The organism is Pedobacter sp., from assembly GCF_046462515.1.
Classification (GTDB): domain Bacteria; phylum Bacteroidota; class Bacteroidia; order Sphingobacteriales; family Sphingobacteriaceae; genus Pedobacter.
In genome coordinates this window covers 229,933-287,603 of record NZ_JBKGVD010000004.1, presented here as the reverse complement: position 1 = coordinate 287,603, position 57,671 = coordinate 229,933, and the positions used below count along the sequence as shown (strand labels likewise).

56 protein-coding genes (1 of these 56 running past the window's edge) are annotated in these 57,671 nt (G+C 35.8%); 21 read left to right on the top strand and 35 right to left on the bottom strand.

Annotated features, from left to right (window positions below; translation table 11 throughout):
- From ACLHG9_RS04795 to ACLHG9_RS04785, 3 genes are all read right to left on the bottom strand, one after another.
- Positions 1 to 462, bottom strand: partial view of a UvrD-helicase domain-containing protein gene (locus ACLHG9_RS04795; protein WP_410220382.1) — the beginning only. It extends 2,754 nt beyond the left edge of the window; the window shows 462 of its 3,216 coding nt (coding positions 1-462); it begins with the start codon at positions 460 to 462; its stop codon lies off the left edge, out of view.
- 119 nt (positions 463 to 581) lie between these two features.
- Entirely contained in the window at positions 582 to 1,379 is a 798-nt protein-coding gene (locus tag ACLHG9_RS04790) for a ThiF family adenylyltransferase (protein WP_410220381.1), read from the bottom strand.
- Positions 1,380 to 1,419: 40 nt separating this feature from the next.
- Positions 1,420 to 2,079 carry a TatD family hydrolase gene (locus ACLHG9_RS04785; RefSeq protein WP_410220380.1) on the bottom strand — a complete coding sequence of 220 codons (660 nt, stop codon included), beginning with the start codon at positions 2,077 to 2,079 and terminating at the stop codon, positions 1,420 to 1,422.
- 150 nt (positions 2,080 to 2,229) lie between these two features.
- Between ACLHG9_RS04785 and ACLHG9_RS04780 the strand changes: the two genes are divergently transcribed.
- Positions 2,230 to 2,715: a thioredoxin family protein gene (locus ACLHG9_RS04780; RefSeq protein ID WP_410220379.1), complete on the top strand. Its 486-nt coding sequence runs from the start codon at positions 2,230 to 2,232 to the stop codon at positions 2,713 to 2,715.
- Positions 2,716 to 2,752: 37 nt separating this feature from the next.
- Here ACLHG9_RS04780 and ACLHG9_RS04775 read toward each other — a convergent pair whose 3' ends face one another.
- A complete protein-coding gene (locus ACLHG9_RS04775; RefSeq protein ID WP_410220378.1) occupies positions 2,753 to 4,465 on the bottom strand; it encodes a glycoside hydrolase family 3 protein in 1,713 nt (570 codons plus the stop codon).
- Between the two features lie 322 nt (positions 4,466 to 4,787).
- Between ACLHG9_RS04775 and ACLHG9_RS04770 the strand changes: the two genes are divergently transcribed.
- The 14 genes from ACLHG9_RS04770 (at position 4,788) to ACLHG9_RS04705 (ending at position 16,809) form a co-directional block, all read left to right on the top strand.
- Positions 4,788 to 5,411, top strand: coding sequence for a porin family protein (locus ACLHG9_RS04770; RefSeq protein ID WP_410220377.1), 624 nt, complete (start codon positions 4,788 to 4,790; stop codon positions 5,409 to 5,411).
- Positions 5,412 to 5,549: 138 nt separating this feature from the next.
- Entirely contained in the window at positions 5,550 to 5,663 is a 114-nt protein-coding gene (locus ACLHG9_RS04765; RefSeq protein WP_317228597.1) for a DUF6728 family protein, read from the top strand.
- An 11-nt stretch (positions 5,664 to 5,674) separates the two neighbouring features.
- A complete protein-coding gene (locus tag ACLHG9_RS04760) occupies positions 5,675 to 6,055 on the top strand; it encodes a RidA family protein (RefSeq protein ID WP_410220376.1) in 381 nt (126 codons plus the stop codon).
- Between the two features lie 26 nt (positions 6,056 to 6,081).
- Positions 6,082 to 6,963 carry an EamA family transporter gene (locus tag ACLHG9_RS04755; protein ID WP_410220375.1) on the top strand — a complete coding sequence of 294 codons (882 nt, stop codon included), beginning with the start codon at positions 6,082 to 6,084 and terminating at the stop codon, positions 6,961 to 6,963.
- Between the two features lie 6 nt (positions 6,964 to 6,969).
- Positions 6,970 to 9,075, top strand: a complete 2,106-nt coding sequence (gene recG, locus ACLHG9_RS04750) for an ATP-dependent DNA helicase RecG (RefSeq protein WP_410220374.1) — start codon at positions 6,970 to 6,972, stop codon at positions 9,073 to 9,075.
- Positions 9,076 to 9,135: 60 nt separating this feature from the next.
- Positions 9,136 to 9,675, top strand: a complete 540-nt coding sequence (locus tag ACLHG9_RS04745; RefSeq protein ID WP_410220373.1) for an ORF6N domain-containing protein — start codon at positions 9,136 to 9,138, stop codon at positions 9,673 to 9,675.
- 122 nt (positions 9,676 to 9,797) lie between these two features.
- On the top strand, positions 9,798 to 10,241 hold the full coding sequence (rplM, locus tag ACLHG9_RS04740) for a 50S ribosomal protein L13 (RefSeq protein WP_243359937.1): 444 nt from the start codon (positions 9,798 to 9,800) through the stop codon (positions 10,239 to 10,241).
- Positions 10,242 to 10,257: 16 nt separating this feature from the next.
- Positions 10,258 to 10,644, top strand: coding sequence for a 30S ribosomal protein S9 (gene rpsI, locus ACLHG9_RS04735; RefSeq protein ID WP_243359958.1), 387 nt, complete (start codon positions 10,258 to 10,260; stop codon positions 10,642 to 10,644).
- Between the two features lie 18 nt (positions 10,645 to 10,662).
- Complete coding sequence (gene rpsB, locus ACLHG9_RS04730) at positions 10,663 to 11,487, top strand: 30S ribosomal protein S2 (protein ID WP_243359960.1); 825 nt, start codon at positions 10,663 to 10,665, stop codon at positions 11,485 to 11,487.
- Positions 11,488 to 11,589: 102 nt separating this feature from the next.
- Positions 11,590 to 12,429 (top strand): translation elongation factor Ts, encoded by an 840-nt coding sequence (gene tsf, locus ACLHG9_RS04725; RefSeq protein ID WP_410220372.1) that lies wholly within the window; start codon positions 11,590 to 11,592, stop codon positions 12,427 to 12,429.
- A gap of 102 nt (positions 12,430 to 12,531) precedes the next feature.
- Positions 12,532 to 13,623, top strand: coding sequence for an N-acetylglucosamine-6-phosphate deacetylase (gene nagA / locus ACLHG9_RS04720; RefSeq protein WP_410220371.1), 1,092 nt, complete (start codon positions 12,532 to 12,534; stop codon positions 13,621 to 13,623).
- A gap of 43 nt (positions 13,624 to 13,666) precedes the next feature.
- Positions 13,667 to 14,374: a UMP kinase gene (gene pyrH, locus ACLHG9_RS04715; RefSeq protein WP_410220370.1), complete on the top strand. Its 708-nt coding sequence runs from the start codon at positions 13,667 to 13,669 to the stop codon at positions 14,372 to 14,374.
- Between the two features lie 34 nt (positions 14,375 to 14,408).
- The gene (gene frr / locus ACLHG9_RS04710; protein WP_410220369.1) at positions 14,409 to 14,975 is read left to right on the top strand and encodes a ribosome recycling factor; all 567 of its coding nucleotides are present in this window, start codon (positions 14,409 to 14,411) and stop codon (positions 14,973 to 14,975) included.
- Between the two features lie 88 nt (positions 14,976 to 15,063).
- Positions 15,064 to 16,809 (top strand): ABC transporter ATP-binding protein, encoded by a 1,746-nt coding sequence (locus ACLHG9_RS04705; protein ID WP_410220368.1) that lies wholly within the window; start codon positions 15,064 to 15,066, stop codon positions 16,807 to 16,809.
- Positions 16,810 to 16,854: 45 nt separating this feature from the next.
- Here the strand turns inward: ACLHG9_RS04705 and rfbA are convergent, their stop codons facing one another.
- From rfbA to ACLHG9_RS04615, 18 genes are all read right to left on the bottom strand, one after another.
- A complete protein-coding gene (gene rfbA / locus ACLHG9_RS04700; protein WP_410220367.1) occupies positions 16,855 to 17,715 on the bottom strand; it encodes a glucose-1-phosphate thymidylyltransferase RfbA in 861 nt (286 codons plus the stop codon).
- A 6-nt stretch (positions 17,716 to 17,721) separates the two neighbouring features.
- Entirely contained in the window at positions 17,722 to 18,597 is an 876-nt protein-coding gene (gene rfbD / locus ACLHG9_RS04695) for a dTDP-4-dehydrorhamnose reductase (protein ID WP_410220366.1), read from the bottom strand.
- A gap of 16 nt (positions 18,598 to 18,613) precedes the next feature.
- Entirely contained in the window at positions 18,614 to 19,666 is a 1,053-nt protein-coding gene (gene rfbB / locus ACLHG9_RS04690) for a dTDP-glucose 4,6-dehydratase (RefSeq protein WP_410220365.1), read from the bottom strand.
- 76 nt (positions 19,667 to 19,742) lie between these two features.
- Positions 19,743 to 20,309 (bottom strand): DUF3109 family protein, encoded by a 567-nt coding sequence (locus tag ACLHG9_RS04685; RefSeq protein WP_410220402.1) that lies wholly within the window; start codon positions 20,307 to 20,309, stop codon positions 19,743 to 19,745.
- Positions 20,309 to 21,079 carry a DUF3108 domain-containing protein gene (locus ACLHG9_RS04680; protein WP_410220364.1) on the bottom strand — a complete coding sequence of 257 codons (771 nt, stop codon included), beginning with the start codon at positions 21,077 to 21,079 and terminating at the stop codon, positions 20,309 to 20,311. Before ACLHG9_RS04680 ends, ACLHG9_RS04685 begins: the two co-directional genes overlap by 1 nt.
- Positions 21,080 to 21,115: 36 nt before the next feature.
- Positions 21,116 to 21,631, bottom strand: coding sequence for a DUF2480 family protein (locus ACLHG9_RS04675; protein ID WP_410220363.1), 516 nt, complete (start codon positions 21,629 to 21,631; stop codon positions 21,116 to 21,118).
- A gap of 69 nt (positions 21,632 to 21,700) precedes the next feature.
- Positions 21,701 to 23,776 carry a SurA N-terminal domain-containing protein gene (locus ACLHG9_RS04670; RefSeq protein ID WP_410220362.1) on the bottom strand — a complete coding sequence of 692 codons (2,076 nt, stop codon included), beginning with the start codon at positions 23,774 to 23,776 and terminating at the stop codon, positions 21,701 to 21,703.
- A 144-nt stretch (positions 23,777 to 23,920) separates the two neighbouring features.
- Positions 23,921 to 24,493: a hypothetical protein gene (locus ACLHG9_RS04665; protein ID WP_410220361.1), complete on the bottom strand. Its 573-nt coding sequence runs from the start codon at positions 24,491 to 24,493 to the stop codon at positions 23,921 to 23,923.
- Between the two features lie 13 nt (positions 24,494 to 24,506).
- Positions 24,507 to 25,796 carry a hypothetical protein gene (locus ACLHG9_RS04660; protein WP_410220360.1) on the bottom strand — a complete coding sequence of 430 codons (1,290 nt, stop codon included), beginning with the start codon at positions 25,794 to 25,796 and terminating at the stop codon, positions 24,507 to 24,509.
- A 1-nt stretch (position 25,797) separates the two neighbouring features.
- The gene (locus ACLHG9_RS04655; RefSeq protein WP_410220359.1) at positions 25,798 to 26,535 is read right to left on the bottom strand and encodes a type III pantothenate kinase; all 738 of its coding nucleotides are present in this window, start codon (positions 26,533 to 26,535) and stop codon (positions 25,798 to 25,800) included.
- Between the two features lie 116 nt (positions 26,536 to 26,651).
- A complete protein-coding gene (locus tag ACLHG9_RS04650; RefSeq protein WP_410220358.1) occupies positions 26,652 to 27,629 on the bottom strand; it encodes a beta-carotene 15,15'-monooxygenase in 978 nt (325 codons plus the stop codon).
- A 30-nt stretch (positions 27,630 to 27,659) separates the two neighbouring features.
- Positions 27,660 to 28,646 (bottom strand): glycosyltransferase family protein, encoded by a 987-nt coding sequence (locus tag ACLHG9_RS04645; RefSeq protein ID WP_410220357.1) that lies wholly within the window; start codon positions 28,644 to 28,646, stop codon positions 27,660 to 27,662.
- 29 nt (positions 28,647 to 28,675) lie between these two features.
- Entirely contained in the window at positions 28,676 to 29,530 is an 855-nt protein-coding gene (locus ACLHG9_RS04640) for a UDP-2,3-diacylglucosamine diphosphatase (RefSeq protein WP_410220356.1), read from the bottom strand.
- A 291-nt stretch (positions 29,531 to 29,821) separates the two neighbouring features.
- The gene (locus tag ACLHG9_RS04635; protein ID WP_410220355.1) at positions 29,822 to 32,305 is read right to left on the bottom strand and encodes a hypothetical protein; all 2,484 of its coding nucleotides are present in this window, start codon (positions 32,303 to 32,305) and stop codon (positions 29,822 to 29,824) included.
- Between the two features lie 148 nt (positions 32,306 to 32,453).
- A complete protein-coding gene (locus ACLHG9_RS04630; protein ID WP_410220354.1) occupies positions 32,454 to 32,705 on the bottom strand; it encodes a DUF4834 domain-containing protein in 252 nt (83 codons plus the stop codon).
- Between the two features lie 231 nt (positions 32,706 to 32,936).
- Positions 32,937 to 33,575 (bottom strand): energy transducer TonB, encoded by a 639-nt coding sequence (locus tag ACLHG9_RS04625; protein WP_410220353.1) that lies wholly within the window; start codon positions 33,573 to 33,575, stop codon positions 32,937 to 32,939.
- Positions 33,576 to 33,587: 12 nt separating this feature from the next.
- Positions 33,588 to 35,246 (bottom strand): TonB family protein, encoded by a 1,659-nt coding sequence (locus ACLHG9_RS04620; protein WP_410220352.1) that lies wholly within the window; start codon positions 35,244 to 35,246, stop codon positions 33,588 to 33,590.
- The gene (locus tag ACLHG9_RS04615) at positions 35,243 to 35,620 is read right to left on the bottom strand and encodes a BlaI/MecI/CopY family transcriptional regulator (protein WP_410220351.1); all 378 of its coding nucleotides are present in this window, start codon (positions 35,618 to 35,620) and stop codon (positions 35,243 to 35,245) included. Before ACLHG9_RS04615 ends, ACLHG9_RS04620 begins: the two co-directional genes overlap by 4 nt.
- 118 nt (positions 35,621 to 35,738) lie before the next feature.
- Here ACLHG9_RS04615 and ACLHG9_RS04610 point away from each other — a divergent pair, with 118 nt between their 5' ends.
- Positions 35,739 to 37,142, top strand: a complete 1,404-nt coding sequence (locus ACLHG9_RS04610; RefSeq protein ID WP_410220350.1) for an MBL fold metallo-hydrolase RNA specificity domain-containing protein — start codon at positions 35,739 to 35,741, stop codon at positions 37,140 to 37,142.
- Here the strand turns inward: ACLHG9_RS04610 and ACLHG9_RS04605 are convergent.
- From ACLHG9_RS04605 to ACLHG9_RS04595, 3 genes are all read right to left on the bottom strand, one after another.
- On the bottom strand, positions 37,139 to 37,780 hold the full coding sequence (locus ACLHG9_RS04605; protein ID WP_410220349.1) for a response regulator: 642 nt from the start codon (positions 37,778 to 37,780) through the stop codon (positions 37,139 to 37,141). The two genes, ACLHG9_RS04610 and ACLHG9_RS04605, sit on opposite strands and share 4 nt — an antisense overlap.
- Positions 37,781 to 37,784: 4 nt before the next feature.
- Positions 37,785 to 38,570, bottom strand: a complete 786-nt coding sequence (locus tag ACLHG9_RS04600) for a sensor histidine kinase (RefSeq protein WP_410220348.1) — start codon at positions 38,568 to 38,570, stop codon at positions 37,785 to 37,787.
- 613 nt (positions 38,571 to 39,183) lie between these two features.
- Positions 39,184 to 39,672, bottom strand: a complete 489-nt coding sequence (locus ACLHG9_RS04595) for a hypothetical protein (protein ID WP_410220347.1) — start codon at positions 39,670 to 39,672, stop codon at positions 39,184 to 39,186.
- A 252-nt stretch (positions 39,673 to 39,924) separates the two neighbouring features.
- On the opposite strand from ACLHG9_RS04595, the gene ACLHG9_RS04590 reads away from it, so the two are divergent.
- A complete protein-coding gene (locus tag ACLHG9_RS04590) occupies positions 39,925 to 40,365 on the top strand; it encodes a response regulator transcription factor (protein WP_410220346.1) in 441 nt (146 codons plus the stop codon).
- 67 nt (positions 40,366 to 40,432) lie between these two features.
- On the opposite strand, the gene ACLHG9_RS04585 is transcribed toward ACLHG9_RS04590, so the two are convergent.
- Positions 40,433 to 42,007 carry a M28 family metallopeptidase gene (locus ACLHG9_RS04585; protein ID WP_410220345.1) on the bottom strand — a complete coding sequence of 525 codons (1,575 nt, stop codon included), beginning with the start codon at positions 42,005 to 42,007 and terminating at the stop codon, positions 40,433 to 40,435.
- Positions 42,008 to 42,159: 152 nt separating this feature from the next.
- Between ACLHG9_RS04585 and ACLHG9_RS04580 the strand changes: the two genes are divergently transcribed.
- On the top strand, positions 42,160 to 43,521 hold the full coding sequence (locus tag ACLHG9_RS04580) for a M20/M25/M40 family metallo-hydrolase (protein WP_410220344.1): 1,362 nt from the start codon (positions 42,160 to 42,162) through the stop codon (positions 43,519 to 43,521).
- A 25-nt stretch (positions 43,522 to 43,546) separates the two neighbouring features.
- On the opposite strand, the gene ACLHG9_RS04575 is transcribed toward ACLHG9_RS04580, so the two are convergent.
- From ACLHG9_RS04575 to ACLHG9_RS04565, 3 genes are read right to left on the bottom strand one after another with little or no spacing between them, the layout of a single operon-like run.
- Positions 43,547 to 44,341: an ABC transporter permease gene (locus ACLHG9_RS04575; RefSeq protein ID WP_410220343.1), complete on the bottom strand. Its 795-nt coding sequence runs from the start codon at positions 44,339 to 44,341 to the stop codon at positions 43,547 to 43,549.
- A gap of 6 nt (positions 44,342 to 44,347) precedes the next feature.
- Positions 44,348 to 45,256 carry an ATP-binding cassette domain-containing protein gene (locus ACLHG9_RS04570; RefSeq protein ID WP_410220342.1) on the bottom strand — a complete coding sequence of 303 codons (909 nt, stop codon included), beginning with the start codon at positions 45,254 to 45,256 and terminating at the stop codon, positions 44,348 to 44,350.
- Positions 45,256 to 45,432, bottom strand: coding sequence for a hypothetical protein (locus tag ACLHG9_RS04565; RefSeq protein ID WP_410220341.1), 177 nt, complete (start codon positions 45,430 to 45,432; stop codon positions 45,256 to 45,258). The genes ACLHG9_RS04570 and ACLHG9_RS04565 overlap by 1 nt, the downstream gene beginning before the upstream one ends.
- 242 nt (positions 45,433 to 45,674) lie before the next feature.
- Between ACLHG9_RS04565 and ACLHG9_RS04560 the strand changes: the two genes are divergently transcribed.
- Entirely contained in the window at positions 45,675 to 46,709 is a 1,035-nt protein-coding gene (locus ACLHG9_RS04560; protein WP_410220340.1) for a sensor histidine kinase, read from the top strand.
- The gene (locus tag ACLHG9_RS04555; RefSeq protein ID WP_410220339.1) at positions 46,706 to 47,470 is read left to right on the top strand and encodes a LytR/AlgR family response regulator transcription factor; all 765 of its coding nucleotides are present in this window, start codon (positions 46,706 to 46,708) and stop codon (positions 47,468 to 47,470) included. The genes ACLHG9_RS04560 and ACLHG9_RS04555 overlap by 4 nt, the downstream gene beginning before the upstream one ends.
- A gap of 18 nt (positions 47,471 to 47,488) precedes the next feature.
- On the opposite strand, the gene ACLHG9_RS04550 is transcribed toward ACLHG9_RS04555, so the two are convergent.
- The 4 genes from ACLHG9_RS04550 to ACLHG9_RS04535 are packed head-to-tail and all read right to left on the bottom strand — an operon-like array spanning position 47,489 to position 53,763.
- On the bottom strand, positions 47,489 to 48,238 hold the full coding sequence (locus tag ACLHG9_RS04550; protein WP_410220338.1) for a lysophospholipid acyltransferase family protein: 750 nt from the start codon (positions 48,236 to 48,238) through the stop codon (positions 47,489 to 47,491).
- Between the two features lie 11 nt (positions 48,239 to 48,249).
- Positions 48,250 to 48,804, bottom strand: coding sequence for an NUDIX domain-containing protein (locus tag ACLHG9_RS04545; protein WP_410220337.1), 555 nt, complete (start codon positions 48,802 to 48,804; stop codon positions 48,250 to 48,252).
- A gap of 54 nt (positions 48,805 to 48,858) precedes the next feature.
- On the bottom strand, positions 48,859 to 51,261 hold the full coding sequence (locus ACLHG9_RS04540) for an outer membrane beta-barrel protein (RefSeq protein WP_410220336.1): 2,403 nt from the start codon (positions 51,259 to 51,261) through the stop codon (positions 48,859 to 48,861).
- 18 nt (positions 51,262 to 51,279) lie between these two features.
- On the bottom strand, positions 51,280 to 53,763 hold the full coding sequence (locus tag ACLHG9_RS04535) for a TonB-dependent receptor domain-containing protein (protein WP_410220335.1): 2,484 nt from the start codon (positions 53,761 to 53,763) through the stop codon (positions 51,280 to 51,282).
- 87 nt (positions 53,764 to 53,850) lie between these two features.
- On the opposite strand from ACLHG9_RS04535, the gene ACLHG9_RS04530 reads away from it, so the two are divergent.
- Positions 53,851 to 54,453 (top strand): thioredoxin family protein, encoded by a 603-nt coding sequence (locus ACLHG9_RS04530; RefSeq protein WP_410220334.1) that lies wholly within the window; start codon positions 53,851 to 53,853, stop codon positions 54,451 to 54,453.
- Positions 54,454 to 54,507: 54 nt separating this feature from the next.
- Here ACLHG9_RS04530 and hisS read toward each other — a convergent pair whose 3' ends face one another.
- Positions 54,508 to 55,884 (bottom strand): histidine--tRNA ligase, encoded by a 1,377-nt coding sequence (gene hisS, locus ACLHG9_RS04525; protein WP_410220333.1) that lies wholly within the window; start codon positions 55,882 to 55,884, stop codon positions 54,508 to 54,510.
- 141 nt (positions 55,885 to 56,025) lie between these two features.
- Positions 56,026 to 57,669 carry a 2-oxo acid dehydrogenase subunit E2 gene (locus ACLHG9_RS04520; protein ID WP_410220332.1) on the bottom strand — a complete coding sequence of 548 codons (1,644 nt, stop codon included), beginning with the start codon at positions 57,667 to 57,669 and terminating at the stop codon, positions 56,026 to 56,028.
- Between the last annotated feature and the right edge of the window lie 2 nt (positions 57,670 to 57,671).

Here is a 57,671-nt window from a genome sequence, read left to right as displayed (position 1 = left end):
ATCTAAATTTTTGTCGAGTTTGGCTACAAGTTCATCCTTAACTTTATCATAATTCATTTCTAAATTATAATCTGCATTTAATCCAAGTTCAAAAGCAAAGCCCCTGATTACTTTTTGTACGAACCCGTCTATGGTACTCACTGCAAAACGACTGTAATCGTGCAGGATTTTGCGATAGATTAAATCTGCTTTTAACTTTAGGGTTTCTGGGTCGAGGTGTGGATGTGCTTTTAAGATGATGTTCTGGTATGCCTTTGCTTTTTCATTACCTTGAGCCAAATCTTTTAATACCGAAAGGATACGAGTTTTCATCTCTTCTGTAGCCTTATTGGTAAAAGTTACGGCCAATATTTCCCTGTATTTGTTCTCATTACTGAACAATAAGGTAAGATAATGTGCCGCAAGGCTAAAGGTTTTACCCGAGCCGGCAGAAGCTTGTAAGATTTTTAAGGGTTTGGGCATAAAATCAGTTTCGGATCTTAAACTTACAATTATTTGCTAAGCTTAGCTAAATCCATGTGATTTTTCCCTAAAGCTACTCTCCTGAAAACGTATTTATACAGCTAAATACAGAAATCTATTTATGATTCTTTTTTCTGTTTGGCTTTAGCGATTGATTTTTTGCTGATGCGTTCGGGTCTTTTTTCAATATCTACTTTATAACCTAATAGGTCTCGAATAACTACTGAAGCACAAACCCCGCCAAAGGCAGCTGGTAAGTAAGAAATGGTTCCGTAAGCCGAGCGTTTGAAATTACTTCCATCGGTCATGATAAGCGATTCTTTCATTACTTCTTCAATAGAAAAAACAGCTTTTATAGAACTTGCATTGGCTAATTTTTTTAAACGTTTACGCACATATTGTGCAAATACACACTGATAGGTATCTGTTAAATAGGTTACACGCAGTTTGGTGGGATCTAATTTTCCACCTGCTCCCATAGAACTTACAATAGGAAGGTTAGATTGCAAGGCGGTTGATAGCAAGGTAACTTTAGGTGTGATGCTATCGATGCAATCCATGATATAATCGAACTTCGTACTTAAAATTTCACGGCATTTTTGGGGTGTCAGGAAATCCTGGATAACATGAAGCTTTAACTGAGGATTAATAGCTAATAATCTTTCACGCATGATTTCTGCTTTAGCAATACCATGATTGGTTGAGAGTGCAGGTAATTGCCTGTTACGATTACTGGGATCAACCACATCGCCATCTACAATGGTCATTTCGCCTACACCACTTCTGCAAACAAATTCTGCGGCAAATGAACCCACACCTCCTAAACCTACTACCAGAACATGTTTGGTTTGTAATTTTTCAATTCCTTCATCACCTACCAAAAGGGCAGAACGTGACAGCCATGCTAAATCAGACATTTAATTGTTGTTAATTCTAAAAATAAGCTTTGTGGCTGAACTATAATAAGTTCAACTTTTTCCAGTTGGCAAAAATAATATCTTTAAGCTGTTCTATACTTATTTTCTTTAATTCTGCTGCTTTTTGGTAAATTTCCTCTATGCTTAAGTTACTGTCATCGGTTTCTAAAAAAAACATATCATTGGTTTGCTGAAACGTTAATGCAGTTGAAGGATGTTTAATTAACCCTGAACCAAAAGAAAGCAGAAAGCCATTATGTATAAGTTGTAAAGCCAATTCAGGTTTCTTATCAAAACCATGTATAATCATGGGAACGGATGGTTCTAATTGTTTTTTTAAAGTAATCAATTCGTCAAATGCTTTTACACAATGTAAAATCAAAGGCTTATTCAATTGAACTGCGAGTTGTACTTGTTGTCTTAGAATTTCTAATTGCTCATTTAGAGAAGCTCCACGTAATTTATCCAGTCCGCATTCTCCAATCAGTTTAACATTTTGTTGTTTGGCCAGCACTTCCAGATATTTCATATGAGTTTGTAGATCTGGTAAATTACCATACCAAGGATGTATGCCAAGAGAAATAGGTTTGATTTTAGGCATAGCCAGAAAAATATTCTCTGTAACGGAAAGACTTTGTATAGCCGTTATATCTTTACTCTGCTTTACAGTATGGGTATGTATATCTAAAAAAAGTGGCATAACACAACACAAAACTAACCAAAACATGCTAAGCTCCATCTGACCAATGGAATAAATTATTTACAGATAAAAGTAAAATTCAGTAGGCAGATATTAATAGCCCATACCGATTTCTTATTTTTACACGTTAAAATCCTAAAATTCAAAATAATGAAAAGAATATTATTGCTTTTAATTTGCGTTATGGGTATGCTGGCTGCAAATGCGCAAACAGATAATAAACCGGTTAAAATTTACAATGTAGAAGCCAATGCAAAAGCTGATCTGGATAAGGCGATAGCTAAGGCCAAGAAAGAAAATAAAAACGTGTTTGTTCAGGTAGGTGGTAATTGGTGTGTGTGGTGCATCAGATTTCATGATTTGGTTGATGCTACACCTGAATTAAAGAACTATCTGAACGAAAAATACGAAACCGTATTGGTAAATTACAGTCCGGAAAACAAGAACGAAGAAACGTTAAAACGATTGAAAAATCCTGGTCGTTTTGGTTTCCCGGTTTTTGTAATCCTAAATGGAGCGGGTGAAGTTATTCATATCCAAAATTCGGCCTATCTTGAAAAAGGTAATGGACATGACCCTAAGCTGATCTTAGATTTCTTAAAAAACTGGACAGTAGCTGCGGTTAATGCAAAATAAAAAAGGTGTCTGAAATTTTCAGACACCTTTTTTGTAATTATAAACCATCTCCTGATTTAAAATAATTATTGGCTGTAACCGGTAATTTTCCGGTAGGTATAAGCTGAACTTTAAACACCGAAGCGGCTGATTTCTGCATATAATCTTCTTTCTGATAAGCAACCAAAAGCGCTTTTGCATTCTCAATACCTGGAATGTTAGCTAAATTATAAGGATTTGCAAATAAGGCAAAACCTACATCTTTTTTGGCCATATCTGCAATAAAAGCTTTAACATCCTGATTTAAAGGGATGTTGTTTCCTGGACGGGTACGTGTGTCAAAAATACCTATAATTACTTGGTCGTCTGGCAGAATATTATTTACAACTGTAGTGATAGCTGCCGTATTTGCGTTTTTATCAATATTATAAACAATAGCGTTTTTATAGAATGTGCTAAGCTCTTTCTGGAAAGTTGTTTCATTTGGGGTGCCTAAATTAATGATCACCAGTCTTTTATTTGGGGTGAGGCGCTCCAAATAGCCATTATTTCTCACTAAAGTCATGCTTGCATCGGCAAGTTGTTTAAGTAAAGTATAGCTTTCAGGCCTGTTAACACCTTCATAAACATTGTTTTCGTCAACAAAAACGTTTTTGTTTAATCCTGCCCAGTATTTGGCTGTTAAGATTTTTTTTACACTCTCATCAATTCTCTCCATACTGATGCGGTCTTCTCTAACGGCTTTTCTAACCATTTTGATTGCCCGCTTACTGTTTTCGGATAGCTCTAAAATATCGTTGCCCGCAATTACACCCATTACATCGGCTTCACCATCTTTGAAATACTTTACTACACCTTTCATTTCCATTGCATCAGAAATGATAATGCCTTTAAATCCTAACTTTTCTTTTAAAAGACCAGTAACAATAGGCTTTGAAAGTGTGGAAGGAAGGTTTGGTGTTGGATCTAATGCTGGAATATTCATGTGTGCAATCATTACACCTGATACGCCTTGCTTGATCAGTTCTTTAAAGGGATAAAGTTCTAACGTATCTAAACGCTCGGCAGTAAATTTAAGCTGAGGCAGATCGTAATGTGAATCTACATCTGTATCGCCATGCCCAGGGAAATGTTTAATGCTAACCATTAATCCTCCGTCTTGCATACCTTTTAAATAAGCAGCGCCTTTTTCGGCTACATTATATTTGTTTTCACCAAAAGAACGGTAGTTGATTACTGGGTTTTTAGCATTGTTGTTTACATCCACGTCGGGTGCAAGGTTCATGTGCATGCCAATTCTCTTGTAATCCTTGGCTACTTCAAGTCCCATTTTGTAAATTAACTGCTTGTCTTGTATGGCGCCTAAAGCCATTTGGTAGGGATACGAAATAGTACTGTCTAAGCGCATTCCTAAACCCCATTCTCCATCAGAGGCAATCAATAAAGGTACTCTTGCTTTCTTCTGGTATTGGTTGGTTAATATTGCCTGACGACCAGGCCCACCCTGAAAGAAAATCAATCCGCCAACTCTTTCTTTTTTGATAACTTTCCCGATGGAATCCTGAAAAGCTTTAGGCAAATTGGTATGGGCTCTTACAAAAAACATTTGCGCAATCTTCTGGCGCTTACTTAAACGATTAAATACAGAATCTACCCATTTAGGTTCGTCTTTTAAAAGTTCTAAATACGATTTTTGCTGATTTTGTGCTTTTGCTGCGCTCAGACCAAACATGGCCGAAAAAACAAAGCCACAAGTCAATAATTTCTTCATCAGGTTCTTAAATGATATGTGAGTTATAAATTCAAAAATGCTAAATTTTTATATCAACAGGTCAATAAATATTAATAAAATCAAAAAAGGAGTTAAAATTTTACAAAATTTCATAAGCTTATATTTTTAATTGAAAGCAAGGGCTGTATTTTTTTATAGACACTAAAATGAGTAATGCTCATAGGTTATAACTGGATTGTATAATTTTTAAATAGCTGGTTTTTAATGAGGTTTACGGGATTTCTCAGCTACAACTTATGATAAACTCTGTTGAATTGGCATTATTATTACAGGTTACGGTAGAACCAAAAATTTATACACAATGAAAAAGTTATTAATTGCAGCAGTCGCTTTCGTATTTATGGCCGCAGGTGTAAAAGCACAATCTACCGATAAAATCATCAGGGTAGGGGTTAAAGGCGGACTTAACTATTCCAATATCATAAAAGATGATGGAAATAATGATTTTAAATCAGATTATTTAGTGGGTTATAATGCAGGTGTGACCTTAGACATTAAATTATTGCCAAACCTGGCCTTTACGCCTGAGTTGTTGTATTCAACCAAAGGGTACAAATTAACATCGAGCTTTGGTAAGTTTACCCAAACCACGCATTTTATAGATTTGCCTATTCTGGCTAGCATTCAATTGGCTCCGGGTTTGAATTTAGTAGCTGGTCCTCAGGTGTCTTTCCTATTATCAACCAATAATAAATTTGAAAACGGCTTTGCTGTAACCGAGCAAAAAATTGTTGAAGACGAATCAGATCGTTTTAAAAAGAGCTTATTGGGAGGGGTAATAGGTGCCCGTTTTGATGTGAATAGCCAATTTGGAATTTTTGGACGTTATGCGCTGGATTTCCAGAAAAACAATGAAAACGGAACCACAACTACACCTGAATTTAAGAATCAAGTATTTCAGGTTGGGTTAGGTGTAAAGTTTTAACTGTTTAAAACTCAAGATTTATTGTCTCGTTCGGGAAACCGGACGAGATTTTTTGTTATATGGATGTTTCGTAAAGTATTGCGTAGGAAAAGAGTATGAATTTTAAACTTTTGTTAGCTTTGTGTATTCATATTTGACATGGAAAATAAACAACAGAAAGAGTCGAACTTTAATCTAAAGGTTATGCGTTGGATTAATATTATTGCTATAACCATGTTTGTATTAGGTATTCTTTATAAAATATTCTTTTAATTGTTAACGTAATGAAAAAAATCATTAATACCACCAATGCTCCAGCTCCGATAGGACCTTATAACCAGGCAGTAATTGCTAATGGATTTTTATTTGCTTCGGGCCAGATTGCAATTAATCCTGAAAACGGCGAATTAAATATAAGTTCTGTAAAAGAAGAAACACATCAGGTAATGCGTAATGTAAAAGCGGTACTGGTAGAAGCTGGTTACCAGTTAACAGATGTGGTAAAAACAACAATCTTCTTGTCAGATATGTCTTTGTTTGCAGAAGTTAATGAGGTTTATGGTTCTTATTTCAAAAGTGATTTTCCGGCAAGAGAAACCGTGGCTGTAAAAGGATTGCCAAAAGGTGTTAATGTTGAGATTTCAGTAACTGCGTATAAAGGATAAAGTTGACCAATAATAAATCAAAATACTTGTTGTCGGCATTTGGTTCAACAGCAATATGGGGTTTCTTTGCCATTCCGCTAAGAAATCTAAGGGCTTACCCTGCCAATCAGATTTTATATTTCCGCATTTTTGCTTCTTTGCTGGTTATATGGGCAGTTATTTTTTTGTTCCGTAAGGCAGAGCTTAAAAAAGATCTTGCATATTTCGAATCTGTAGACCGTAAAACAAAGCGAGTTATTCTTGCTCAGATTATTGGTTCAACCTTATTGCTTACAGCAAACTGGTATACTTTTATTTTTGCAATCAATAATATCAGTATCAAATCGGGTGCATTTGCTTATATGGTATGTCCTTTAATTACTGCTTTTGGAGGATATCTTATTTTAAAAGAGCATCTTTCAAAATTGCAGATGACAGCTCTGGCTATTGCAACAACCAGTATTTTAATGCTGGCCACCGGTTCTTTTTTAGAAGTAACATGGTCGGTTATAGTTGCTGCACTTTATGCATTTTATCTGATTTTACAGCGTAAGATGCAAAACTTGGATAAACTTAATGTTTTGGCATTTCAGATTTCAATTGCTGTCTTGCTGATGATACCTTTGTTTTTTTATCAACATACCCAAGTACCTGCTGAGACAAGCTTTTGGTTAAATATATTCCTCATTGCAATTGTTTTTACTATTATTCCTTTGTTTTTAAGCCTATTTGCATTGGTAGGAATTCCTTCTTCAACGCTGGGTATCATTATTTATATTAATCCAATCATTGCTTTTGCAGTGGCTATCTTATATTTTAATGAGCATATAGATGCTCACCAGATTACGGCATATTTATTATTGCTTTTTGCCGTTTTTCTCTTTAATTGGAAGTTGATAAAAGATATTCTTACTTTTAAAATAAAATAGAAAGTATTGTTCGCTAATAATTTAGATACACTTTTAGTTTATTTAAAAGGCGTTGGTCCTAAGCGTGCAGAGCTTTTACAAAAAGAGCTGGGTGTATCAACTTATGCGCAACTTTTAGAACATTTTCCTTTCAGATATATAGATAGAACTCGCTTCTATAAAATTAACCAGCTAAATTCCGATTTGCCTTTAGTCCAGGTAACAGGTAAGGTTATCAGTAAAGAAACAGTTGGTGATAAACAGAAGAAAAGAATTGTAGCCAAGTTTGCAGACGATACTGGAATAATGGAATTAGTCTGGTTCCAGAGCCTGAAATGGGTAGATGAACATATTGTAAATGGAGGTACTTACATTGCTTTTGGGAAACCTGTTTTATTTAACGGAACATTCAGCATTTCGCATCCTGAGTTGGAAAACTACCCCCGCCAACAAGGACTTACGGGAAATTTAACGCTGCAGCCCATATATAATTCTACTGAAAAGCTGAAGAAAAGCTTTTTGGACAGCAAGGGTCTGCAAAAGCTGATACAGCTTATTTTAGAACTGCATGTAAATGAAATCAGAGAAACCCTACCAAGCTATGTATTGGAAAAATACAGACTGATATCTCGTAAAGATGCCTATAGACATATTCACTTCCCGGCAAGTGCAGCTATGCTCCAACAAGCACAAAGACGTTTAAAATTTGAAGAACTTTTCTTTATACAATTACAGCTGCTGTATAGCAAACAAATCAATAGCTTAAAATTTAAAGGAGCTCTTTTTAACAATGTGGGAGAAAAGGTAAATAAGTTTTATAATGAGATTTTACCTTTCGATTTAACTAATGCACAAAAGCGTGTAATTAAAGAAATCAGGATAGATACACAGAGAGGTGCGCAAATGAACAGATTGGTGCAAGGTGATGTTGGAAGCGGCAAAACGGTTGTGGCATTAATGAGTATGCTGTTGGCTAATGATAATGGTTGCCAAGCCTGCATGATGGCACCTACGGAAATCTTGGCCAGACAGCATTATCAATCTATAGTAGATTTGATTAAAGATGACTTGGTAAAAGTATCCATTTTAACCGGAAGTACAACTAAAAAGCAACGTACACAAATACATCAACAATTAGAAAACGGTGAAATAGATATCTTAATTGGTACACACGCTTTGATTGAAGATAAAGTTCAATTTAAGAACCTGGGACTGGTTGTAATTGATGAACAGCATAGGTTTGGGGTTGAGCAGAGGGCGAAGCTTTGGAGAAAGAACAACATTCCTCCCCATATCTTGGTAATGACAGCTACTCCTATACCTAGAACTTTAGCCATGACTCTATATGGTGATCTGGATGTATCGGTAATAGATGAACTGCCTGCAGGAAGGAAACCTATTGATACCAGACATTTTTATGAGAGTCAACGCTTGAGAATGTTTGGCTTTTTGAAACAGGAAATTGCCAAGGGCCGGCAGGTGTATATAGTTTATCCTTTAATTAAGGAAAGTGAGAAACTGGATTTGCTGCATCTCGAAGCAGGTATTGAGCAATTAAGCTATCAGTTTTCACAACCTAATTACCAGATCAGTATTGTGCATGGCAAAATGAGCAATGCCGATAAGCAATTTGAAATGCAACGTTTTATTGAAGGTAAAACACAGATTATGGTGGCCACTACGGTTATAGAAGTTGGTGTCAATGTGCCTAATGCATCGGTAATGGTAATTGAAAATGCAGAAAGATTTGGTTTGTCGCAGTTGCACCAGTTACGTGGAAGGGTGGGGCGCGGGGCTGAACAATCATTTTGTATTTTAATGTCGGGGAATAAATTAAACCCAACTTCTAAACAGCGTCTAGAAACTATGGTTAGAACAAATAATGGGTTCGAGATTTCTGAAGTTGATCTGCAGTTACGAGGGCCTGGTGATATTAGCGGAACCCAGCAAAGTGGCACAGTAGAGTTGAAAGTAGCGGATCTGGCTCATGATCAGGTTATATTGCAGGAAGCAAGAAACACGGTAATAGAGATTTTAAAGGAGGATCAACTCTTAGAAAAACCAGAGAACAACCTCTTGAAAAATTATCTCAATCGCAAAAGTCAAGGGATTTCTTTTAATAAGATTTCCTAATGTCATCTGCTGGTATTACTCGTTATAATTGTTATCTTGAAGAATAAAGAATTATAATCCATGACAAATAAAAACGCTCCTTCCTCTTTTAATGATGAAGTTGTCATCAATAAGATTTATGAAATACGAGGGCAAAAAGTTATGCTCGATAGTGATTTGGCAGAACTTTATCAAGTTGAAACGAAAAGATTAAATGAACAGGTTCACAGAAATCCTGATCGTTTCCCCGAAGATTTTATGTTTAAATTAACAGATGTAGAATGGAATTCTTTGAGGTCGCAAATTGCGACCTCAAAAGGCAGAAGAGGTGGAAGAACCTACCTGCCCAATGTTTTTACAGAATACGGAGTGTTGATGTTGTCTAGTGTGCTTAACAGCCAGCAGGCTATACAGGCTAACATACAGATTGTAAGGGTTTTTGCCCGTTTACGCAAATTGCTTAATGAACATACAGAAGTAAGGCAAGAAATTGCCAAGATTAAAAAGCATCTGCAAAATCACGATAAGAATATAGAACTGGTATTTACATATTTGGATGAGTTAACTGAAAAGAAAGCTGTTCCTCGAAAAAGAATAGGGTTCAAACCAGATAACTTATAGCCTTTACATTTTACCCAAAACTTTTTTACTTAACTGTTTTGTAATTCAATTAATTGCCGTATCTTTGCAGTCCCGTAAAAAGCGGGATTATAAAAAATTATTAACAAATTAAATAAAAGCAAGTGAATACGTTAAGTTACAAAACTGTCTCTGCGAATGCTAAAACTGTTAACAAACAGTGGGTTGTTATTGATGCAGAAGGAGAGATTTTGGGGCGCTTGTCTTCTAAAATCGCAATGATTATCAGAGGAAAAAACAAGCCAGAGTACACCCCACACGTAGACTGCGGAGATAACGTAATCGTTATTAATGCAGACAAGGTTAAATTAACTGGTAACAAGTTAGAAGAGAAAGAATACATTTCTTATACAGGTTATCCAGGTGGTCAAAGATTTATTTCTCCTAAGGAGTTATTGGCAAAGCATCCTACTCGTATCGTAGAAAAAGCTGTACGTGGTATGTTGCCTAAAACTAAGTTGGGTAAAAAATTATATACCAACCTTTATGTTTATGCTGGTTCTGAGCATCCGCATGCGGCACAATCACCAAAAACCATTAAACTTTAATTAAAGGAGAAAAGAAATGTCAACTACAAATACTTCAGGAAGAAGAAAGACAGCAGTTGCCCGTATTTATTTAACAGACGGCAACGGTGCTATTACCGTAAATGGTAAAGACTATAAAGTATATTTTCCTACCTTGCCTTTACAATATATCGTAAACCAATCGTTTGAGGTTGCCGAGGTTGCTGGTAAATACGATGTTAAAGTAAATGTATCAGGTGGCGGTGTTAAAGGTCAGGCCGAGGCTGTTCGTTTAGCTATTGCTAAAGCTATTGTTGAACTTGATGCTGAGAAAAAATCTGCTTTACGTGCTAAAGGGTTAATGACCCGTGATATGCGTATGGTTGAGCGTAAGAAACCAGGACGTGCAAAAGCTCGTAAGAGATTCCAATTCAGTAAACGTTAATCTTAAGGAGACAAAACAATGGCAAGAACAACATATCAAGACTTATTGGATGCAGGTGTACACTTTGGACACCTTACCCGCAAATGGAATCCAAAAATGGCTCCTTATATTTTCATGGAGCGTAATGGAATCCACATTATTGATTTAAATAAAACTTTAGCAAAAACAGAAGAAGCTGCTTCTGCAATAAAACAAATTGTAAAATCTGGTCGTAAGATTTTATTTGTTGCTACTAAAAAACAAGCAAAAGAAATCGTTGCTGATCAAGCAAAAAAAGTAAATATGCCTTTCGTAACCGAGCGTTGGTTAGGGGGTATGTTAACTAACTTTGCTACTGTACGTAAGTCAATCAAAAAGATGGCTAACATCGATAAAATGACTAAAGACGGTACTTATGCAATTCTTTCTAAAAAAGAGCGCTTAATGATCCAACGTGAGCGTATCAAATTAGAGAACCTTTTAGGTGGTATCGCTGATTTGAACCGCTTACCTGCGGCTATCTTCTTAATTGATGTTAAGAAAGAGCATATCGCTGTGGCAGAAGCTTTGAAATTAAACATTCCTACTTTTGCAATGGTTGATACAAACTCTGATCCTTCAAACATTGATTTCCCTATTCCAGCTAATGATGATGCTACAAAATCAATCTCTTTGATTACTAGCGTAATCGTTAAAGCTATCGAAGAAGGTTTAGAGGAGCGCAAGCGTGAGAAGGATGAGGAAGCTGAAAAAGAAGCGGTAGCTGCTAAAACGGCTGCTGATGCACCTGAAGCTCCTGCAAAAAAAGGTAAAAAAGCTGCTGCAGAAGTAGAATCATCTACAGAAGACAGTAAAGAAGCCTAATTAAAATAACTGTTATGGGTTATGAGTGTTATGTTGCAGGCTTGCTTACAACGTATAACTTGTAACCCATACTTTTTATAAAACATTTAAAAAAGAAAAAAAATGTCAACAGTACAAATTTCTGCCGCAGATGTAAATAGATTACGCCAACAAACTGGTGCCGGCATGATGGATTGCAAAAAAGCATTAATGGAATCTAATGGTGATTTTGAAGCCGCAGTTGATTACTTACGTAAAAAAGGTGCTAAAGTAGCTGCTTCTCGTCAAGACAGAGATAACAACGAAGGAGTAGTAATTGCTAAAGCTACTGCAGATGGTAAACGTGGTGTAATTATCGAGTTAAACTGCGAAACAGATTTCGTTGCTAAGAATACAGATTTCGTTGCTTTAGGTCAAAAATTTGCTGATTTAGCAATTGAAAAAAATCCTGCTTCTTTAGCTGATTTATTAGCTTTAGAAATAGACGGACAAAAAGTAGAAGAATCAATCGTAGAAAATACAGGTAAAATTGGTGAAAAAATCGGTATTTCTAAATACGAAGTAGTTAACGGAGAAAAAGTAGTTGCCTATATCCATGGTAACTATCGTTTAGGTGTATTGGTGGCTTTAAATGAAGACGTAGCAGGTGCTGAAGAAGCTGGTAAAGACGTTGCAATGCAAATTGCTGCTATGAACCCAGTTGCTTTAGACAAGGCTGATGTTGATGCTTCTACTATAGAGCGTGAGTTAGAGATTGCTAAAGAACAAATCCGTGCAGAAGGTAAACCAGAAGAAATGGTTGAAAAAATTGCTGCTGGTAAATTGAATAAATTCTACAAAGAAAATACTTTATTAAATCAAGAGTTTGTTAAAGATGGTTCAGTAGATGTTCGTAAATTCTTAGATAATACTTCTAAAGGATTAACAGTTACTGCTTTTAAACGCGTACAATTAGGCGCTTAATTAGCAATTAAATAAATTTGAAAGCTTCGGGTTTAACCTGAAGCTTTTTTTTTGCAAGATAAAAAGCCGTTATTCGTATATTAATTCTTTATCCTTATTGTCATGTTAAACGTAGAAAACCTGAACGTTTTTTATCATAACCAAATTAAACGCTTAGAAAATTTTGGCTTTACAGAAAAAGGCATTACCAGTATACAAACAAATGATGATGTATTGTATAATGGAGATTTGCTAATCCCGGGCTTTATAGACCTGCAGATTTATGGAGCGGGAGGAGAGCTCTTTTCTGCTAATCCTACACTTGAAAGCATTGATTTTATAGAAAATCAATTATTAAAAGAAGGTACAACAGGCTTCTTGATTTGTTTGGCAACCAATACTCCTGAAGTTTTTAACCGTTGTATAGAGGTTATGAAAACACACCAAAAAAATGCAAAAAACTGTTGGGGCTTACATCTTGAAGGACCTTTTATCAACCCTAAAAAAAGAGGAGCCCACGTTTTAGAATATATCAGAAAGGCTTCTTTAGATGAGATTAAAGCTTTATTGGATTTTGGAGAAGGAACAGTTAAAATGATCACGCTTGCGCCTGAATTGCAGGACGATGAGATTATTACCTACCTCATAGATCACAACATTATTGTTTCTTTAGGGCATAGCGATGCCACGTTTGAAGAGGCAACGGCCGCATACAATAAAGGCGTACAAACCACTACTCATTTATTTAATGCTATGTCACCAATTTTACACAGAAGGCCAGGCATACCTACAGCTGTATTTAATCACCCTAGTGCAATGGCAAGTATTATAGCAGATGGTATGCATGTAGATTTTGAAGTGGTAAAGATGGCACATAAGCAAATGAAAGAACGATTGTTCTTAATTACTGATGCAGTTACAGATTGTAATACTGGCCCTTACCAGCATAAAGCGGTTGATGGGAAGTTTGTAATGCCTGATGGAACACTATCTGGTTCATCTTTAACGATGTTGCAGGCAGTTAAAAATTGTGTAGGGCATTGCAATATTGATTTACCTACTGCAATTGCTATGGCTACAACATATCCTTCAAAATTATCCGCTGCTTTTAATAGAGCTAGCGCTTTGGAGCTAGGTAATGATAGTAACTTTTTGATCTTGGATCGTAATCTTGAACTGAAGAGTATATTTTTTAACGGAAAAGAAATAAAATAGAATAAACCTGCCCAATTAGAAAAATCTTGTAATTTTGCGCTTTATGAAATATAAACGAATTCTACTTAAGCTTAGCGGCGAATCGTTAATGGGTGATAAGCAGTATGGTATTGATAACGATCGTGTTAAGCAATATGCCGAAGATATTAAGGCTGTTCATAGTAAAGGAATGGAAATTGCCATTGTTATTGGAGGCGGAAACATTTTTAGAGGTCTGAGTGCCGAAAAATCGGGTATGGATAGGGCACAGGCTGATTATATGGGAATGCTTGCTACCGTAATCAATAGTATGGCTCTGCAAGATGCCTTAGAGAAAGTAGGATTAAAAACCCGTTTATTAACAGCTATAAAAATGGAGCAAATCTGCGAGCCTTTTATCCGCAGACGAGCTGTGCGTCACTTAGAGAAGGGGCGCATCGTAATATTTGGTGCGGGTACTGGTAACCCTTACTTTACAACAGATTCTGCAGCTGCTTTAAGAGCTATTGAAATTAAAGCAGATGTGGTACTAAAAGGTACAAGAGTGGATGGTATTTATACTGCCGATCCTGAAAAAGATCCTTCAGCGAAAAAATATGATGAGATTACATTCAAGGAAGTCTATGAAAAAGATCTAAATGTAATGGATATGACCGCTTTTACACTTTGCGAAGAGAACGATTTGCCTATTATCGTATTTGATATGAATAAAACCGGCAATTTTATGAAAATAACCAATGGTGAAGAAATTGGCACATTAGTAAAAGGATAACGAATTTTATATTTTTGTATAAAGACAATAAGATATGAACGACCTCATAAAGAAACAATTAGCCGATGCTCAAGCAAATATGGATAAAGCTATTGCGCATTGTGAATCAGAGTTAACCAAGATCAGAGCAGGAAAAGCATCAGCAGGTATGCTTGATGGTATTATGGTAGATTATTACGGCAGCGCTACACCTTTAGCACAGGTTGGAGGTATCAATACACCCGATGCCCGTACTTTAATCATCCAGCCTTGGGAAAAAAATATGTTAATACCTATTGAAAGAGCCATTATGGAAGCTAATATTGGTATTAATCCACAAAATGATGGAAGTGTAATTCGATTGGTTGTACCACCTTTAACTGAGGAGCGCAGGAAAGAACTGGTTAAAAAAGTAAAAGAAGAAGCAGAAAGGGGACGTATAACAATACGTAACATCCGTAAAGACGCTAACGAGAAGATTAAAAAGCTAAAAACCTCAGATAATGTTTCTGATGATGAGATAAAAGCTGGTGAAGCAGAAGTGCAAAAAATAACTGATAATTATATTGTTAAGGTTGATAAACATGCCGAAGCTAAAGAAAAAGATATCATGACGATATAAAACTTATATCGGTGAAATGTAAACAAAAAGGGATTGTGGTTTTGCTACATTCCCTTTTTTTATTTTTGCATCCTTATAATTGAGAAAGATGAATTTATTGATACAATACCTTAAACCTTATAAATGGACGGTCATATTTGCGCTGTTCTTAGCTGCCTTAAACATAGGTTTTTCATTAATGGATCCTTATTTTACCGGACGAATAGTAGATAACTTTATAGAGAAAAAAGACCATCTGCAAAGAACTGAATTTGTTTGGGGAGTACTGGGCTTGATAGGCTTGGCAGTAGGAGCGGCTATGGTATCGCGTATTGCTAAAAACTTTCAGGATTACTTTACCAATATTATTGTACAAAAAGTAGGGGCAAGAATGTACGCTGATGGTTTAAAGCATTCATTAGAACTTCCGTACCAGGTGTTTGAAGATCAAAGAAGTGGAGAAACCTTAGGTATCTTACAAAAAGTTAGAACAGACTGCGAGAAATTTATTACCTCCTTTATCAGTATTTTATTTGTAAGCTTAATAGGGATGGTATTTGTAATCGTATATTCTTTAAGCGTAAGTTATAAGGTTACTTTAATTTACATTGCATCCATTCCAATTATTGCATTTGTAAGCTGGTTTTTAAGTCGTAAAATTAAGGTTATACAACGTAAAATTGTAACCGAGACTACGGCGCTTGCCGGTTCTACCACAGAGTCGCTCAGAAATATTGAACTGGTAAAAAGCCTAGGTCTGGCCAATCAGGAGATAGATAGACTCAATAAAACAACCTATAAAATATTAGGTCTCGAATTGCGCAAAGTAAAATATGTAAGGAGCATGAGCTTTGTTCAAGGTACTACGGTTAATCTGGTGCGAAGTACTATGGTTGTGGTATTGCTGATCCTTATTTTTGACAATGCCATATCGCCTGGACAGTATTTCTCTTTTTTATTTTATTCTTTCTTTCTGTTTGGACCTTTACAGGAATTGGGTAATGTAATTTTAACCTGGCGTGAGGCAGAGGTGTCTTTAAATCGTTTTAAAGATATTTTGAATACTCCTGTTGATCAAAAACCTCAAAACCCGGTTGCTTTAGATAAAGTGCGGAAATTAACTTTTGATCAGGTTAGCTTTAAGCATCTTACAGGAAAGAACAATGCTTTAAATCATATTAATTTTAATGTAAATAGTGGAGAAACGGTTGCCTTTGTTGGCCCTTCAGGCTCTGGAAAAACCACCTTGGTAAAACTTTTGGTAGGTTTATACCAACCAGTTGAAGGAGAGGTTTTTTATAATGATATACCAGGTAACCAAATTAATCTGGATCAGTTGCGCGAAAAAATAGGCTTTGTTACACAAGATACTCAACTATTTTCAGGAACAATCAGAGAAAATCTACTGTTTGTAAAACCCGATGCTACTGATGAAGAATGTTTAACAGTTTTACGTCAGGCGGCATGCCATACCTTACTGGCAAGAGCAGAAAAAGGCTTGGATAGTGTGATTGGTGAGGGAGGCGTTAAGGTTTCAGGAGGAGAGAAACAACGGTTATCTATTGCAAGAGCTCTTTTACGTAATCCTGATATTTTGGTTTTTGACGAGGCAACTTCTTCATTAGATTCTATCACAGAAGAAGAAATTACAGCTACCATAAAAGACGTTTCGGTCTTAGAACAGCATATTACCATACTTATTGCACATAGACTATCTACTATACGCCATGCAGACCGTATATACGTGCTTGAAAAGGGCCATATTATAGAACAAGGTGGTCATGATGATTTGTTGGCTGAAAAGGGCTTATATTACGCCATGTGGCGCCAGCAGGTTGGAGAGCGGGCCGATTAGAGACGAAAATAAGATGTTAAAATAGAAGGGGGCTTAAGCCCCCTTCTATTTTATAATTTTTAGCAGATACTCGCCATATCCGCTTTTAACTAACGGTTCAGCGATCTTTCTTAACTGATCCGCATTAATAAAATCCATGCGGTAAGCGATTTCCTCAATGCATCCAATTTTTAGGCCTTGTCGTTCTTCAATAATTTGAACGAATTGTCCGGCTTGCATAAGCGAAGCGAAAGTTCCTGTATCAAGCCAGGCTGTTCCTCTACTCAGAATACCTACTTTAAGTTTACCACGTTCAAGATAGATTTTATTCACATCTGTAATTTCATATTCCCCACGTGCGGATGGTTTAATGTTTTTCGCGATTTCAACCACGTCATTGTCGTAAAAGTATAGGCCAGGTACCGCATAATCAGATTTAGGCTCTTTAGGCTTTTCTTCTATGGAAATCACCTGATGATTTTTATCGAATTCCACAACCCCATATCTTTCAGGATCTGATACTTGGTAAGCAAAAACAACTCCTCCTTCAGGATTGGCACTGTTTTGTAATAGCTTTGCCATACCATCGCCGTAAAAAATATTGTCACCAAGTATAAGTGCTACTTTGTCTTTCCCTATAAATTCTTCCCCTATTACAAAAGCTTGGGCTAATCCATTGGGTTCAGGTTGTACAGCATAGCTAAACTTACACCCTAATTGTGAACCGTCTCCCAAAAGCTTTTCAAAATTTGGAAGGTCATGCGGAGTAGAGATAATTAAAATCTCCTTAATACCTGCTAACATTAAAGTAGAAAGTGGATAGTATATCATCGGCTTATCGTAAACCGGCATCATTTGTTTGCTGGTTGCGAGTGTTAAAGGATGTAAACGGGTTCCACTTCCTCCGGCTAAGATTATTCCTTTCATATAAATTTAGCTTAGTTTGCTTTGGGTATTGATTGCAGTTATACATTTTTCCAAACTGTTGCGCCAGTATGGAATATCTATGTTAAAGGTACTCTTTATTTTGTTTTTATCCATTACCGAAAAATGAGGGCGTTTGGCCTTGGTTGGATATGCACTTGTAGGTATTGGGTTTACTTTTACAGATAATTTACCTATCTCAAATATTGCCTTGGCAAAATCGAACCAAGAGGTTACACCTTCATTGCTGTAATGATAAGTGCCATACTGGTTACTATTTGAAGCAATGATGTGCAAAATAACAGCAGCTAAATCCATGGCGTAAGTAGGTGTGCCAACCTGATCAGCGATGATATTCAGCTCATCTCTTTCTGCACCTAGCTTAAGCATGGTTTTTGTAAAGTTATTGCCATGCTCAGAATAAAGCCAGCTTGTACGCAAAATGAAATATGCCTTTAAATTCTCTGAAATTCTTTTTTCGCCATTTAACTTGGTTAAACCATAAACGTTAATGGGGTGGGCTGTGTCTTCCTCTGTAAGAAGTTTTACGGTATTTCCTTCAAATACAAAATCGGTAGAGATATGAATAAGTGTGGCATTAAATTCATGGCATAGCACCGCTAAATTCTTTGCACCTGTTTCATTTACTGCAGCAGCTATATCTTTTTCGTCCTCAGCCTTATCAACGGCTGTATAAGCAGCACAATTGATTACATAATTGGGCTTTACACCTGTAAATAACTTATGCAAAGAATTTTCATCTAAGATGTTAGCACTTCCTTCTTCAGGAAAAATAATATTTGTGATACGATCAGCTTTTGCTACATCTTTCAGACAATGCCCTAGCTGCCCGCCGGCACCTATTACTAAAATTGTATTATCCATAAGTTTAATTCAAATTTTAGCGGCCGTTATATTGTTTTTCGTAATAAGATTGATAATTGCCGGAAGTTACATTGTTTAGCCATTCTTCATTGGCTAAATACCAGTCCACCGTTTTTTCCAGTCCCTCTTCAAATTGCAGACTTGGGGTCCAGCCTAACTCTTTTTGTAGTTTAGTTGAATCTATTGCATAGCGAAGATCATGACCGGCCCGGTCGGTAACAAATGTAATGAGTTTGGCAGATGTTCCAGGCTCTCTGCCCAGTTTACCATCCATGATTTTGCAGAGTAAATGGATAAGGTCAATGTTCTTCCATTCATTATGACCACCGATGTTATAGGTCTCTCCGGTTTTAGCTTGATGAAAAATCACATCAATAGCTCTTGCATGATCCTCTACCCATAACCAATCTCTTACATTTTCTCCTTTACCATATACGGGTACCGGTTTATTATTTTTAATATTATTGATTGCCAAAGGAATTAACTTTTCAGGAAAATGGTGAGAACCGTAGTTGTTAGAACAGTTAGAAATTACACAATCCATTCCATAAGTATCATGATAAGCTCTTACAAAGTGGTCTGAACTTGCTTTTGATGCCGAATAAGGACTATGTGGATCATAAGCCGTTGTTTCGGTGAACATACCTGTTTCGCCTAAAGCACCATAAACTTCATCTGTACTAATGTGATAAAACCTTTTATGTTCATAATCGCCTTTCCAATACTCTCTTGCTGCATTTAGCAGGTTTACGGTACCTATTACATTGGTCATCACAAATGCAGTAGGGTCGGTAATTGAGCGATCTACATGACTTTCGGCAGCTAAATGAATAACTGCAGCAAAATTCTCACGGCTAAAGAGCTGGTTAATTGCCGAGGCATCTGTAATATCAATTTTTACAAAACTGTAATTAGATTTATCTTCAATGTCTGAAAGATTTGCCAGATTACCTGCATAGGTAAGCTTATCTAAATTTACAATATGATAGTCGGAATATCTATTTACAAAACGACGTACAACATGCGACCCGATAAAGCCTGCACCTCCGGTAATTAAGATCTTTTTCAATTTAGTATTGTTTTTGTTTGTAACAAAAATATAAGAATCTGTTTAAGAATAAAATCCAATGCTAATTAATGCAATGTTAAGGTAGATTTTGGGCAACAACTTCTAATTCATTGTACCATTGCTCTCCATATTTCCTAATTAAAGGTTCTCTTAAAAATTCAAACACTTTTATATTAAGCTCACGGCCAAAACTGCAGGCATCATGGCAAATATGCCAGCGATCATAATTGAGCGCATCGAATTCTGGATATTTTGTAATACGTATAGGATAGAGATGACATGATATTGGTTTTTTCCAGTCTACCAAGCCTTGCTCATATGCTTTTTCGATAGCGCATTTGGTTATTCCATTTTCGAAAGTAACATATGCACACTCCTTATCTCCATCTACACAGGTAGTGGTAAGATCACCATCAGAGTCGGTTACTGAGGTGCCAAACTTCTCAATGGCTTCAATGCCTTTTGGTGCTAAAAGATGCTTTATCTTAGGATATATTTCTTCTAATATCAGCTTTTCATGATGATCTAAGGGAGCCCCAGAATCGCCCTCTACACAACAAATGCCTTTACACTTATTTAAATTACAAACAAATTCCTGTTTAAGCACATCTTCGTGCACTAAGGTTCCGTCAACTTCAATCATCATTTTCCAATAGGGTATTTTAGGCCTTCGGCCGATTTAATTTCTAGAGTAACCGCGCCAACCAAAATCTCTACCTGAGCTTTTACCGGTACACGGTTATTGTCATCCGTTATCCAAAGATACAGTTTACTGTCTTTTCTAAAAACCCTTCCCGGTTTAATAGAAGGACTAAATTTCAGACATCTAATTTCGCCGAGTTTGGTTTTTATCACTTCTTTGCCTATGTATTCTATTTCCAAAGAAGATATTTCTTCTCCTAGAAAATAGTTAAGCTTAAAAGTGTCATTTATGTTGAGTTTAGAAATATCTAAGCTACGGGCGAAATAATAGGCAGAAACCAAATCAAATGTTTGTGTTGTAGGGGTAGTAAAAGTGCCACGGTTTGCAACCACTTTTTTTGCATCCTGATAAAATCTTGCTTTGTCTTGTCTGCGGTAACTGGCTTCACGTATATTTTCCTGATAAAAATAAGGTGTAAGGTCTGTTTTATCAATGTAAGAATCATAATGATCTCTAATCTTATAAAAGATATCAAAAGTTCCTGATGTTTGTGCATCAACAGATAGCCTGTATGTAGGCTTATTATCAAACTTCATATCTGAAGGAAGCACTTTTAAAGTTGCTTCGGCCGCTGTAATGATGCCATACCTTAGTCTATAAGTAAGGACTTCGCCTTCATTAAAGGCCGGGTCTTTTTTTAAAGGGAGTTCTTGTGCAAACCCTGAAAGAGTAATAACGCACAATAAAACAGATGAAACAATCTTTATCATATTATACGACAAAACAAAAAGTAATCCAAAAAAGAATTAGTCTTTTCGTTTATATAGTGGTACGGTAGAGCAAGGTTCGCCATACATAATGCTCTTTACTACAGGAGTAAGTAGATTGGTAATCTCCACATAGGCAGAAACGGGTACATTTAAATCTGCACAACCCTTTATCACTACCCTTTGGTCTTTATATATATTTAGATCTATATGCGCTAATGCTTTGGTAAACAGAATATTTTCTAAAACTTCAAGATTACCAAACACAACTTCGTTTGCATAAGGTTTCATTTTGTTTGCCAACAACATATAAGCCCAAGTAGGCACAATTGCATCTGTAGAGCAAATGATAGCAATATTCTTTCCTGTATATTGAGACCAGTCATGTTCTTTTATGAATGCTCTGAAATCTTTTTCCTTTAAAATCAGGCCATGAAAAAGATTGTCTTTTATATCATACACTACTCTTTCACCTTTATTATAGTAATCTTCCAGATTAAAGGTAATTAAGCCACTGTTAGCTACTTTATTTATGAAGTTTTCCTGTATTTCCATAACTATTTCCGGTAATAAAAAAACCGCCTTTAATTACTTAAAGACGGTTACAAATTTACGTAATAAAGATTAATAGAATTTCACTCTATTGTCTTTTATATCAGCTTTATCCTGTAATACTTGGAATGCATTACCAAAAGCACGTTGTGCAATGCTTGAAAGCATGGTTTGTTTTTGTTTATAAGTATTATCCAGAGGGGCTGGATTGGTAAATCCTATTACGGTGAACGCATATACTCCTCTTTCTCCCTCAATAGCTTTAGAAAGCTTACCAGCCTGAGAACCAAAAACAGCTCCTGTAAACTTATTTTCCTGAGCTAAACCTGGTATAACCGGATTAGCAAAAACAAGATTTTCAACATCAACCGCGCTTTTACCTAATTTTTGAGCCACTCCATCTATATTTGAAGCTCCAGAAAGTGCAGCATTCATTTTTTCAGTTAGTATCTGTGCTTTTTTAGCATTTAATACCATTGGCTCAATTTGTTTTTTAACATCCTCTAAAGCCAACTGACCTTTTGGTTGTATAGCTGTAAGCTTAACAACTACATAATCATTATCCATTGTGTAAACCTGAGGCAATACAGTACCCTTTTTAGCATCGTAAGCATCTCTGATTACCTGGCGAGGGTTATCTAAGCCAGGAGCATAGCCCTGAGTAGGCGTAATTCTGTCTGCAACGCCAACAGTGTATCCATTCTTTTGCGCTAAAGCATTAAAGTTGTCTGACTTAACTTCGTTTAAGAAAGCCAGTGCTTTTTTGTAAGCAGCATCTCTTGTTTTCTGACTAGGAGCTAATGCTTTTTCTATATAAGCCAGTTTAACCACTTTTGAGGCACCAATTTGCTTTTCGATTTTAATTACATGAATACCAAACTGAGATCTAACTACTTTAATATCTCCTGTTTTACCATCAAAAGCAGCATTTTCAAAAGCAGGTACCATTGCACCACGGGCAAAGGTTCCTAGTTCTCCACCATGTTCTTTAGAACCATCAACACTATAAGTTTTGGCAAGTTCAGCAAAGCTAGAACCTTTTAACGCTAAGTTCTTTAATGAATCAGCAAGTTTCATGGCTTTTGCTTCGCCACCAACTTTTGAAGGATCAATTAAGATATGGCTTGCTTTAACTGAATCTGGCGATATACGGTTACCTACAACTTTAATGAGCTTATAAGAATTACCAGAAAATTTAGGACCATAGAAACTACCTGCAGGATAATTGAAGATTACAGAATCAACAGCTGGATCTAATTTTCCTTTAGTAATGTAAGTATAAGGAATTTTTACATCAGAGTTATTTGCTGCAAATAATGAGTCGTTTGGCGTGCTCTGGAAATCAGCAGCCAATTTTTCTACTTGAGTTTTGATTAATGCGCTGTCTGCTGCAGTAGGTTTAATGCTAAAAGAAACGTATTCTAATGATCTGGTTTCAGTAGGGTTAAAGAAACGTTTTTTGTTTGCATCAAAATAAGCTTGGTAATCTGCATCAGTTAACTTAGCATCTTTGTCTAAAACAGAGCTGTAGTCTAAGTTCACATATTTTAAGCTGGCTAATTTATTTCTGTTCACATATTCATCATTAGCTTCTAATGAAGTTACATAAACAGAGTTGCTTACCAGATTATTGTATTTCTGTTGTAAAGCTTGTTTTTCAATTTCATTTTGCAACAAATCCCACTGCATTTTTAAATTAGGATCTTTTGACTGTGCTTTTAATGAATTGATAATAGCAGCATGATCGATTTGTCCGGTTTGTGGATTTCCGAAATATTGCATAATTAGCGGGCTTGGTTTTTTACCTTGGATAAGGTCAAAAAGCTCGTCGCCAGATACACTTAAACCTACGCGGTTATATTCTTTGTTTAATAAAACATTGGCAACCTCGTACTGCCAGGCTTGCTCAACAGCCATAGCTTGCATTTGAGGATTCATGGCACCATATTGCTGTTTAAATTGAGCGGTAGTTTGGTCTACTTTGGTATTAAACGCCTCGTAGCTGATTTTTTCTCCATCAATGCTCCCAACTTCGTTACGAGATGAACCAAAAATAGCTGTACCTTGTTGTAATAAAGGTTCCAAAACAAATAATGCTAATACTACTGCAATACCTCCAACCAAAAAATAGCCCATTTTGGTACGCATGAAAGTCATTAATCCCATATTATTCTATATTCTATTGTTTTTTACTTTTTTAAAGAGGGCGCAAGATACAAATTTGAAACTAATTAGAAAATATTAAATTTCAAGTTTTAGAATAGATAAACTACTCGGTTTAAAATACTTAAATTAAGGATTTGTGCCGTTTTTTAAATAAGCCTGCCCCGAAGGCTGGGATATGGTATAAGTGCTGAAATCCTGCGGAGCAGTAAACTGAGCTCCACTTAGGATACTACCGTCTTTAAACCTTACCGTGCCGCTGGGAGAGAAATAAGTTTTTTTATTTTCATCCCAAGTCAATTCTTCGGTAATGAAGGTCATACTTTCATTTACTACAGTAACATTCTTTTTAAAAATGGTAAGCCGTTCACCTTCTTTGTTGATGGCATAATCAGAAGTAATACTTCCTTTTGATTGTTGGTTATCATCAATGAAATTGATTTTTACACCTTTTGGCATTTCATTATAAGGACTTCCGTTTGATGGAGTAACCTTATCGAGAATCGGGGCATAACCTTTGGCTTTTACTTTTGCAGAATCACTGTAGATCAGTTCTACACCTAAAGTTCTGTCTTTTGTAAGACTAACTTTGGTGTTAGATATTGAGCTGGCTTTTTTAAGGTCATCATCATTGCAGGCTATTAATAACACAGCCAATATACCTGCAATCCATATACAACTTAAATGATTTCCTGTTGTCATTAATGTTCACAATTTAATCGAACTTAAAGCGTTGGAACCATCTGTCGTTTAGCATGAAGCCTAAACGGAAATTGATATAGTTTTCTTTAATCAATCCATTGGTTAAAGAACCTCTTTTTCCTATCTCAGCACCAAAATTCATTCTGTAAAATGAAGAACGGGCATAAGAAGACAATGGTAAACCTAAGCCTACTGTAATAGCCATTTGCTTAACATCAGTATTGTTGATTTGAACGTATGTTTTATCGTATGAAAATCCTAAGCGATAATCAACACGTTTAAAATAGCCATTGATGGCAGATACATCAGGTGTAAATTGTCCTCCTACTGATATGCCATAAGTATCTGTAAGATTTTGATTGTTTCCATCTAATCTGAAATCAGACCATTTACCCATACGATAATCTGCTCCGAACAACCATTTGTTTTCTTTATAGATACTGAAGCCTATATTGTGTAAAAGAGGTAATTTCATGTTAGAACTATTGTTTACCACATGATCTAAGGTATCTAATGCACTTAATTCTTCGCCTACACTATTTTTCAAATAAATGGTATTAACAATGCTCGATTTTGATTTTAAACTGGATGGTGCTGAACCTGAATATCCGATAATTAAAGAAGTCTTGTTGTCAAGTTTAAAGTCAAACTGTGCTCCATAGCTATAAGTTAAACCACCAATGTTGTTTTTATGCTGGGATCTCGAATTAAATGATCCTGCATCAGCATTTTCTGTTGAAGTGCTTTGTATCAGGTTACCAAATAAATATTCTGCATTAGCCCCAATTCTGAAGTGATCTCCAAACTGAATACCATAGCCTAAATATGCTTTAGACAAACCTCCTTCGCCAGCATAAATGTGATCAAATGATTTTCCGCCAATATCTACTGTATTTTTAAAGTTATAACCCAACTCTGAATATGGTAAGAGACCCAAACTCAAAGAAGACTTAGAGGTTACCGGGAATGCCATGGCTACATGACTTAATGTAGAATTGAAACTACGCTCTGATAAGCTATTGCTTTTAAGTGTAGTAATATCGCCGCTTAAGCCAATGTCTAATGTAGTTAAACCAATACCTGCGTAAGAAGCCGGATTTCCGGTATTAATATTACTAATGTAGCTACTTCTGAAAACGCCCGCAGAAATACCGCCCATTGAACGTTGTTGTGGCAGGGTTGTGCCATTTAAATTTCCTACACCAAATTTTGAATAAGGAGATTGTACGGTAATTTGTGCTAAGGCATTAGAACCCACTAAAAGCAGTAATGCAAGCTTGATATATTTTAGTTTATAACTCATTCTATAGTGTAATAACTTCGTTCAGTCCTTTAAGAACCCAATGGGGTTCATATATTATTTGGGGTGCAAATATGCTATTTTTTAACTGTTTAGTCAAAAAAACTGCATCTCCACCGGTTAAAATTATCTTTAAATCAGTGTACTTATCATTATAATTGGTTATAAAGCCAATAATCTCATTTACAGCACCTTGTAATACTCCGTTTTTTATCGCATTAATTGTATTATCGCCTTCGGGTATCATATCATCATCTCCGTTCCATGTTACCAAAGGTAAACGATCGGTATAATGGTTTAAAGCCTTAAAACGCATATTAATCCCTAGGCTGATACTTCCTCCGAAGTATTCAGAGCTTTTGTTTAACAGGTCGTAAGTAATACATGTTCCTGCATCAATCATCAGACAATTTGTTTTTGGCAAGAGCTGACCCGCTGCAATAACCTTAGCCCATCTGTCTAAACCTAAGGTCTGACCAGATTGATAATAACTATGCACATTGCCTGTAACAGAAGTAGTAAATTCTATATAATTTACTTTGTCTTGTAATAAAGCGGTAATGTGAGTTATATCATGATTAACGCTTGAAACCGTAGCATTTATTATTTCATATTCTTCAATAAGTTTTAGCAAAAGCAAATCATCCAATTGTTCTGATCTTTGATAAAAAACTATATTTTTTTTATCAAAAATGGCAATCTTACTATAAGAATTGCCTATGTCAATTACGAGATTATGCATTAAGCATCTGTCTTATTAAGTATTAAAATCCGAAATAATAAAGGTTAAAAACCTATTTTACTGCACAAAGCTATTAATCTTTGCTTAGTTTCAAGCTATCAATTTGTTAAAAAAGGTTAAACAAACAAAAAGTATTGGATGCAAATAATAAGTATCGCAAAGAGGCTTTCGTAAATCCATCTTCTTTGCGCACTAACAAAATAATAGGCAATGAGCACCGATCCTGTAGGTACACAAAGGATAAAATGACTAACAGTAACGCCGGGTTTGGTATAAAAACTTATCAGACTAATTAAAAACATAAAGAAAAGCATTTGAAAGGCTTTTCGTGTACTGATAAAGCTTCTGAAAAAGTTTTCTCTGAGCTGTAGGGCAGCCATAATGATGATGATACTTACTGGAATTAATACCAGATAATCTTTATAGTTGATCTGTAGAGAAGTAGGAAACTTATTGGTTAAAGGCTGCCATATAGCTAAAAACCTGTTTAAACTATCGTTTAAATAGTAAAAAACTGCAATAAAAAAGAAAATGGTAAGGAAGCCAATGATTCCGGATAACCATTCTCGCCAATTAAATGGCCTGTACAATAACAGGCTTAACCAAAGCATGGCAAACAATACAATGAAAGGAAAGTAAATGAGTGTGCCAATAGCGATGATCATACCCACATCGAACATCAATCCCATTGCACTTGGCATTTTAGCCAGTTTTAAAAACTTATCTATAACTAAGAGAACCAGAAAATTACAGATAAGCGGAGGACTTAATACTAGAAACTGCAAGAAAAGACCCGAACCAGTAATATATATCAACGCTGGTATATAGGTAGGTTTGGGCATTAACGTGTGATTGTTAATGATTCTGTTGAACCATAATGCCTGTATAAATACAATTATTGCAGCAAGTATAATGTTTATTAAAGGAGAAAAACTGCTTTCTGGTAATTTTAAAAAGAATTGAGTATAGGGTTCTAAAAAATCAAAAGTTAAGGTTTCTGGTAGATCTAAGAAGATAGCAATACGCATGAACAGCGTATAAACTGCCAAAAACAATATATTAATAGGATTTAAATTTCTGAACTGATTAATCATGCCTGTTATACAAAGGCAAAGTAAATAAATTTATCTGGCAAATGTATTTACTGTGTGCTGAATTATCTGAGCAGTCTCATTCGGAAAATCAAATTGGTGATGCTGGGGTTCTGTAACAAATTTTTGCAAAACGGGCAGCCAATTATGGTTGCTGCCCCATATTACAGGTATTCCGAGTTGTTTAAGTGCATAAGCATTACATTGTTGCTCGTACTGAAAACGCATAGGTGCAACCAATAATTTTTTACCTAAAAATAAAGCTTCAGAAGGGCCTTCAAAACCTCCGCCTGTAAATACACCCTCGCAACTGGCCATACTAAGGTTAAACTTTTCATTATTTACCGGTTCAACAATTACATTGGTATCAGTATAAGAAGTTTTGGTATGTTTTGAAAAAACCTGCCAGATAACCTGGGGTATCTGCTTTAGTAATTTAACCAAGTCTTTATCATCTATAGCTGGCAGATAAACGGTATAATGTCCCTTATTTGAAGGCTTAAGGTTTCTTATTTCACTTCTGATAACAGGGGTATAAATAAAGTCGTCATAACGTTCAAAATGAAAACCAATGTGATGAGTAGTAGGTGCATACCTGCTTAAAATTATTTTACCCCAGTCAATGGTTTTAGGTCTTGGAACCTTTCTGGACTTAAATGCAGCTTGATGACTTAACGAAACACTTTCAATTCCCTGTAATTTACAGGCCCAGGCTGTTACAGGTTCAAAGTCATTTATGATGAGATTGTAGTCTTTTAAAGGAATGGATTTCATGTCTTTTCTGAATTGGAAAAGATCCATGTTTTTCCATGTTTGATAGTGGTTTACGCCACCTTTTTTCCCGAAAATAAAACTAAAGCCATGTAATTTGTATTTTACTTCCTGTATTAACTGTACATCGGCCTGTGTTCCTGAGATCAGGATATCTAATTCGCCATGCTGCTGTAATAAGGGAACAATTTCACGAGCTCTGCTAATATGTCCATTTCCGGTGCCTTGTATGGCATAAAGTATCTTCATCGAGCCCTAATATCACAAAAAATATATATCTAAGCAATTTCTAATTTAATCTTTTTAAGCAACGTTTGTACATCTAACTTGCTTTGCAGATCCTCTCCGTCTGAAAGTTGACCATATTCTACTTCCTCTTCTTTTGCAAACTGTTTTGCATCGTACTTAAATATGCTCCAGGTGTGATCATTGTACTCTAAGGCGGTTAGATTTTCGATCCAGTCGCCACTGTTGAGGTAGAGCACTTCTCCATCATCTGTATTGATTGTTCTTTTTTCCGGCTGATGAATATGGCCGCAAACTACATATTGATAACCGCTGTTAATTGCCAGACCGGCAGCTGTTTGCTCAAAGCTGTTAATAAATTTTACGGCATCCTTAAACTTGGCCTTTATTTTTTTAGAGAAACTCATTTTCTCTCTTCCAAATAATTCCAGGTACCAGTTTACCATGCTGTTCAACAGAATTAAACTATCGTAACCAATAGCACCTAATTTTGCCAGCCACTTAGAATGTTGCATGGTAATGTCAAAGATATCGCCATGAAAGAACCATGCTTTTTTACCATCCAGTTCCAAAACAAGTTTATTCTGCAGATAAAAAGAGCCTAACTGCATATCTGCAAATTTTCTCAGCAGCTCATCATGATTGCCTGTTAAATAATATACTGGAACACCTTCTACCACAAATTTCATAAGTTTTCTTAAAATCTTCATGTGCGTTTCGGGCCAGTAACGTTTGCTGAACTGCCAGATATCAATGATATCTCCATTTAAGATAATAGTTTGGGGCTGGATGCTTTTTAAATATTTGAGAAGTTCTTTTGCCCTGCATCCGTAAGTACCTAAATGTACATCAGAAATGACTACGATTTCCACTTTGCGTTTTTCCATAGAGATATATGCTTAAAAGTTCAAACTTCTTCTGTCTTTAAACACAGAAGGGATTTGAGACAGGTCATTAATCATCTTCTTCGCTAAGGGTAAGCTCAAACGGACTAAAGTAAAACGCAACAATTACGATTACACAAATAATTACAAATAATTCTGGCATTCAATCTTTTTTTGCAAAGTTGTACTTTGCAGATTAACAGATTGTTAAGGGGTTATTATATTTGGTTAAAATCGAGCAACAAAAAAGGTTTGAGCTTTGCTCAAACCTTTTTTACAAAAAATATAAAATCTTTATTTTTTCTTTTTGTTCTCTGTATAGAAAGCCAGGCCTAAAAAGCCTAACAGTAAAATAGATCCGGCAAGTGATATTTTTTCTCCGGTATAATAGGAAGCGGGTTCAAATTTGAATTCTACTTTATGGTTTCCGGCCTCTAACTGAGCTGCTCTTAAAACATAGTCTGCTCTGAAATAAGGCTTTTTAACTCCGTCAATGTACATATTCCAACCTTTATCATAATATATCTCAGAGAAAACAGCAACTACATCTCTTGGAGCGCTGTAACTATACTCAATATGATCAGGATGGTAATTTTCCATTTTAATAAAGGCACTTGGATCAGCACCTAAACGGGTGGTATCAATATACTTTTTGAAACTTTGATCAACAATAGCTTCGTTTTTAGGATCGAAACTGCTGATGGCTTTCATTTCTTCGTCAGAATTTTTAACAAACTGAACGCTTTTTACGATCCAAACGTTACCCAGGGCCGAACTGTTTCTAGACAGTTTATATGATCCGTTCTGTGGATCGCGGGTAATGAAGTATTTAGCATTTAGCATGTCTAATACATCCTGATTAACGCTTTTGGTCAGTTGATTTTGTATCAACTCATCATATCTTTTCAGTTTTGCGGCATGATAGCCACCAATAGTTTTGTGGAATGCTGTTGCGCTCGCATCAGAGAAAGTACTAATGGTCTGGTCATAAACTCTAAAATTAGGATCTTTATCCGCCATGATGAAATTATCTACATCTCTTTGCTGAAAATAATTATTCAGCGCAGCTTTGCTTTCAAAATTATTGTTATTAAGATAGTTCCTGTCTACCTGCCACATATCAGCAAGAATAGCAAGAGCCAATAATCCGAAGGCTAATTGCATATTCATTTTTTTGTTGATAAACGCCCACACCAGTCCGAATGCTATGGCAATGAAAATTAAGGAACGGAAAGCATCTGCTCTTGCAATGGCAATACGGTCTTGAACTAATGCATCACCTATTTTATGTGCAAGAGTTGAGTTATTTTGCACCATTTGGGTTAACGCCTGAATAATTTCATTGTGGTTACTTGTTTTAAAACTAAAGAATAAGGTTGGTACTAAAGCTACAATTAAAGCAAAGCCACCCGTAATAGCAGCAGACCATGTAAGCTTTTTGGTAAGTTCTTTAGCGCTTAATGTACTGTTTTGTGCTTCTCTTAAAGCTAAAATAGCTAAAACAGGGAACATTAAACCTACAACAGCAAGTATAGATTCTACAGCTCTGAATTTATTATATAAAGGGAAATAATCAAAAAACAGATCGGAAACAAAAGGGAAGTTTTTGCCAAATGATAAAAGAATAAATAAAATAGAAGTGGCTAATATCCACCATTTTAAAGGGCTTTTAACAATGAATAAGCCAAACACAAACAGGAAGCAAATGATAGCGCCAAAATAATATCCGCCCTGGGTTCCTGGTTTTTCGCCCCAGTATTGCTGCATGTTTAATCCTTGTGCAAGTTGCTGAATAGCTTGTACAGTCTGATTGGGATCGCCACCGGTAACTTCGGCAATAGATTTATACATGTGGCTTTCAGGTTTAACCAGCTCATCGATACTTGTTGCACCACCATATAAATGCGGTATTAAGAATGTAAAACTTTCTCCAACACCCTGGCTCCAGTTATAAGCGTATTCTTTGCTCATACCTTTGTTCTTTTCAGAGTTCATGCTGGTAAGATTAGACTTACCTCTATTGGTTTCAGCCGCATATTCTGAAGTGGTCCAAAGTAAGCTGGCGTTAATCATAACAGCTAAAATAGCAGCTCCGGCAAGATAAGCTAAGGATTTCCCGAAAGCGGGTAATTGTTTGTTTTTATATGCATTATATACTTCAACAATGATTAAGATTAAAACACATAAGAACAAATAGTAGGTCATTTGTACGTGATTAGCCCTAATTTCTAAGGCCAGGAATAAGGCTGTTAAACTTGCACCCAGTAAATAACGCCCTCTTAGAGTCATAAATATACCGGCCAGTATAGGCGCAAAAAAGCCAATAGCTAAGGCTTTATTGCTATGCCCGGCTGCAATTAAAACAAAATTATATGTGGTAAATGCAAAAGCAATGGCTCCCGCGGCGGCCAGCCAGGGATTTACTTTTAGGGTAATGAATAAAAAATATGCACCAACAAGTAGCAGTAATACAGTGCCTACAGGGTTAGGTAAAGCTTTAGTAATTAACGCTATGCCATAGGTAGCTCCATTATACGCATATTGTACCCAGATTTGATAAGTAGGCATACCACCAAACATCTGGTTAGTCCAAAGAGGGCCTTTGCCATCTTTTTCTTTATACTCCATGATTTCTTTCTGCATTGCTTTAGATTGCAATACATCGCTTTGTATAGGTGCTTTGCCTTGTAGCACCGGGCTGAAATAAATAAAGCAGATAACTACAAATGCAGCAATAATGGCTAAATGAATGCCATTTTTATTAAACCAATTATTCATTAAAGGTATATTAAAATTAAACTCAGCCCAAAAATAGAAATTTGAACGAGATTAAAAAGTAAACTCTACGCTTTAATATAAAATTGATACGAGGGGGTGGTATAACTGTTGTGTTTAAAAACGACAATTAAATATGGGAAAAAGAAAATTATTTAACATCCTCGTACTCTACAAATTCCCCTAATTTGTCTGAGTTACCTTTTTTCTTTTTTTGAGGGATAAAGTCTATAGAAATTGATCCTTCAGGCCTTCTTGGTTTTTGGTAGTTATTTCCTGTGCCGGGATTTTGCATGTTGCTAAATGCATTTCTGATTGCTGCAGGAAAAATTAAACGCACTAAAACCCTAATTACCCATAAGATAATAATCGCAACTATAAGAAAAATTAACATGTACTTCATTTAAATAACGATTGTTACAAATATAGACGGATAATTTAATTTTTTGTTACCATTAAAAGGTTTCGTTGCATTATAATTACAAAGCAGAGGATTGAATTCAGGGCACAAGCAAACAAAAAAATACACATTTTCCTTGTGTAAGTTTAGATAAAAATCTTAAATTTATATTTCCGAGACAAGGGAGTATTTTTGTGAAAAAAGCCGGCGTAAAATACGCCGGCTTTTTTACTTTTATTGAACTGCCGTTATGACAACCGCACCATTTTTACCTTTTTCTCCAAATTCTTTCGTGGCCTGAGCAGCTTGTAAGAACTGGATATTATTAACCTTGGTTGGGTTAAGGTCAAGTACATTGTTTATGTTTGACTGAACTTTGTTAAGCATGATGAGAGGGGCTCCGCTTGGAAAAGCTTTTATGATCATGGTAGCAATATCTTTACCTGGTTTTGATGGAGAAGAACTGTTATTAAGGGAGAATCTAATGGGGATATTGTATTTGGTTCTTACAGGTTTTTTGTCTATCTGTCCTGGATTCCATCTTTTTGAAAGCTTTAATACACGTACAGCTTCTTCATCAGTACCATTACCTAAGCTTCTTTCTACTTTAATATCTGTAAGCGATCCGTCTTTCTCTACAACAAAAGATAAAAACACGTTACCTTGTGTTTTGTTCTTCAACGCCGCTTCCGGATATTTTATATTCTGGCTTAAGAAATCATAGAACTTTGCAATACCATCTGGAAAAGAAGGAGGTGTTTCCATCGATACAAAGTTATAAACCTTGTCTTGTTCTTTTTGACCTTGTGCTTTTGCGAAAAAACAGAGCAAAAAAAGTCCTGTTGCAATAAATGCAATGTTTATTTTTTTCATGATAATTACCTTTTAAGAGTTAGAGAAGTAAAATGTTTTAAGTGTAAATTTTATAGGAATATTGTATTTGGTTCTTACTGGTTTTTGGTTAATCTGGCCCGGATTCCATTTTTTCGAAAGCTTCAATACTCTTATAGCCTCTTCATCTGTTCCATAACCTAATTTTCGTTCTATTTTAATATCAGCTAAAGAGCCGTCTTTTTCAACAATAAAAGAAATGAAAACATTCCCTTGTATATTATTCTCAAAAGCCTCCTTAGGATAATTAATATTCTGGCTTAAGAAATCATAGAATTTTTCAATGCCACCTGGAAAAGAAGGAGGGTTTTCCATGGATACAAAACTATATACAGGCTCAGCAACATCTGGTTCAGGTGCTGAAACAATAACCTCAGGAAGCATAGTTGTGTTTTTATCGGGCTTAATAATAGGTGGGGGGAATTTTCTATTTTCCTGATTACGGTTAAGCTTGAATTTTACAGGGATAATATATTGACCTCCTTTTAATTTATTCGGAATATTATTCAGGGCATTTGCAATCTCTATTTGTAGACTTTCAGGAGCATTATCAGTGTTAATATGAGCAATTTTATTGCCGATAACTTTGAACCTTACCAACATAGAAGCTTCTTCGGCCTTATTAAGCGAAGTGACAGGATACTTTAAGTTTTTACTTAACTCATTATAAAATGAAGAAAGATCTGCAGATGAATTTTTAGCTGACGCTTTTGGATACTCAGCTATGGTTACTTTTTCTGAAGTAGTGGGAGGGATAACTTTAGTTAATACATCTTCTACTTCAACCATTTGTAATTTATCGGTTAATGCATTAATCTGAGGATTATCTTTAAATCTGGCTGATGATAACATTAATGCAAAAGCGATGGCAGGTACAGCTAGTCCATATTTTAGAACAGCTATTTTGGCAGAAGGTTGCTTATACAACATGGTTATTCTTTTCTTTACCATTGATTTCTTTAAAAATCCATGTGCAATAGAATTATTGTTTAAGCCAAAAGCCTGGTTAAGCAACAGCATGGCATAAGCTTCATTATCCCCATGTATTTTTGCGGCTTCTTTATCTGCTAAATACTCATGAAGATCTTTAATTGCATATTTATAAGCATATATTACCGGATTAAACCAGGTAATGATGGCAATTACTTCAAATAAAAGAACATCTATGGAATGAAACTGTCTAATATGTACATCTTCATGATGATTAATGGTTTTGCTATATGGAAGATTTGCATCTACTGCCTTTTTGCCTAAGAAAGAAAATGCAGAGCCATTCTTAATGTCTTTGAAGAGTTTACTTACTGCAAAAATCTGACAAGCTAACTTAATCAGAAAAAATATTATCCCCAAAAAATATGTAGCTACAACATAAGCCCACCAATTGGTTTTACTTTGCTCTACGGCATTTGCATTACTGGTCTCTATTATAAATTGATTGAACTGATTAACGCTATGTGATATATGGTGTGTTACAGGTTGCTGGGTAAACCAATCAAAATGAATAAATGGAATACATAGTGATAAGGTCCCTGCAGCAATCAAAAATATCCTGTTTAAAACAAAATAAGTTTCTTTAGCCAACAGTGTTCTGTAAAGCAGGTAAAAAACAATCAGATAAATATTTATCTGCAATAAGTAAAGTGACCAATTCATTTAGGTTTGTTCTTAAATTTATTGATTAGCTTTAAGATTTCATCTACGTCATTTACATCTAGTTTCTCTTCTTTTACAAAGAAAGAGAACATGCTTTCTACCGAATTTTCAAAGTAATTACCCAATAATTTTTCTGTAGCATGACGTTTATATTCTTCTTTTGATATAAGCGGATGATATTGATGTGCCTTGCCAAAAGCAGTATGGCCCACAAAGCCTTTTGTTTCTAAAATTCGTACAATAGTAGAAACTGTGTTGTAGGCTGGTTTAGGTTCTGGTAGTAAATCAATCATGTCTTTTACAAAAGCACTTTCTAATTGCCATAGCACCTGCATAATTTGCTCTTCGGCTTTTGTTAAATCTTTAATCTCCATTTTTATTTCAAATTATATAACAGCTGTAAATATTAACCCTAATATAAAACTAAATATTTAGTTTGACAAATATTTTTATATTTTTTGTTATTATTGAATGAAGTAAAGATTTAGCATAATGAAAATAGCTTTTCATGGGGCTGCCAGAAATGTTACCGGTTCTAAGCATCTGATAACTTTAGATAACGGGCAGAAAATATTATTGGATTGTGGTATGTTTCAGGGAATGGGGCATGAAACAGAAGAATTAAATGAGAACTTTGGTTTTAACCCCGCAGAAGTAAATGCGCTGGTGCTTTCTCATGCACATATTGATCATTGTGGCTTAATTCCTCGTTTAGTGGCACAGGGTTTTAAAGGAAGGGTTTTTTGTACGCCGGCCACAAGCGAACTGAGTAAGATATTATTGCTTGACTCTGCCAAGATACAAGCAGGAGATCTGAAATATAAAAATAAGAAACTGCTTAAAAGAGGTTTACCCCTAGAGCAACCTTTATATGATGAACAGGATGTATTATATGCGGTGGACTTCTTTGAAAAAGTACCCTATGATACAGAAATCGAAATATTGCCAGATGTAAGTGTAAGATTTCTGGATGCAGGTCATATTATTGGAAGTGCATCAGTGCATCTAACAATAAAACAGGGGAATAAATTTACCAGACTTTCTTTTAGTGGTGATGTTGGTCAGTATGGAGATATGCTGTTACGTCCGCCGCAGCCTTTTGCGCAGGCCGATTATATTTTATTGGAATCTACTTACGGCGATAGGTTGCATGAAGATGCGCAACCCACAGATAAAGCTTTATTGGAAGTAGTACAGAGAACCTGTGTAGAGAAAAAAGGAAAGCTCATTATACCGGCATTTAGTGTTGGGCGTACCCAGGAAATTTTATTTGTGCTGAATAACCTGAGCCTTGAAGGTAAACTGCCACAGGTAAAAGTGTTTGTGGATAGTCCACTATCAGCAAAGGCAACAAGTATTGTAGAAAATCACAGAGAAGGTTATAGTGATGAGGTATTGGATGTTTTAAAGATAGACGATAATCCTTTTGAATTTCCGGGTTTGACTTATATAGATGATGTAGAAGATTCGAAAGCCCTCAATTATCTTGAAGAACCTTGTATCATTATTTCTGCTTCGGGTATGGCTGAGGCTGGAAGAGTAAAGCATCATATTAAAAATAATATAGGAGATCGTAAGAATACCATTTTAATGGTTGGTTATTGTGAGCCGAACTCTTTAGGAGGAAGATTAAAGAACGGAGCAACGCAGGTAAGCATATACGGTGAGCTTTTTAACGTAGTTGCTGAGGTTGCCAGTATTCAGTCTATGAGTGCGCATGGAGATTACCAAGATCTGTTAAAATTTATTTCAAATCAGGATCCTACTAAAGTAAGAACATTATTTCTGGTTCATGGAGAATATGAGGTACAACAGGTTTTTAGGCAAAAATTATTAGCTGCGGGTTATAAAAATATAGAAATACCGTCTCGTCATCAGGAATTTGATATTTACTAAATGCTGATCAGGCCATTTTTAATTGCATATACCACCAGACCTGTCCTTGATTTGATATTAAGTTTGGCAAATAAGGCTTCTCTGTAATTATCTACGGTGCGTGGGCTAACTCCCATTTTATCGGCAATTTCTTTGTAAGTAAGTTCTGAACTGCAAAACTGTAAGAAAGCCAATTCCTTTTCTGTAAAGTGAGGGGTTAGTTTGTCGTTTTTGAGCGAAGTAAGGAGTCTGCCCGAAACCAATTCATTTACATAGAAACCTTTTTCAACCATCGTTACTATGGCTAAATGTAAATCAACAGGTTTAGATTCTTTAACAAGATAACCTCCCGCACCTGCTTTTAGCATACCAATGATCTCTTTTTCATTATCAAACATGCTTAATGCCAATACCAAAATATGAGGATAATTGTTTTTAATCCATTTTGTGCTTTCATATCCATCCATTAGCGGCATATTGATATCCATTAAAACCAATTGTACATGAGGATGTAATTTTATTTTATCCTGAAAATCTATGCCATTTTCGGCTTCAAAAGAAATAGAAATATCATCAAATTCATTGAGCAGGCTGGCTAACCCCGATCTAAATAAAGTATGGTCATCTACAACTGCTATTGAAATTTTTTTATCACACATGAAATTAAGGGTAAAGTAGTTTTATATGAATAGAAGTGCCCTGATTAATAGTAGAATTGATGTTTAAGGTACCTTGTACCATTTCCACGCGTTTACGTATGGAGCTTAAACCTAAGCCATTGTATCCGGTCCTGTTAACATCAAAGCCAATACCATCATCTGTTATGGTTATATCAAGGTGGTTCTCTATTAATTGTATGTTTACGGTTATATGATTTGCATTTGAGTGCTTAATGATATTATTAAAGACTTCTTGTACTAGTCTTAAAAGAATCAGATCTTTTTTAGGAGAAGCAAAATTAATCTCTAAAAGCTGGTTATGGATAGTTAACAGATAGCGACCAGTTTTTTCTATATGATTAAATTCTTGCTGTAAGGCGGAGCCTAAGCCCATCATCAATATGTTTTCGGCCTGCATTAATTTTGCCAATGCTCTGAGTTCCCTAATAGAATCATTAACCAATTCTATTGAGTTGTTTATTTTTTGTTTAGCTTTTTCTGTATGTTCAATATTGATGGAATTTAGGTTTAGTGCCGTTAAACTAAGCAGCTGACCTATATTGTCATGTAGATCAGCTGCTATGGTTTGCATGGTTTGTTCCTGTACCTCTATACGGGTTTTTAAAACTTCTGCTTCAAATTTCTGGTTGAGTGTTATCTTTTCTTCTTCGTGAACTCTTTTCTTGCGTAAATACTCTTTAATATAAATAAGCAGAAAAACCGGTGCAATTAAAAATACACAAGTGGCTAATATGATGATGTTAACAATTTCTGATGGCGAGAACTGCATATAAATGAATAAGACCAAATACCATAAAGTAGAGCGTTTAAAGTTAGCATAATATAGACTAAAATTTCATACGCAAAAGGTTTATTGGTAAAAATTACGTTCATGAATAAGTTATATACCGTACTGCCGAAATAGAAAAATAACACGGCTGCCACCCACCAAAAGCCAAAACTGTTTCTTATGGATATGATTTTGTCACTTTTCATCAGGTTATAATAGTAGTATAAACATAGAAACACAATTATTACGGATGCTACCATGATTGGAGTGGTGTGGAATTTAAAAACACCACGAGTAAATACGTCATATAGATATATAGCTATAAAAACAAGATAAGTGATGATATACAGTGGCCTGGCATTCTTTTTAAATGGTTTTATAAAATGGTATAATCCAAAACTTATATACAGAACCTCAAATAAGATATATATGTTAAAAATCCAGATATTGGATTTTCTTGTATACATTGTCCATAAAAAACCAGAAGTTTCCGTAATGCATACCAGACCTAAATATAACTTTGTATAAAGGGCAAATTTTTCATTATTGCCTTTTAAAAAGTATAATGCTGTAACAAAACATATAAATTCAAAAAGAATATTTAATGCAGAAATCATTCAATATGGCAAAGGGGCTTATTTTCTTCAGTGTAAATTTCACTATCGCAATCACAATCTTTATTAGGAGGGCATAAAGTTCCTCTGTTTTGAGGTGACATTTTTATAACATCATCATTGTTAAACAATTTATCTTCAGAAAAATAATCGATATGCTTTTCAGGTATATCAATGTCTTTACGTGTTGATACAAATACTACAGTATTTCTATTGGCGTATTCAGGGCATTCAGCCGGAGGATTTTCACCATAATTGGCAAAATAAATACGTACTCCATCTGTTTCTTTACCTGGACTTATGGCAGCGCTTGTTCTATGTTCTTCATTTAATCTGGCTACCATTTCATTGAGTTGTTCTAAACTAAACCAAACAGCTATTGTATTGGCATAATTGCCTTTAACATTTCTTTCCTGTTTAGTAAGGAAATTGTTTACCATCATTTTGGCCTCGTCAAATGGTATTCCGTCGGCGGTTAATCTCTTCATTGTTTTAAGTAATAATTAGTGGTTTTAAATATATATAAAGATTTGCTAAAAGTGCCTAAAGGATATAATGCATACAAGGGTTTAATTGCTGTATGCAATACCGTAAAAATACCTTTTTGCTTAAGGTGTTTTGTTGAAAAACGTTCATTCTTTTAAGTGATAGCTTTGTTAAGCTAAAAGGATAATAAGGTTTATATTAAAATTATAGGCTACTTATTGGTTAAAGCTGTATGTATTTCTAACTAAAAGTATATGTATAAAAATATTCATCTATCTGTGGAAGAAAGTACAAAAGTACTAAAGAGCAGCAGCCCGTTAAATGTTAGCTGGTCGGCATATAAACTAGAAACCGGTTGTAACGAACCCGAGTTGAATGTTTACATTGCAGATAAGCAAAAAGCCACTATTAGCCTGGAAGTTGAAATAGAAGAACTGACCTTTTACATTAAACGCTTCAAAGATATTGTCAATGAAAATATTGAACTGAAAAGGTGCACGAGTAAATTCAATACCTTAACAAAAATGGAAAAATTAGTGCTCTCATATTTACTACAGGGATATAGCTCTCGTAAAATTGCCGATCAGTTATTTTTATCTTATCACACTATTTTTACCCATAGAAAGAACCTGAGACAGAAATTAAAGTATAATTCGTTGGCAGAAATTATGCATTATAAGATTTTTTTCTCTTAACCTGTGTTAAACATTAGTTGGTTGTGCAAAAAAAGAGGCTGGTATTTACTTACCAGCCTCTTCGCTTTTATTGTCTTGCAGGCGCCGGTTTAGGCATTTCCTTACGAGGTATTTTCTGTGCTCTTTCTGATGTATGATAAACAAAAGATGCTACAATTGTTGCCGATTTTTTAAGATCATCCTCAACTAAACGGTCATAAGTATCTTGGTTTGAGTGGTGGGTACGGGTGTTGTAATCCATAGGATCCTGAATAAACTGGAAACCAGGTAATCCAACTGCATCAAAAGCTAAGTGATCTGTACCACCAGTATTGCCAATTGTTATGGTTTTTGCACCCAAGTCTTCAAACGGATTTAACCAAGATTGAAAAATATCCTTAACAGCAGCATTCCCTTGTAAATATATTCCTCTAATAGTACCTGTTCCGTTATCTAAATTATAGTAAGCGCTTAGTTTTTCATGCTCAGGTTTTACAGTCATAGTTGCGGGATCTGCAAAGTGTTGTTTAACATATCCTCTTGAACCAAATAAGCCTTGTTCCTCAGAGCTCCATAACGCAATTCTGATAGTACGCTTAGGTTTAAAATCAATTGCTTTTAAAATACGCATAGCTTCAATCATTACAGTAGAACCGGCAGCATTATCAGTGGCGCCAGTACCTGCATGCCACGAATCAAAGTGGCCACCTATCATTACGATCTCACTTTTCAATTTAGGGTCTGTACCTGGAATTTCACCAACTACGTTATAACCTTTAGGATCTTCATTATAGAAAGAAGTTTTTACATCAGCTTCTATTTCCACTTTTTCTCCACCACGTAATAATCTTAAAACATGTAAGTAATCCTCAGCAGAGATTTCAAGTTCAGGAGAAACAGGTTTGGCATCTAAAGCATACGATGCACCGTTGCTGGTAAAAAATGTACCGTAGCTACCTCGTGCGTAAGTTAAAATTAGACCTACATTTTCTTGCAGTAACATTTCATTGATGGCAGCTCTGTTCTGACGCATTCTCATCATCATGGCCATTTGGTTATTTCCTGATCTCTGAGGACGGTTTCCCTGCCCTTCGGTAGCTGGTTGCTGAGCAGCCATTTCGGCTAATTTCTCGTCTGTGTAACGTACTACATCAGGAGTATAAGAATTTTTTAAAGGCTGTATTGCAACAGACTCGATCATAACAATTTTGCCAGCCAGTTTACCTTTATATTTGTTTAGATCAGTTACCGTATCAGCTTTGATTAAGATAACTTCTGATTTGATAGGGCCATTTGTACCTGGTGTCCATGCTTTAGGGTAACCAATAATAGGACGGTAAAAAGGCTTAGTGGTAGCAGCATAATATTTGTCAACCTGCCATCCTTTACCAAAATCTCCCCATGCCTCTAAATGCACATTTTTTAGGCCAATTTCATTGAAATATTTTACAGCCCAGTCTTGTGCTCTTTTTAAGCCCGGCGAATTAGACAAGCGCGGACCTGCAACATCTGTGATCTTATAAGCAATTTCCATTGCTTTTGATTTTTCTAACCCTTCTGTTCTGATCTTCTGAACAGCAGCGTTGTTCACAGGCTCTTGCGCCAAAGCAGCAAAACAAGCAGCAAAAGCCAGTGTGGTGGTAGTCGTAAATTTTTTGAACATATAATTAGTTTTTGGTTTTAGCTAATTCAGCTAATTTAATTTTAATGTGAATTTACATTTTATGTATGCTTGTTTTAACTATCTATTCAGAATTTTACAGTTTTTATGATGTAGTAAATAACGTATCATTTAACTTTAAGAAAAACCATGTTATGAAGAGTATAAAAATATCAATCATACTACTTACATTTTTTGCCTTTATTTTTAATGCAAAGGGACAAACTATTCAAAATAAAGATACTAAGATCGTACAAATGGTTGAGGAAGTGTCTAACCAGAATCTGGAGGGTTTAGTGAGAAAGCTGGTGTCTTTCAATACCCGTCATACACTGAGCGATACTTTGAACAAAACAACAGGTATAGGGGCTGCCCGAAATTGGATCAAAACCGAGTTTGAGCGATATGCTAAAAATAGCGGAGGAAGATTAAAGGTTAATTTTGACAGTTTCTTACAGCCCGCAGATGGAAGACGTGTGAATCAGGAAACGGTACTAAAAAATGTAATAGCTGTTTTACCGGGGACGGATACAACGGATAAGCGTCTGATCATGATTTCGGGCCATTATGACTCGAGAGTTACCGATGTAATGAATACTAAAGACTTTGCTCCCGGTGCAAATGACGATGCATCAGGAGTGGCAGCGGTTTTAGAAAGCTGCCGTGTTTTGAGTAAATACCAGTTTAATGCAACCTTGGTTTTTATTGCTTTTGTAGGCGAAGAACAAGGATTATATGGTGCTACACATTTGGCCAAAAAAGCAAAAGATGAAGGGTGGAAAGTTCATCTTCTGTTGAACAACGATATTGTAGGTAATTCTTACGGCTCTGAAACCAATATAAGGGATAACAGGAGTGTAAGGATCTTTAGTGAGGGTGTATCACCGGCAGAGACCAAAGAACAGGCTGCATTGAGATATTCTACTGGTTATGATAATGATGGTACAGCAAGACAAGCGGCCAGATATATTAAAGAAATAGCCGAACGTTATGTAGATCAGTTAGACGTAAAACTGATTTACAGAAGAGATAGGTTTTTGCGTGGAGGAGATCATACTCCTTTTTCTGCACAAGGCTTTACTGCTGTAAGGATTACTGAAATGAATGAGGATTTTGATAAACAACACCAGAATGTGAGGGTTGAAAACGGAAAGCAATACGGAGATCTACCTGAATTTTTGGATTATATTTATTTGCAGAAAGTTACACGTTTAAACTTATCTGCAATGGCAAATCTGGCCTTGTCTGTACAGGAGCCTGAAAATGTGAAAATCATAACAGGTGGTTTAACCAACAAAACCCATTTAAAATGGGATAAACCTAAAGGGAAAGAGCCTTTTGGATATTATGTGTTAATGAGAGAAACCACAAGCCCTGTTTGGGAAAGAAAAATATTTGTGAAGGATAATGAAGCCTTACTAGGTTATTCTAAAGATAATTATCTGTTTGGTGTTCAAAGCGTAGATAATGGGGGGCACGAGAGCCTTATTATTATACCTAAACCTGCAAACAAGTAATTCTGCAGATTTAGGTACATAGAAATTATTTTATATTCTTTTTGGTTAAGATGAAATAACCGATAATAAATAGCAATACACCATAAGCTATACTGATGTAAATATCACTACTGAATATCTGGAAATCTTCAGGGTTGCTGCCTTTGGGTTTTGTTGAACGCAATGTAATTGTAGGTATGGCATATGCAACATATTGTGCGTATTTCCATTGTACGTTAGCTGTAATTATACCCATAATGGTACCTACAAAACCAATGCCCATTGGCTTTAAAAAATCTGACCAGATCAAGCTTAAAATAAACTGGATAGACAATATACCTAATGATGAAAAGAAAAGCCGGGTGTAATACTTAAAAAGAATAGTATCTGGGTTGTAATCTTTAAAGGTGTATTTAGGTACCAAAGCCTGTAATAAATAACCCGATAAATAAGTGATCCCAAAGAACAGGAGCAAGCAAATAAAAATTAGCAGAACCGCATAAGCATATTTGGCTGCATAAATCGAAAATTTGTTTAAAGGTTGAGAAAACAGGGTTTTCCAGGTATCATTCTTATGCTCAATGTTATTAATAGAGAAAGCCATAAAGATTACATAAAAAGGTAAGATCAGCAAACCCATAATGTTCAATGAAGCACCGCTAAACTGAGCCCATAATATCATGCCTGGATAGTTAAATTTTAAGATTTTTTCGGCATTAAAATAAAAACCTAATGTAATAGAACCACAAATTAAGACGGGAAGTATAATGGCGGCCCAAAAAGCTAAAGTCTTGCGTGATTTATAAAACTCAGAAAGAAGTGCGATGTAAAACTGCTTCATAAAGGGTTAATTTTTTGAGGTGATATCTAAAAATAAATTCTCTAGATCTTTATTCTCTGTTCCTATTCCATAAACATCTATGCCGTTGGTAACAAGTAAGGCATTAATTTGAGCAATATTTGTTTTGTCTTGGTAATTAAGATAAATGCTGCTGGCATCTCTACGTAAGATCTCAATACCTTTTTGTGCTAAAAACTGGGCAGAAAGATCATTATCATTGGTCTCTATTTTAAGAGCGGCTTTATTAAGTTTCCTTAGCTCACTCACTTCTCCCTGAAAAAGTAACGCTCCTTTATTGATGATACCAATATGGGTGGCTGTTTTCTCAATCTCTGCAAGTAAATGGCTAGATACTAGAATAGTTTTCTGATGCTTTTCGGCCAGTTCTATCATCAGATTTCTGATCTCAATAATTCCGTTAGGATCTAATCCATTAGTGGGTTCATCTAACAGCAGCAAATCCGGATCTGATAATAATGCCAAGGCAATGCCTAAGCGTTGTTTCATACCTAAAGAGTATTTTCCGGCTTTTTTATTTGCTGCATCACTTAGCCCCACAAGTTTTAAGAGCTCATCACATTTTGATTTGTGAATACCCAAAAGCAACGCTCTGTTTCGTAAATTCTCTTTACCGGTTAAATGTCCGTAAATAGCCGGTTGCTCTACAAGAGAACCCATTTTTTGTAGGCACTCTATACGGTGGGTATTGATGTCTTTGCCAAAAATAAATACCGTATCCTTAGGTGTGCGTAACAGGTTAAGCAAAATTTTTATAGTGGTAGTTTTACCTGCACCATTTGGACCTAAAAATCCATAAATACTTCCTTTAGGTACATTTAAGTTTAAGTCTTTAATAATGACCTGATTGCCAAAATTGTAATTGAGGTCAACGGTTTGTATGGCAAAATTGTTCATTATTTTAAAAGAGATGAAGCTATTTTAACAACTATTTTTGCGGGCGTATTTGTTTTTACGACTATATCAGTATCCTGATTATCGTTTGCAGAATTTAAGGTGATGCCTAAAAGCATAACCATAATTACCGGAAATAACAGTAATAAAAAAGGCGAAACGTTTGATAATCTTTTCATGGCTTTATTTGCTTTGGTAAAAATTGTTTTTGTTTTACATAACAAAGAGAATAATTAAAAAAACGTTGCAAAAATGTTTTAGACCAAGCGTAAAATATTATAGATAAATGCCCATTATTGGTACTTTTACAAGTAATTGAATGGTATAGGCTTTTGGTAGAAGAAAAATGCCAGTTGGTCGAAAGCATGAGAGAAAATATATGTTAAAAGATTAGTTTAGTAAGCCTTCAATCTTATATATCATGACAGATAATAGCAAAGCATCGATTGTATTGAACTGTATTTATTGGGGAATTATATCTCTTATTATTGCGGTACTTATATTTTCTTCACCAAAAGATCACTCGGTTAAAGATTATCTGATCAGTATAGGTATATATGGATTATTGAACATATCAATGTTCTACATCAATTATATCTATTTGATGCCGGAACTAATTATCAAGCGCAAACGCTACTGGGTTTATTTTATCTGTTTTGTGGTGTTGCTGGGTATAGTTACTCTCATTAAAGCTGTGGTTGCAGTACTTAACCCTGAAGAAATACTGCAATATACTAGACAAGGCAAAACCGAAACTTTATCTATTACTACTTATGTAATTAATTGCATATTTAGCGGAGGTTTCTTCTTGGTGTCTTCCTGTATCATCAAATTTGCTACAGACTGGTTTTCTAATATGCGTATCAGACGTAATCTAGAAACAGAAAAAAAAGATATGGAGCTGCAGTTTTTAAAATCTCAGTTAAACCCACATTTTCTTTTCAACTCTTTAAATAATATTTACTCACTGGCTTACCAGAAATCTGATAAAACAGCAGATGCAATTCTCAAACTTTCAGAAATTATGAGGTATATGATTTATGAAAGTAACGATAGCTGGGTAAGTTTAAATAAAGAAGTGGAGTATGTACAAAGCTTTGTTGATCTGCAAAGACTGCGTTTTAAAGACGGGGCAGCTGTAGAAGTTACCATACATGGCGAAATTGACGGACAAAAGATCGTGCCTTTAATCCTGATTTCTTTTGTTGAAAATGCCTTTAAACACGGGGTAGCAAATGACCATACTGACCCGATAAGAATAAATATTGTTGCTAATCAAAAAATTCTTCATTTTAGCGTAACCAATAAAAAAAGCAAAGCCAATAAGGACGCTATAGGAGGGGTTGGCTTAAATAACGTAGAGCGTAGGCTACAATTGTTATATCCTGACAGGTATAAGCTAAATATTGTAAATACGGCTACACATTACACAACAGAACTTATGCTTGATCTATGATTTTAAAATGCATTGCGGTTGATGATGAGCCTTTGGCGCTCGATATTTTAGAGGACTATATTTCTAAAGTACCTTTTTTAAAACTGGTAAAGCGTACTGAAAATGCTATTGAAGCATTACAGGTCGTAAATGAAGGTGGTATAGACCTGGTTTTTTTAGATATTCAAATGCCTGAACTTACAGGTATACAGTTTTTAAAGATCGCAGGTAATAAAGCTGATTATATTCTAACGACAGCCTATTCGCAATACGCCTTAGAAAGCTACGACTTAAATGTGGCTGATTATTTATTAAAACCGATTGCTTTTGATCGTTTTTATAAAGCAGTAGAAAAGGTGCGTAACCTGCGGGAAAAACTAGAGAACAATGGGGGTTCAAAACCTATAGAACAACAGATTGCTCCGATAGTAGGCCAGGTAAATACACCTTCTGCCAATGCGGTTCAGGATTATATTTTTGTTAAAACCGAACATAAAATCCAGAAAATAGAATTAGAAGACATACTATATATAGAAGGGTTAAAAGATTATATCTCTATTTTTACAAAAAGCGAGCGTATAATTACTTTGCAAAGCATGAAAAAGATGGAAGAAACTTTGCCCAAGAGCAATTTTATGCGTGTGCATAAGTCTTATATTATTGCCTTAGATAAGATTGAAAGTATTGAGCGCAGCCGAATCTGTATTGCATCAAAAATTATCCCGATAGGGGATACTTACAGAGATGAGTTCTTTAAACATATTGACGGTAAAAATATTTAAGATTCAGCTCTGCTAATATTAACAACTGCGGCAGGGCTGATTTAATTGTTCTCTTATTGCATTTTCTGTCTCTAAAACAATTTCATCTGTGGTTTTTCCTTCACGCTCAACAGGAGGTAACACCGTCCACTTCAAATTAAGCAATGTATTTAAAGGGTAAGAACCATATTGTACAATTTTCCAAGAATTTTCAATAGCAACGGGCACAATTAAAGCATTGGGCGTAGTTTTTAAAAGCGTAGCGATACCACCTACCTGAAAAGGTTTTATTTTTCCATCTCTCGCACGTGTTCCTTCGGCAAAAATAACCGTACTCCAGTTGTTTTCTTTTAAGCGGCGGCCCAATTTAATGATTTCTCCGATGGCCTGCTTACTGTCTTTACGGTCAATATTGGCCCCGCCTCCATATTTAAGGTTAAATGAAATAGATGGAATTCCTTTTGTTAGCTCTATTTTAGAAATAAACTTAGGTTGAAACTTGCGTAAAAACCAGATTAGCGCAGGTATATCATACATGCTCTGGTGATTAGCCACAAAGATGATAGGCTGGTTTACAGGTAAATTCTGTTCATTCTTGAAGCTGATACTATTTAGCAAGAATAGATTACAATAAGTAAGACAGAAATTTAAATAGTCAACAGATTTTTTGTGCGCTTTATAGCCAAATATTTTATAGCACATCCATTGTACAGGGTGAAATACGCCTAAAAAAAGTCCAAATAACAGGTAAAAAACAGGAGTTAAAATAAAGCCTAGTATCTTATTCATAATTTGTCAGATTAAATTAAACCTTGCTGCATCAATAAGCGGGTTTTTAAGATAGCAGCCACGCTCATACTATCGGTTATTTCATTGTTGAGTACCATTTGGTAAGCTTGCTCAAAAGGAATTTTTTTAACTTGCAGGTCTTCCGTTTCTTCGGGCTCTGCTATGCCCTGGGTAAGATTTTGTGCAATGTAGATAATAGCACTTTCGTTGCTTACAGAATTTGATAAATGCATACGTTGTATTTCTGTAAACTGCTGGGCATGCAGTCCAGTTTCTTCCAATAATTCTCTTTTGGCACTTTCTATTGGGTCAGTATCTAAAGGACCTCCGCCTTCGGGGATTTCCCAGCTATATGCATTTAGAGGGAATCTGTACTGACCTACCAGCCAGGTGTTGTAATCTTTATCTAAAGGTAAAATACCAATTGCAATATTTTTAAAGTGAACAACGCCATAAATACCTTCATTACCAGCGGGGTTTATAACCTCATATTCGGTAAGGCTAATCCAATTGTTTTGGTATATGTTTTTACTGCCCAATGTTTGCCAAGGGTTATTATTGCTCATGGCCGCAAGATACATAAAAGCTTTTACAGCTACATAATATTAGCTTTTGAATGCTTATCTTTTAGGAGGAGGTATATCAACCTTATTGGTTTTTATTCTGGTAAAACGCCATGTTAAAGAAAAGGTAACATTGTTACTATTGCTCACTCCGTAACTTTGAGAATAAAAATTGAGACCTTCGCTGTAAGTACTTGTATGACCAGCTCTGAAAGGATCATTGGCACTGATACGAGCAATCAGATTATTTCTTAAGAAAGATTTACGTAACCCGAAACTTGTATTTACAGAACCTTTGTTACGTCCCTGGGCGTTTACGCTATTGTTATAGCTTAAGCTTGCTTCAAAAGCTGTTTTATAAGGTAATTGTGCAGAAAACCCTATTCTTGATCTGATGCTGATCCCTTCTTTGTTCAGGCTGTTGTTAATGTCTGATTGATACTTGCTTCTGAACAGTCCAAAACTACCATTAGCAGAGAGGGTTTTTGTGGGCCTGTAATTACCGATCAACATTAAAGACATATTATTGTTTGATCCCACATTATCAAAAGTACTTTCTGAAACTCCGTTAGATTTTACAAAACGGTAACGTTCTATTACACCTTTAGCTATTGAATAAGATAAACGGGGTGTAAAAGACCAGTTTTTACCAAATACACCAAAGGTAATATCTACCTGATGGGTAAATGAAGGATTAAGATGAGGATTTCCGTAAGAAATATTCAATGTGTCTGCGTTGTTGATCTGTGGGTTTAAGGTATTTTCACGAGGTCGGTTAATACGTACACTATAACTTAAACCAATATTGTAACGTTTTCTAAAGTATCTGTTTAATGATAAAGAAGGGAAAAAACTAAAATAAGGATCTACATTGTAAGTTTGTCCGGTTGACAGATCGAAGTTAACATTGGTATATTCTGAGCGTAGGGCAGCCTTTGCAGACCACCCGTTTTTACGGTAGTTGTATGAACCATAAGCGGCTAGTATATTTTCGTTATAAAAGAACTGATTACTTAGCTTTATGTTAGTATTATACTGTTGTGTCTTAAAATTGTAATCTTCTACAAGCTGGTTATTATCATTTTTACGATAGTTATAAGCTATACCAAATTCTAAGCGATCTCTCTTGTTAAATACAGGTTTGTCATAATCGAGATTGAAATTAATATTGCGATTGCCTATTTCGTTATTATTTTGCTGTAAAGTAGGATTTAAGTTAGCAGGAAAGGCATAAGACCGATGAAAACTCCGTAAAGAATTGTTGCTGTTTGTACCTACTGTAATACCTGCGCTTAATTTACTGCCAACAGTATCTAATTTAAAGTTATAATCTGTATTGAATACAAAGTTATTGCTATTGGTATTGCCAGTGTTTATCTGGTTGCGCAAACGCTTGGTAATATTTTCTTCACTGATATAGTAAAAATCATTTCCCGATTCGTTATCGCCATTATTAAGATTAAAGCTTGCGGTAACCCTTAAGTTCTGCTGTTTGGTAATATCCCAGTCTAAAGATGTTCTGAAGTTTCCACCATCGCTTTTTGAATTGGCCTGATTAAACTGGTTGTAATAAAAGGTTGTATCGGGAAAAAAATTAGTGCGATAGCTCTCACTATTACTTTTGCCTACATTTTTACGGTAAGCACCTCCTAATGAAAGATTGTAGTTTTGCCCTTTGTATGATGCATTGGCATTGACATTGGTGTTGCCCTGTAAACCTGCAGAAATACCAATGTTGCCATTAAAACCCACTTTAAAGCCTTTTTTCATTACAATGTTAATGATCCCTTCGCCATCAGCAGAATATTTAGCTGGCGGATTAGTCATCACTTCAATCTTTTCTATAGCATCAGAAGGCAGCACATTTAAAAGATCGGCTATATTGGAAGTCATATAATCAGAGGGCTTGCCATCTATAAAAACTCTGGTACTTCGTTTACCCGCTATGGTTGCATTACCGTCTATATCTACCTGAACCATGGGTACTTCTTTTAACAAGTCTGTGGCTGTGCTACCCTCGGCAAGTATACTTGAACCTACGTTATAAGTAATCACATCTGCTCCTATTTCTATAACAGGCTTATCTTGTGTAATCACTACTTCGTTTAAGTTATTCTGACCGGAAGCTAATTTCAACAATCCCAAATTCTTATCAGGATTAGCTGCTATAATGGCAATTTCATTAATGATTAAAGGAGTGTAGCTTACATAACTTACCTTCAATTTATAGGTTCCTGGTTTAAGATTGGTAAATTTAAAAAGACCGTTTTCATCGGTCTGAAAAGTAAATAGCGGCTGCTCAGCATTATTTTCTGAAATAGCCACTACAGCAAAGGGAATGGGAAGCCCGCCCTCCTGTTCAACTACTTTGCCTCTTATAATGCCATTATTGGTGTTCTGTGCAAAAGAATATAGGTGTAATGTAAGTATAAAAATGCAGCAGCAGATAATTCTTTTCATTACACCTAATATATAATTTTAGAAGCTTTCTTCATCAGGTCTCGACTGATTTTCTTCAGGCCTCTTGTTTTTCTTTAAACTGAAGTCTGATTTTCCAAATCGGTAAGATAAGGTAAGGCTACCCATTGTACCAGACCAGCTACGGCTAAAGTCTGTAACAGATGCAGGATTTACAGTTTGCATTTCGAATTTACGAGTATTTAAAACGTTTCTTATATTAAGGCTTAAACTTGCTTTCTTATTGTAGAAATCCATTTTAGCACCTGCATCGAGGCCGTACATGGCTTTCATGGTACCCTGTGCCATTACTTCTTTTGAACGGTAATCGCCTCTTACCTGAAGAGTAATACTATATGGCAAAGTAAAATTGTTGGTTAAGTTGGCATTGTAACTAAAGCCACTATTATCAATGGTGCCTAATGCCGGAATACCTTTAATATTACGCTGGTACATATTTACGTTTGCTGTAAAATTCCAGTTTTTAACCAGATCAAATTTACCAATAAGCTCAACACCACTGTTTTTGGCATTGGTTAAGTTCTGAGGTATGGTTAGTGTAACGCCGTTGGCGTCAGGCTCGGATTTTAAACGTTGGATTACATCATTGGTCTGGCGGAAGTATGCGGTAGATACCAACGACCATTTCTTAAAAAACTTGCTGTAACTTAACTCAAAAGCGTGTACATCTTCTGGTTTTAAATTTACATTACCCATACGGTGGTTTAATGGGTCTGATACGTCAATAAACGGGTTGGTATCCCATCCGCGTGGGCGATTAACCCTACGGCTATAGCTTAACTGTAACTGTTGATCGTTTTTAAATTTTTGGGTTAAATAAACACTTGGGTATAAACGGCTGTAAGCAACTTTACCGGGAGTGTAACCAATGTTATGATTAATATCGTACTTCCCCATTTCAGTATCTAAAGTAGCATCTTCTCCACGTAACCCGATCTGGTAACCAAAATTATTGATCTGGTTTTGGTAGTTTAGATAAATAGCATGTACTTGATCAGTACTGTTAAAATCATTACTTAATGTGCGGCTAAACTCATAAACATTGTTGATCAGTGAATCTGCAATAGTTGAGCTCGTAGATTTACGCACTTGACTTCTAAAACCAGCTTCTATACGCCCTTTTTCTTTTAAAGGTAAAACATAATCAATTTGTGCGTTGTAATTATTGTTATCGCCTAAGCGTGTAGTACGTTGTAATGAAGCCGGTTGATTAGGAGTTGGCAAACCACCTTGAAAATATTTTGAAGTATTGTAAACTTGATAAGTATTGTTGTTGCCTGTTGAATAGTTTAGGTTTACAGATAGTTCTTCACCTTGTTTTTTAAATTTCTGGACAAAATCCAGATTAGCATCATAGCTGTTGCCTTTACGGTTTTCGGCATTTACGCGATTGCTTAGGTTAACAGGCGCATTGTTAATGTCATATTCATTAATGCTCAGGTTATTATCTTCTTCGCTATTACGGCTATTAATACCTCCTGACAGACTAATTACACTTTTAGGCGCTAAGTAATAATCAAGCCCTACTTTTGCATTATGACCTTTGTTCAGATCTGATGATGAAGTTAACTGGTTAGCAAGACTTATGCTGTTGATTGCATTTTTATAAAAGATATTGTTGTAACCACCGCCAGGTCTGTTTCCATAGCGGTAACCATAGTTTCCGTATAAATTGACTTTTTTATTCTGGAAGCTAATATTGGTACTGGCATTATAATTATCCTTGTTTCCTGCGGTTAATGCCACACTACCATTAAAGCCAAGTTTTTTATTCTTTTTTAAGACAATATTAATGATGCCCGTTTGCCCTTCTGCATCGTATTTAGCCGAAGGATTGGTAATTACTTCAATGGTTTCGATAGAACTTGCAGGGATAGAAGCCAAAATCTGGGCTACATCTCCACCTGCTATTAACGATTGTTTACCATCAATTAAAACCCTTGCATTTGATCCACGTAATGAAACGTTTCCGTTCATATCGGTTTGTACTGAAGGAACATTTTGTAATACTTCTGTTGCGGATCCGCCTTCACTTACGATACTTTGATCAACAGAAAAAACTTTTTTATCAATACCCAACTGCATGGTTGGTTTAGAAGTTGTTACGGTTACTTCATTTAAGATATTACCTTTGCCGGTTTTCATTTTAATGGTGCCCAGTTTCACTTCTTTCTGGGTGGCATTAATGGCAACAGAATCGCGTACCATGGTTTGGTAGCCAATCATACTTACTTTAAAAGTATAATTTCCATATGCTAAGTTAGGTACTTCAAAGTTTCCGTCTAAATCACTTTGTACAACTCTGATTGTAGCTTTGGTTTTTTTGTTTAAAACCGTAGCCGATGCAAAAGGTAAAGTTTCGCCAGTTTCTGCATCTACAACTTTACCTGTAATTTTTCCAACATTGTTTTGCGCATGAGTTTTTACAAAAACTATACTAAAAACAACAAATAATAAAAGAACTTTGCACTTAATCCTATTCATTTATAATTCAGTTTTATTTGTGAGCCCCAAATCTCGCTAATTAAAACCTTAAAGTGAGGGCAGTAACCATATTATTACACCATAGTTATGATAGAATACCGTAATATTTTTGATAAAGAAGCTTTAACTTATGAAGCATACAGAAAGCTGGTAGATGACCTTTTAGCTGAAGGAAAAACAACAGGAGAAGACCATAGCGAGGCCATGTTGCATTATAGTAAAATGAATGTGCAGCGTATGAACCGTGTTGAAAAAACAACTGTTTTAAATGAAGAGCTAACCGAAGCCCTGGCGCAATTAAAAGAATCATACGATCTTTTGGTTATTACCGAGGGCTGGTGCGGAGATGCAGCTCAGATCGTGCCCGTAATTTATAAAATGGCAGCAGTATCTAATGGAAAATTGTCTTTAAAACTTGTGCTCAGAGATCAAAATTTACCTTTGATAGATGCGCACCTAACCAATGGAGGAAGAGCCATTCCTGTATTATTGATACTGGATAAAGAAGGAAATTTAGTGTTACCTAAATGGGGCCCAAGACCGGTTGCATTACAAGACCTGATGGGCGAATGGAAAAAAGAAGGTGTGGTAATGCCTGAACTGGCAGAAAAACTGCATGGCTGGTATGCTAAAGATAAAACACAGCATACGCAGAAAGAATTAGCGGCATTGATTAAGCAATTATCCTAATCTTATGTAAATGTTCTTGTAAGCTTATAAATAAGCTTACAAGAACATAGCTTTTCAGATAGTTCTTAATTTTTGTAAAATATCTGCGGTTTTTAACTTTTGCTGTTCTCCGCTTCGCATATCTTTTAAGGTTAACAAACCATTGCTTATCTCCTCATCCCCAATTAAGATTACATAAGGGATATTTTTAGCATCGGCATAGCTCATCTGTTTTTTTAGCTTGGCAGATGTAGGGTAAAGCTCGGTGGCTATACCAGCGGTTCTTAATTCCTGTAAAATAGGTAAAGCATACAGTTCGGCTTTTTCATCAAAGTTACTGATCAGTACTTTGGTGCCTTGCATGGTTTCTGTAGGAAATAAGTTTAGTTCTTCCAGTACGTCATAAATGCGGTCTGCACCAAAAGAAATGCCTACGCCTGTAAGATCTTTTAAACCGAACATACCTGTAAGGTCATCATAACGGCCACCACCCCCAATGCTGCCCATGGCAACTTCATTGGTTTTTACCTCAAAAATGCAACCTGTATAATAATTTAATCCGCGGGCTAGGGTAATATCTAATTCCAGATTTGAAAGCTGAGACTTAAGATTTGATATATAATTGAAAACAGTTTCAATCTCTTCAATTCCTTTTAAGCCAATTGTAGAGCTTTCTAGTACGGTTTTTAAACTATTTAATTTCTCTGTGTTTGAACCTTGTAATAAGATTACCGGTTTTAGTTTTTCAATATCGGCCTCCGTAAAACCTCGCTCTAACAGTTCTTTGCTTACACCATCTAAACCGATCTTATCTAACTTATCGATGGCTACGGTCATATCCACAATCAGTTCTGGTTTACCGATTATTTCGGCAATACCCGATAAAATTTTGCGGTTATTGATCTTGATCGTAAAATCTTTTAAGCCCAGATTACTTAAAGCTTCCTGGTAGATCAGCACAAACTCGGCTTCATTTAACAGAGAAGAAGAACCAACCACATCGGCATCACACTGGTAAAATTCGCGGTAACGACCTTTTTGTGGCCTATCTGCACGCCATACAGGTTGTACCTGAAAACGTTTGAACGGAAAAGTAATTTCGTTCTGGTGCATTACCACATAGCGGGCAAAAGGAACGGTTAAATCATAGCGAAGCGCTTTTTCAGAAATCTTTGAGATAGCTTTCTGTGAATCGCGGCTGTTTAAAATTTGCTCTTCAACTTTAGCTAAATAATCACCAGAATTAAGGATCTTAAAAATCAGTTTATCACCCTCGTCACCATATTTACCCGTAAGGGTTTGCAGGTTTTCCATGCTCGGGGTCTGGATTTCGGCATAACCATATTTTCTGAAAACAGTTTTAATGGTATCGAAAATATAATTGCGTTTTACCATCTCCTGCGGGGTAAAATCTCTTGTGCCTTTTGGTAAGCTCGGTTTTGTTACTGACATGGGGCAAAAGTAATTAATTAAGGCGAAAGGTAAAAGAGAGGAGAGTTAGCTCTTACATAGTTAAATTTATTTGGCTTTAAAAAGAAAAGGCTTCCAAAAATTGGAAGCCTTTATATGGTTTTGTTCTTTAAAATCAGGATATTATGCTAATAGTCTAATAGGTTCTTCTAATAATCCTTTTAAGGTTTGTAAGAAAGCAGCACCTGTGGCACCATCAACCACTCGATGATCGCAGCCTAAAGTTAATTTCATTACATTACCCGGTACAACAGCACCATTTTTAACTACTGGTACTTGTTGTATGGCACCTACTGATAAAATAGCCCCATCAGGAGAGTTAATAATAGATGTAAACTCATCTATACCAAACATACCTAAATTAGATACGGTAAAGGTAGAGCCTTCCCAATCTGCAGGCTGTAATTTTTTAGCTTTTGCTTTTTGTCCAAATTCTTTAACCTCAGCAGAAATGTGAGATAATGATTTACCATCTGCAAAACGTACAACAGGAACTAATAAACCATCTTCAACAGCAATGGCCACACCAATGTTGGTATGCTCGTTGAAACGGATTTTATCGCCCTGCCATGATGAATTAACCGCTGGATGCTGTTTTAATGCTACTGCCACAGCTTTAATTACAATATCGTTAAAAGATACTTTAACAGGAGCAACTGCATTGATCTGGGTACGTGCAGCCATAGCATTGTCCATATCAACACTAATGGTTAAATAGAAATGTGGAGCAGTAAATAAACTTTCGGCTAAACGTTTAGCAATTGTTTTGCGCATTTGTGTAACCGGTTTCTCAGTATATCTTTCTTCGCCAACATAAGTTGGAATAAGCGGAGCCGCCGCAGTTTTCTCTATTGAAGCGGTACTTGGATCTACTTTGGAAGGTGCTGAAGGTGTAAAGTTCTCTACATCTTTTTTGATGATACGGCCACCTTCTGCACTACCCGCAACTTGTGCTAAATCAATGCCTTTTTCCTGTGCAATTTTCTTTGCTAAAGGAGAAGCAATGATACGTCCGCCGTTAGCATTGTTTACCGCAGCAGGAGCAGCAGTTTCTTTCGGAGCTTCAGCTTTAGCACTTTCAGCAGGTATACTTTCTGATTTCTTAGCCGGAGCATCGCCTTGTGCTAAAATACCAGATACGTCTGTTCCTTCAGGTCCAACAATGGCAATAATACCATTTACTTTTGCAGCCTGTCCTTTTTCAACGCCAATGTGCAATAAAGTGCCTGTAGCATAACCCATTACTTCCATTGTGGCTTTATCTGTTTCTACATCTGCAAGTACATCATCGTCTTTTACTTTATCACCAACTTTTTTATGCCATTCGGCAATTACGCCTTCGGTCATGGTATCACTTAACAAAGGCATACGGATTACGGTAATACCCTTTGCAGCTAGTTCTTCTTCGCTTAAACCGCCGCCCTGTGTAGGAGCAGTTTCAGTTTTAATTTCTTCTTTTGATGCTGTTGTTTCAGCAGCAGGAGCAGCAGAATCCTGTTCGGCAGCTAAAGCAGCTTTATAATCTTCGCCTTCTTTACCAATTACGGCAATAATTGCATCAACCGGAACAGCTTTGCCTTCTTCTACACCAATATAAAGTAATGTGCCATCCCAATATGATTCCATATCCATGGTTGCCTTATCGGTCTCTACTTCGGCAAGCACATCTCCACTTTTTACCTTGTCGCCAACTTTTTTGTGCCACTTCGCCATAACTCCTTCGGTCATGGTGTCGCTCATTTTAGGCATTCTAATAATATCAGCCATTT

Bases quoted from the DNA above. Each gene is read 5' to 3' on its own strand.
- ACLHG9_RS04790 (WP_410220381.1), bottom strand. From the start codon at position 1,379: ATGTCTGATTTAGCATGGCTGTCACGTTCTGCCCTTTTGGTAGGTGAT.
- ACLHG9_RS04785 (WP_410220380.1), bottom strand. From the start codon at position 2,079: ATGCCACTTTTTTTAGATATACATACCCATACTGTAAAGCAGAGTAAA.
- ACLHG9_RS04780 (WP_410220379.1), top strand. From the start codon at position 2,230: ATGAAAAGAATATTATTGCTTTTAATTTGCGTTATGGGTATGCTGGCT.
- ACLHG9_RS04775 (WP_410220378.1), bottom strand. From the start codon at position 4,465: ATGAAGAAATTATTGACTTGTGGCTTTGTTTTTTCGGCCATGTTTGGT.
- ACLHG9_RS04770 (WP_410220377.1), top strand. From the start codon at position 4,788: ATGAAAAAGTTATTAATTGCAGCAGTCGCTTTCGTATTTATGGCCGCA.
- ACLHG9_RS04765 (WP_317228597.1), top strand. From the start codon at position 5,550: ATGGAAAATAAACAACAGAAAGAGTCGAACTTTAATCTAAAGGTTATG.
- ACLHG9_RS04760 (WP_410220376.1), top strand. From the start codon at position 5,675: ATGAAAAAAATCATTAATACCACCAATGCTCCAGCTCCGATAGGACCT.
- ACLHG9_RS04745 (WP_410220373.1), top strand. From the start codon at position 9,136: ATGACAAATAAAAACGCTCCTTCCTCTTTTAATGATGAAGTTGTCATC.
- rpsI (WP_243359958.1), top strand. From the start codon at position 10,258: ATGTCAACTACAAATACTTCAGGAAGAAGAAAGACAGCAGTTGCCCGT.
- rpsB (WP_243359960.1), top strand. From the start codon at position 10,663: ATGGCAAGAACAACATATCAAGACTTATTGGATGCAGGTGTACACTTT.
- tsf (WP_410220372.1), top strand. From the start codon at position 11,590: ATGTCAACAGTACAAATTTCTGCCGCAGATGTAAATAGATTACGCCAA.
- nagA (WP_410220371.1), top strand. From the start codon at position 12,532: ATGTTAAACGTAGAAAACCTGAACGTTTTTTATCATAACCAAATTAAA.
- pyrH (WP_410220370.1), top strand. From the start codon at position 13,667: ATGAAATATAAACGAATTCTACTTAAGCTTAGCGGCGAATCGTTAATG.
- frr (WP_410220369.1), top strand. From the start codon at position 14,409: ATGAACGACCTCATAAAGAAACAATTAGCCGATGCTCAAGCAAATATG.
- ACLHG9_RS04705 (WP_410220368.1), top strand. From the start codon at position 15,064: ATGAATTTATTGATACAATACCTTAAACCTTATAAATGGACGGTCATA.
- rfbA (WP_410220367.1), bottom strand. From the start codon at position 17,715: ATGAAAGGAATAATCTTAGCCGGAGGAAGTGGAACCCGTTTACATCCT.
- rfbD (WP_410220366.1), bottom strand. From the start codon at position 18,597: ATGGATAATACAATTTTAGTAATAGGTGCCGGCGGGCAGCTAGGGCAT.
- ACLHG9_RS04685 (WP_410220402.1), bottom strand. From the start codon at position 20,309: ATGATTGAAGTTGACGGAACCTTAGTGCACGAAGATGTGCTTAAACAG.
- ACLHG9_RS04680 (WP_410220364.1), bottom strand. From the start codon at position 21,079: ATGATAAAGATTGTTTCATCTGTTTTATTGTGCGTTATTACTCTTTCA.
- ACLHG9_RS04675 (WP_410220363.1), bottom strand. From the start codon at position 21,631: ATGGAAATACAGGAAAACTTCATAAATAAAGTAGCTAACAGTGGCTTA.
- ACLHG9_RS04670 (WP_410220362.1), bottom strand. From the start codon at position 23,776: ATGCGTACCAAAATGGGCTATTTTTTGGTTGGAGGTATTGCAGTAGTA.
- ACLHG9_RS04665 (WP_410220361.1), bottom strand. From the start codon at position 24,493: ATGACAACAGGAAATCATTTAAGTTGTATATGGATTGCAGGTATATTG.
- ACLHG9_RS04660 (WP_410220360.1), bottom strand. From the start codon at position 25,796: ATGAGTTATAAACTAAAATATATCAAGCTTGCATTACTGCTTTTAGTG.
- ACLHG9_RS04655 (WP_410220359.1), bottom strand. From the start codon at position 26,535: ATGCATAATCTCGTAATTGACATAGGCAATTCTTATAGTAAGATTGCC.
- ACLHG9_RS04650 (WP_410220358.1), bottom strand. From the start codon at position 27,629: ATGATTAATCAGTTCAGAAATTTAAATCCTATTAATATATTGTTTTTG.
- ACLHG9_RS04645 (WP_410220357.1), bottom strand. From the start codon at position 28,646: ATGAAGATACTTTATGCCATACAAGGCACCGGAAATGGACATATTAGC.
- ACLHG9_RS04640 (WP_410220356.1), bottom strand. From the start codon at position 29,530: ATGGAAAAACGCAAAGTGGAAATCGTAGTCATTTCTGATGTACATTTA.
- ACLHG9_RS04635 (WP_410220355.1), bottom strand. From the start codon at position 32,305: ATGAATAATTGGTTTAATAAAAATGGCATTCATTTAGCCATTATTGCT.
- ACLHG9_RS04630 (WP_410220354.1), bottom strand. From the start codon at position 32,705: ATGAAGTACATGTTAATTTTTCTTATAGTTGCGATTATTATCTTATGG.
- ACLHG9_RS04625 (WP_410220353.1), bottom strand. From the start codon at position 33,575: ATGAAAAAAATAAACATTGCATTTATTGCAACAGGACTTTTTTTGCTC.
- ACLHG9_RS04620 (WP_410220352.1), bottom strand. From the start codon at position 35,246: ATGAATTGGTCACTTTACTTATTGCAGATAAATATTTATCTGATTGTT.
- ACLHG9_RS04615 (WP_410220351.1), bottom strand. From the start codon at position 35,620: ATGGAGATTAAAGATTTAACAAAAGCCGAAGAGCAAATTATGCAGGTG.
- ACLHG9_RS04610 (WP_410220350.1), top strand. From the start codon at position 35,739: ATGAAAATAGCTTTTCATGGGGCTGCCAGAAATGTTACCGGTTCTAAG.
- ACLHG9_RS04605 (WP_410220349.1), bottom strand. From the start codon at position 37,780: ATGTGTGATAAAAAAATTTCAATAGCAGTTGTAGATGACCATACTTTA.
- ACLHG9_RS04600 (WP_410220348.1), bottom strand. From the start codon at position 38,570: ATGCAGTTCTCGCCATCAGAAATTGTTAACATCATCATATTAGCCACT.
- ACLHG9_RS04595 (WP_410220347.1), bottom strand. From the start codon at position 39,672: ATGAAGAGATTAACCGCCGACGGAATACCATTTGACGAGGCCAAAATG.
- ACLHG9_RS04590 (WP_410220346.1), top strand. From the start codon at position 39,925: ATGTATAAAAATATTCATCTATCTGTGGAAGAAAGTACAAAAGTACTA.
- ACLHG9_RS04585 (WP_410220345.1), bottom strand. From the start codon at position 42,007: ATGTTCAAAAAATTTACGACTACCACCACACTGGCTTTTGCTGCTTGT.
- ACLHG9_RS04580 (WP_410220344.1), top strand. From the start codon at position 42,160: ATGAAGAGTATAAAAATATCAATCATACTACTTACATTTTTTGCCTTT.
- ACLHG9_RS04575 (WP_410220343.1), bottom strand. From the start codon at position 44,341: ATGAAGCAGTTTTACATCGCACTTCTTTCTGAGTTTTATAAATCACGC.
- ACLHG9_RS04570 (WP_410220342.1), bottom strand. From the start codon at position 45,256: ATGAACAATTTTGCCATACAAACCGTTGACCTCAATTACAATTTTGGC.
- ACLHG9_RS04565 (WP_410220341.1), bottom strand. From the start codon at position 45,432: ATGAAAAGATTATCAAACGTTTCGCCTTTTTTATTACTGTTATTTCCG.
- ACLHG9_RS04560 (WP_410220340.1), top strand. From the start codon at position 45,675: ATGACAGATAATAGCAAAGCATCGATTGTATTGAACTGTATTTATTGG.
- ACLHG9_RS04555 (WP_410220339.1), top strand. From the start codon at position 46,706: ATGATTTTAAAATGCATTGCGGTTGATGATGAGCCTTTGGCGCTCGAT.
- ACLHG9_RS04550 (WP_410220338.1), bottom strand. From the start codon at position 48,238: ATGAATAAGATACTAGGCTTTATTTTAACTCCTGTTTTTTACCTGTTA.
- ACLHG9_RS04545 (WP_410220337.1), bottom strand. From the start codon at position 48,804: ATGAGCAATAATAACCCTTGGCAAACATTGGGCAGTAAAAACATATAC.
- ACLHG9_RS04540 (WP_410220336.1), bottom strand. From the start codon at position 51,261: ATGAAAAGAATTATCTGCTGCTGCATTTTTATACTTACATTACACCTA.
- ACLHG9_RS04535 (WP_410220335.1), bottom strand. From the start codon at position 53,763: ATGAATAGGATTAAGTGCAAAGTTCTTTTATTATTTGTTGTTTTTAGT.
- ACLHG9_RS04530 (WP_410220334.1), top strand. From the start codon at position 53,851: ATGATAGAATACCGTAATATTTTTGATAAAGAAGCTTTAACTTATGAA.
- hisS (WP_410220333.1), bottom strand. From the start codon at position 55,884: ATGTCAGTAACAAAACCGAGCTTACCAAAAGGCACAAGAGATTTTACC.
- ACLHG9_RS04520 (WP_410220332.1), bottom strand. From the start codon at position 57,669: ATGGCTGATATTATTAGAATGCCTAAAATGAGCGACACCATGACCGAA.